56 protein-coding genes (1 of these 56 running past the window's edge) are annotated in these 57,671 nt (G+C 36.4%); 15 read left to right on the top strand and 41 right to left on the bottom strand.

The genetic code is table 11. From position 1 onward, the window contains the following. The 4 genes from esaA to GH715_RS11780 form a co-directional block, all read right to left on the bottom strand. Positions 1 to 835, bottom strand: partial view of a type VII secretion protein EsaA gene (gene esaA / locus GH715_RS11795; protein WP_153835418.1) — the beginning only. The gene continues 2,750 nt to the left of window position 1, outside the view; only the first 835 of its 3,585 coding nucleotides appear in the window; the start codon lies at positions 833 to 835; the stop codon falls past the left edge of the window. 205 nt (positions 836 to 1,040) lie between these two features. Continuing rightward, a complete protein-coding gene (locus GH715_RS11790) occupies positions 1,041 to 1,337 on the bottom strand; it encodes a WXG100 family type VII secretion target (RefSeq protein WP_018932434.1) in 297 nt (98 codons plus the stop codon). A gap of 608 nt (positions 1,338 to 1,945) precedes the next feature. Next, complete coding sequence (locus GH715_RS11785; protein ID WP_153835419.1) at positions 1,946 to 3,217, bottom strand: hypothetical protein; 1,272 nt, start codon at positions 3,215 to 3,217, stop codon at positions 1,946 to 1,948. Positions 3,218 to 3,221: 4 nt separating this feature from the next. Beyond that, entirely contained in the window at positions 3,222 to 3,692 is a 471-nt protein-coding gene (locus GH715_RS11780; RefSeq protein ID WP_228760296.1) for a histidine phosphatase family protein, read from the bottom strand. A 269-nt stretch (positions 3,693 to 3,961) separates the two neighbouring features. On the opposite strand from GH715_RS11780, the gene GH715_RS11775 reads away from it, so the two are divergent. Continuing rightward, positions 3,962 to 5,113, top strand: a complete 1,152-nt coding sequence (locus tag GH715_RS11775) for an AI-2E family transporter (protein ID WP_153835420.1) — start codon at positions 3,962 to 3,964, stop codon at positions 5,111 to 5,113. 48 nt (positions 5,114 to 5,161) lie between these two features. Here GH715_RS11775 and GH715_RS11770 read toward each other — a convergent pair whose 3' ends face one another. From GH715_RS11770 to GH715_RS11755, 4 genes are all read right to left on the bottom strand, one after another. After that, complete coding sequence (locus GH715_RS11770; protein ID WP_153835421.1) at positions 5,162 to 5,719, bottom strand: isochorismatase family protein; 558 nt, start codon at positions 5,717 to 5,719, stop codon at positions 5,162 to 5,164. Positions 5,720 to 5,749: 30 nt separating this feature from the next. Further along, positions 5,750 to 6,346 (bottom strand): AAA family ATPase, encoded by a 597-nt coding sequence (locus GH715_RS11765; RefSeq protein ID WP_153835422.1) that lies wholly within the window; start codon positions 6,344 to 6,346, stop codon positions 5,750 to 5,752. Positions 6,347 to 6,441: 95 nt separating this feature from the next. After that, complete coding sequence (locus GH715_RS11760) at positions 6,442 to 6,621, bottom strand: hypothetical protein (protein WP_153835423.1); 180 nt, start codon at positions 6,619 to 6,621, stop codon at positions 6,442 to 6,444. Positions 6,622 to 6,660: 39 nt separating this feature from the next. Continuing rightward, positions 6,661 to 7,014 carry a hypothetical protein gene (locus GH715_RS11755; protein ID WP_240469384.1) on the bottom strand — a complete coding sequence of 118 codons (354 nt, stop codon included), beginning with the start codon at positions 7,012 to 7,014 and terminating at the stop codon, positions 6,661 to 6,663. Positions 7,015 to 7,161: 147 nt separating this feature from the next. On the opposite strand from GH715_RS11755, the gene GH715_RS11750 reads away from it, so the two are divergent. Further along, positions 7,162 to 7,485: a MazG nucleotide pyrophosphohydrolase domain-containing protein gene (locus GH715_RS11750; protein ID WP_153835425.1), complete on the top strand. Its 324-nt coding sequence runs from the start codon at positions 7,162 to 7,164 to the stop codon at positions 7,483 to 7,485. A 582-nt stretch (positions 7,486 to 8,067) separates the two neighbouring features. On the opposite strand, the gene GH715_RS11745 is transcribed toward GH715_RS11750, so the two are convergent. The 4 genes from GH715_RS11745 to GH715_RS11730 form a co-directional block, all read right to left on the bottom strand. Continuing rightward, complete coding sequence (locus GH715_RS11745; protein WP_228760297.1) at positions 8,068 to 8,229, bottom strand: hypothetical protein; 162 nt, start codon at positions 8,227 to 8,229, stop codon at positions 8,068 to 8,070. Positions 8,230 to 8,249: 20 nt separating this feature from the next. Then, positions 8,250 to 8,414, bottom strand: a complete 165-nt coding sequence (locus GH715_RS11740; RefSeq protein WP_163578622.1) for a DUF4177 domain-containing protein — start codon at positions 8,412 to 8,414, stop codon at positions 8,250 to 8,252. Continuing rightward, entirely contained in the window at positions 8,415 to 9,140 is a 726-nt protein-coding gene (locus GH715_RS11735) for a DUF998 domain-containing protein (RefSeq protein ID WP_153835426.1), read from the bottom strand. 98 nt (positions 9,141 to 9,238) lie between these two features. Beyond that, on the bottom strand, positions 9,239 to 9,673 hold the full coding sequence (locus tag GH715_RS11730; RefSeq protein ID WP_153835427.1) for a hypothetical protein: 435 nt from the start codon (positions 9,671 to 9,673) through the stop codon (positions 9,239 to 9,241). Between the two features lie 149 nt (positions 9,674 to 9,822). On the opposite strand from GH715_RS11730, the gene GH715_RS11725 reads away from it, so the two are divergent. Beyond that, on the top strand, positions 9,823 to 10,221 hold the full coding sequence (locus GH715_RS11725; protein WP_153835428.1) for a hypothetical protein: 399 nt from the start codon (positions 9,823 to 9,825) through the stop codon (positions 10,219 to 10,221). A gap of 130 nt (positions 10,222 to 10,351) precedes the next feature. Here the strand turns inward: GH715_RS11725 and abc-f are convergent, their stop codons facing one another. Next, positions 10,352 to 12,235: a ribosomal protection-like ABC-F family protein gene (abc-f, locus tag GH715_RS11720; protein ID WP_153835429.1), complete on the bottom strand. Its 1,884-nt coding sequence runs from the start codon at positions 12,233 to 12,235 to the stop codon at positions 10,352 to 10,354. 174 nt (positions 12,236 to 12,409) lie between these two features. Next, on the bottom strand, positions 12,410 to 12,538 hold the full coding sequence (locus GH715_RS21880) for an RAxF-45 family protein (RefSeq protein ID WP_272953889.1): 129 nt from the start codon (positions 12,536 to 12,538) through the stop codon (positions 12,410 to 12,412). Positions 12,539 to 12,687: 149 nt separating this feature from the next. Between GH715_RS21880 and GH715_RS11715 the strand changes: the two genes are divergently transcribed. After that, positions 12,688 to 13,011 carry an ATPase gene (locus GH715_RS11715; RefSeq protein ID WP_153835430.1) on the top strand — a complete coding sequence of 108 codons (324 nt, stop codon included), beginning with the start codon at positions 12,688 to 12,690 and terminating at the stop codon, positions 13,009 to 13,011. A 276-nt stretch (positions 13,012 to 13,287) separates the two neighbouring features. On the opposite strand, the gene GH715_RS11710 is transcribed toward GH715_RS11715, so the two are convergent. The 4 genes from GH715_RS11710 to GH715_RS11695 all read right to left on the bottom strand — a co-directional run bounded on the left by GH715_RS11710 (position 13,288) and on the right by GH715_RS11695 (position 19,358). Next, positions 13,288 to 14,004, bottom strand: a complete 717-nt coding sequence (locus tag GH715_RS11710; protein WP_153835431.1) for a nucleotidyltransferase domain-containing protein — start codon at positions 14,002 to 14,004, stop codon at positions 13,288 to 13,290. Between the two features lie 131 nt (positions 14,005 to 14,135). Continuing rightward, entirely contained in the window at positions 14,136 to 15,275 is a 1,140-nt protein-coding gene (locus tag GH715_RS11705; RefSeq protein ID WP_153835432.1) for a mannitol-1-phosphate 5-dehydrogenase, read from the bottom strand. 5 nt (positions 15,276 to 15,280) lie between these two features. Then, positions 15,281 to 17,359, bottom strand: coding sequence for a BglG family transcription antiterminator (locus GH715_RS11700; RefSeq protein ID WP_153835433.1), 2,079 nt, complete (start codon positions 17,357 to 17,359; stop codon positions 15,281 to 15,283). Positions 17,360 to 17,447: 88 nt separating this feature from the next. Then, the gene (locus GH715_RS11695; RefSeq protein WP_153835434.1) at positions 17,448 to 19,358 is read right to left on the bottom strand and encodes a PTS mannitol transporter subunit IICBA; all 1,911 of its coding nucleotides are present in this window, start codon (positions 19,356 to 19,358) and stop codon (positions 17,448 to 17,450) included. Positions 19,359 to 19,688: 330 nt separating this feature from the next. On the opposite strand from GH715_RS11695, the gene GH715_RS11690 reads away from it, so the two are divergent. Further along, positions 19,689 to 20,273, top strand: a complete 585-nt coding sequence (locus GH715_RS11690) for a copper resistance CopC family protein (RefSeq protein ID WP_153835435.1) — start codon at positions 19,689 to 19,691, stop codon at positions 20,271 to 20,273. Beyond that, the gene (locus GH715_RS11685) at positions 20,270 to 21,361 is read left to right on the top strand and encodes a copper resistance D family protein (RefSeq protein ID WP_153835436.1); all 1,092 of its coding nucleotides are present in this window, start codon (positions 20,270 to 20,272) and stop codon (positions 21,359 to 21,361) included. Before GH715_RS11690 ends, GH715_RS11685 begins: the two co-directional genes overlap by 4 nt. An 89-nt stretch (positions 21,362 to 21,450) precedes the next feature. Here the strand turns inward: GH715_RS11685 and GH715_RS11680 are convergent, their stop codons facing one another. From GH715_RS11680 to GH715_RS11670, 3 genes are all read right to left on the bottom strand, one after another. After that, entirely contained in the window at positions 21,451 to 22,383 is a 933-nt protein-coding gene (locus GH715_RS11680; protein ID WP_205601852.1) for a DMT family transporter, read from the bottom strand. A 54-nt stretch (positions 22,384 to 22,437) separates the two neighbouring features. Then, positions 22,438 to 22,872, bottom strand: a complete 435-nt coding sequence (locus tag GH715_RS11675) for a hypothetical protein (protein ID WP_153835437.1) — start codon at positions 22,870 to 22,872, stop codon at positions 22,438 to 22,440. A gap of 145 nt (positions 22,873 to 23,017) precedes the next feature. Beyond that, positions 23,018 to 23,704 (bottom strand): DUF4386 domain-containing protein, encoded by a 687-nt coding sequence (locus tag GH715_RS11670; RefSeq protein ID WP_153835438.1) that lies wholly within the window; start codon positions 23,702 to 23,704, stop codon positions 23,018 to 23,020. 74 nt (positions 23,705 to 23,778) lie between these two features. Here GH715_RS11670 and GH715_RS11665 point away from each other — a divergent pair, with 74 nt between their 5' ends. Next, a complete protein-coding gene (locus GH715_RS11665) occupies positions 23,779 to 24,651 on the top strand; it encodes a helix-turn-helix transcriptional regulator (RefSeq protein WP_153835439.1) in 873 nt (290 codons plus the stop codon). Positions 24,652 to 24,972: 321 nt separating this feature from the next. Beyond that, positions 24,973 to 26,064 carry a hypothetical protein gene (locus GH715_RS11660; RefSeq protein ID WP_153835440.1) on the top strand — a complete coding sequence of 364 codons (1,092 nt, stop codon included), beginning with the start codon at positions 24,973 to 24,975 and terminating at the stop codon, positions 26,062 to 26,064. A 158-nt stretch (positions 26,065 to 26,222) separates the two neighbouring features. Here GH715_RS11660 and GH715_RS11655 read toward each other — a convergent pair whose 3' ends face one another. Next, a complete protein-coding gene (locus tag GH715_RS11655) occupies positions 26,223 to 26,894 on the bottom strand; it encodes a deoxynucleoside kinase (protein ID WP_153835441.1) in 672 nt (223 codons plus the stop codon). A 538-nt stretch (positions 26,895 to 27,432) separates the two neighbouring features. On the opposite strand from GH715_RS11655, the gene GH715_RS11650 reads away from it, so the two are divergent. Continuing rightward, a complete protein-coding gene (locus GH715_RS11650) occupies positions 27,433 to 27,945 on the top strand; it encodes a type 1 glutamine amidotransferase domain-containing protein (RefSeq protein ID WP_153835442.1) in 513 nt (170 codons plus the stop codon). 87 nt (positions 27,946 to 28,032) lie between these two features. Here GH715_RS11650 and GH715_RS11645 read toward each other — a convergent pair whose 3' ends face one another. The 3 genes from GH715_RS11645 to GH715_RS11635 form a co-directional block, all read right to left on the bottom strand. After that, positions 28,033 to 28,512 carry a GNAT family N-acetyltransferase gene (locus tag GH715_RS11645; protein ID WP_153835443.1) on the bottom strand — a complete coding sequence of 160 codons (480 nt, stop codon included), beginning with the start codon at positions 28,510 to 28,512 and terminating at the stop codon, positions 28,033 to 28,035. Positions 28,513 to 28,649: 137 nt separating this feature from the next. After that, positions 28,650 to 30,092, bottom strand: coding sequence for a DEAD/DEAH box helicase (locus GH715_RS11640; RefSeq protein WP_153835444.1), 1,443 nt, complete (start codon positions 30,090 to 30,092; stop codon positions 28,650 to 28,652). Positions 30,093 to 30,263: 171 nt separating this feature from the next. After that, positions 30,264 to 30,464, bottom strand: coding sequence for a cold-shock protein (locus GH715_RS11635; protein ID WP_018932407.1), 201 nt, complete (start codon positions 30,462 to 30,464; stop codon positions 30,264 to 30,266). 299 nt (positions 30,465 to 30,763) lie between these two features. Between GH715_RS11635 and GH715_RS11630 the strand changes: the two genes are divergently transcribed. Genes GH715_RS11630 through GH715_RS21940 form a run of 4 tightly spaced genes read left to right on the top strand, consistent with a single transcriptional unit; the run spans position 30,764 to position 32,691 of the window. Further along, the gene (locus GH715_RS11630; protein ID WP_153835445.1) at positions 30,764 to 30,913 is read left to right on the top strand and encodes a hypothetical protein; all 150 of its coding nucleotides are present in this window, start codon (positions 30,764 to 30,766) and stop codon (positions 30,911 to 30,913) included. 52 nt (positions 30,914 to 30,965) lie between these two features. Further along, the gene (locus GH715_RS11625; RefSeq protein ID WP_153835446.1) at positions 30,966 to 31,754 is read left to right on the top strand and encodes a hypothetical protein; all 789 of its coding nucleotides are present in this window, start codon (positions 30,966 to 30,968) and stop codon (positions 31,752 to 31,754) included. 5 nt (positions 31,755 to 31,759) lie between these two features. After that, complete coding sequence (locus GH715_RS11620; protein ID WP_153835447.1) at positions 31,760 to 32,224, top strand: hypothetical protein; 465 nt, start codon at positions 31,760 to 31,762, stop codon at positions 32,222 to 32,224. After that, positions 32,179 to 32,691: a CBO0543 family protein gene (locus tag GH715_RS21940; protein ID WP_420842028.1), complete on the top strand. Its 513-nt coding sequence runs from the start codon at positions 32,179 to 32,181 to the stop codon at positions 32,689 to 32,691. The genes GH715_RS11620 and GH715_RS21940 overlap by 46 nt, the downstream gene beginning before the upstream one ends. Positions 32,692 to 32,971: 280 nt before the next feature. Here the strand turns inward: GH715_RS21940 and GH715_RS11615 are convergent, their stop codons facing one another. Then, positions 32,972 to 35,701 (bottom strand): P-loop NTPase family protein, encoded by a 2,730-nt coding sequence (locus GH715_RS11615; RefSeq protein ID WP_153835448.1) that lies wholly within the window; start codon positions 35,699 to 35,701, stop codon positions 32,972 to 32,974. A gap of 624 nt (positions 35,702 to 36,325) precedes the next feature. Between GH715_RS11615 and GH715_RS11610 the strand changes: the two genes are divergently transcribed. Further along, the gene (locus GH715_RS11610) at positions 36,326 to 37,237 is read left to right on the top strand and encodes a glycine betaine ABC transporter substrate-binding protein (RefSeq protein WP_153835449.1); all 912 of its coding nucleotides are present in this window, start codon (positions 36,326 to 36,328) and stop codon (positions 37,235 to 37,237) included. A gap of 458 nt (positions 37,238 to 37,695) precedes the next feature. Here the strand turns inward: GH715_RS11610 and betA are convergent, their stop codons facing one another. Both betA and betB read right to left on the bottom strand, forming a co-directional pair. Next, positions 37,696 to 39,381, bottom strand: a complete 1,686-nt coding sequence (betA, locus tag GH715_RS11605; RefSeq protein WP_153835450.1) for a choline dehydrogenase — start codon at positions 39,379 to 39,381, stop codon at positions 37,696 to 37,698. A 61-nt stretch (positions 39,382 to 39,442) separates the two neighbouring features. Next, positions 39,443 to 40,909, bottom strand: coding sequence for a betaine-aldehyde dehydrogenase (gene betB / locus GH715_RS11600; protein WP_153835451.1), 1,467 nt, complete (start codon positions 40,907 to 40,909; stop codon positions 39,443 to 39,445). A gap of 210 nt (positions 40,910 to 41,119) precedes the next feature. Here betB and cudC point away from each other — a divergent pair, with 210 nt between their 5' ends. Further along, the gene (cudC, locus tag GH715_RS11595; RefSeq protein ID WP_153835452.1) at positions 41,120 to 41,695 is read left to right on the top strand and encodes a choline uptake/conversion transcriptional regulator CudC; all 576 of its coding nucleotides are present in this window, start codon (positions 41,120 to 41,122) and stop codon (positions 41,693 to 41,695) included. A gap of 147 nt (positions 41,696 to 41,842) precedes the next feature. Here the strand turns inward: cudC and GH715_RS11590 are convergent, their stop codons facing one another. The 13 genes from GH715_RS11590 to GH715_RS11530 form a co-directional block, all read right to left on the bottom strand. After that, positions 41,843 to 42,301: a ribosomal eL19 family protein gene (locus tag GH715_RS11590; protein ID WP_163578621.1), complete on the bottom strand. Its 459-nt coding sequence runs from the start codon at positions 42,299 to 42,301 to the stop codon at positions 41,843 to 41,845. Between the two features lie 205 nt (positions 42,302 to 42,506). Beyond that, positions 42,507 to 43,487: a tRNA dihydrouridine synthase gene (locus tag GH715_RS11585; protein WP_153835454.1), complete on the bottom strand. Its 981-nt coding sequence runs from the start codon at positions 43,485 to 43,487 to the stop codon at positions 42,507 to 42,509. A 279-nt stretch (positions 43,488 to 43,766) separates the two neighbouring features. Continuing rightward, positions 43,767 to 44,264, bottom strand: a complete 498-nt coding sequence (locus GH715_RS11580; RefSeq protein ID WP_153835455.1) for a YehS family protein — start codon at positions 44,262 to 44,264, stop codon at positions 43,767 to 43,769. Positions 44,265 to 44,336: 72 nt separating this feature from the next. After that, positions 44,337 to 45,716, bottom strand: a complete 1,380-nt coding sequence (rlmD, locus tag GH715_RS11575; RefSeq protein ID WP_153835456.1) for a 23S rRNA (uracil(1939)-C(5))-methyltransferase RlmD — start codon at positions 45,714 to 45,716, stop codon at positions 44,337 to 44,339. Between the two features lie 191 nt (positions 45,717 to 45,907). Next, positions 45,908 to 46,822, bottom strand: a complete 915-nt coding sequence (locus GH715_RS11570; RefSeq protein ID WP_153835457.1) for a diacylglycerol kinase — start codon at positions 46,820 to 46,822, stop codon at positions 45,908 to 45,910. A gap of 246 nt (positions 46,823 to 47,068) precedes the next feature. Continuing rightward, complete coding sequence (gene gatB, locus GH715_RS11565; protein ID WP_153835458.1) at positions 47,069 to 48,502, bottom strand: Asp-tRNA(Asn)/Glu-tRNA(Gln) amidotransferase subunit GatB; 1,434 nt, start codon at positions 48,500 to 48,502, stop codon at positions 47,069 to 47,071. After that, positions 48,502 to 49,971, bottom strand: coding sequence for an Asp-tRNA(Asn)/Glu-tRNA(Gln) amidotransferase subunit GatA (gatA, locus tag GH715_RS11560; RefSeq protein WP_153835459.1), 1,470 nt, complete (start codon positions 49,969 to 49,971; stop codon positions 48,502 to 48,504). The genes gatB and gatA overlap by 1 nt, the downstream gene beginning before the upstream one ends. Before the next feature lie 12 nt (positions 49,972 to 49,983). Beyond that, the gene (gatC, locus tag GH715_RS11555) at positions 49,984 to 50,274 is read right to left on the bottom strand and encodes an Asp-tRNA(Asn)/Glu-tRNA(Gln) amidotransferase subunit GatC (RefSeq protein ID WP_018932386.1); all 291 of its coding nucleotides are present in this window, start codon (positions 50,272 to 50,274) and stop codon (positions 49,984 to 49,986) included. A 250-nt stretch (positions 50,275 to 50,524) separates the two neighbouring features. Next, positions 50,525 to 51,694, bottom strand: a complete 1,170-nt coding sequence (locus GH715_RS11550) for a CamS family sex pheromone protein (protein WP_153835460.1) — start codon at positions 51,692 to 51,694, stop codon at positions 50,525 to 50,527. Beyond that, positions 51,694 to 53,706: an NAD-dependent DNA ligase LigA gene (ligA, locus tag GH715_RS11545; protein ID WP_163578620.1), complete on the bottom strand. Its 2,013-nt coding sequence runs from the start codon at positions 53,704 to 53,706 to the stop codon at positions 51,694 to 51,696. Before ligA ends, GH715_RS11550 begins: the two co-directional genes overlap by 1 nt. A gap of 19 nt (positions 53,707 to 53,725) precedes the next feature. Next, entirely contained in the window at positions 53,726 to 55,969 is a 2,244-nt protein-coding gene (gene pcrA / locus GH715_RS11540) for a DNA helicase PcrA (RefSeq protein WP_153835461.1), read from the bottom strand. Between the two features lie 15 nt (positions 55,970 to 55,984). Then, positions 55,985 to 56,665: a heptaprenylglyceryl phosphate synthase gene (pcrB, locus tag GH715_RS11535; RefSeq protein WP_163578623.1), complete on the bottom strand. Its 681-nt coding sequence runs from the start codon at positions 56,663 to 56,665 to the stop codon at positions 55,985 to 55,987. Between the two features lie 363 nt (positions 56,666 to 57,028). Continuing rightward, positions 57,029 to 57,559: a hypothetical protein gene (locus GH715_RS11530; protein ID WP_153835463.1), complete on the bottom strand. Its 531-nt coding sequence runs from the start codon at positions 57,557 to 57,559 to the stop codon at positions 57,029 to 57,031. Positions 57,560 to 57,671 lie beyond the last annotated feature (112 nt).

The following is a 57,671-nucleotide window of genomic DNA, read 5'->3' as shown; positions in this document are numbered from 1 at the left end:
GGCTGTTGACATCGCCATTATCTAAACCATTCTGAAAGCCATTTAATTGTTCTGCAAAGTCATTGTGTATCGCACTATTGGATTGTTGTGTTTCTTCTACATCTTGAATATTAGATTGATAGTCTTCAAAGCTACCTAATTGTTCCACTAAGTTTTCTTCGTATGAATTCAATGTATTTTCAAAACCACCAAAAGAATCTTTAGAGACTTCTGTATTATCTTTTATCATGGTGAATTGGTTGGTATAACTGGATAATGGATTATGAACTGCATTATTATAGGTATAGGTTAGTTCTTCATATTCTTCTACAAAATTCGCAACATTATCCTGAGCTTCCTGCAGGTTACCAATTACACTTGCAAAATAAACATCTATAATTCGACGGTTAAAATCGTTTAATATGTTACTTGCTGTTTCCTCTGCTTGAGCTCGAACAGCCTCACTGTCTGAAGCATTGATTTTATAATTTAATACCACTTGTTCCGGAGACTCTGAATCAATTGATAATGCTTTTTCGGTAAAATCTTTCGGAATCACAATCATCATGTCATATGTATTTCGTTCTAATCCACTCTCCGCGACACCGCGACTAACAACAAACCATTCGTGGTTATTCTGGTTAATGCTTTGGACAAATGCATCACCAAAACCTAATTCCACTCCATCAAACGTTGCGCCATCATCTTCGTTGACAAGGGCAATCGACATTCTATCTTCTTGTATATCTACATCTTGAGAAGTGGTGTCACGATCTAGTGACACATAAGATAAACCTATTATTAATGTTAGAATCAGCACCAAAAAAATGGACAGCTGTAAGATTTTTTTCTTCATGTTTTGACATCTCCTACCTATTATTTCGATAATAAAGATACTTTACGTAAGCACCATAATATATTTTAAAAAACGTATATATGAAGGAAATAATGACATAAGGGGATATAATTAAAAAGGCAGTATGAGGAGCTACACGCTAGTAATTATCGTGTAGCTCATGACCTAAAATCATAAAACTAATTCCTTCGACAAATACACTTAGTTATCTAAGACCAAAATTTTGAGAAAGTGCTTCGTCTTGTTCCTGAACTGCCTGAGCTGTACTTTTCAATTGAGTTTGAATCTCTAATAAAAGTTGTGAAAAGTTTTCAACCTTTGGAACTAACTCAAGGAATTGTTCGTCAAAGCGTTCAAATGAACGACCTTCCCATTCTCCACGTAGTTGTTCTTGTAAATTTCTCAATTTACTTAATACTTCGTTGATTTGATCTGAACCTTGACCATATACTTCTGCTCGTGATTTTAGTTCCTCAGGCGTCATACGAATTTGTCCTGCCATTTTCTTCATCTCCCTTTTTAAAAAGATAGGTGAAAGCTAAGTACTTTCTGATTATTAGATTAGAAGATTCTAACATTTAAAGTCAACAGATAATCCCATAATATTACAAAAACAGAACAATATACCTAATCCATGATTAAGTCGACAAAACATTGATGTTTTTCACTAAAAAACTAGCCTTTTTGACAAAATACAACATATTTTGATTTTTTTCGTTCCCTTCATTTTTACATTTTAAGGAAACTGTTAAATCGAATGTTTTAGAATACTTTGAATTAAGGATTTTTTAATGGATATATTATCCTATTTATCTTTTAAACTTATCTCTTTTTAAATTTATGAATTGGAAGCAATTTATCTATGAATGGATATAAAGTGTCAGTGATCATTAACGTTAACTTTCCGCACTACCTATATATATTTAGAAATTACTAGAAAGAAATGGGGCTAATAGTTCGAAAAAAAATTTACAGAGATGGTCCATTTGAAATGTAATTTTCATCCGGGGTGAAAATGGAAATAGTGAGTTATCCCTCCCCACGGTTTTATGTATCCAGGCGAGGGAAGCATCATATTCCGAAGAAATATTAAGCTAAGATGGAGCAGTTTTATAACTCGTTTAATGCAACGACTTCACCGTTTATTGCATGAATTCCATAATGACAATCAAACGCCCCACATAAGAGGTATTGATTTTCTTTCCTATCAAATACATAACATGGCTTCAATTGAAATTCCTTTTTTAATTTGTTATATGCATCAACTTTGGTTACCCTTACTTCTCCGAGCTTTTGAAAGGAATCAAACATTTCCTCGATATCCTGTGTGTCCATAAAATGGACGACTTGACTAGTTGTTGTATCGATAACAAGAAGCAACTTCGTTTGAAACACAAGGTTCGTTTGGCTTTCTAATTTCAGTAACGCATGAAGATAGCCATTTTTCCGCGAAAGTGTATGTAATCTCCATTTGCCAGTATCATCTGGGTATACTTTTCGTAAAAAATCAATGACAGCTTGTACAGATTCTTTCTCTTCTTCGGGACTGATTGGAACAGCATCAGGAGACGGCTCTTGTGCAAATGCTTGTTCTGTTGTAATTTCTTGATTCCAATCAATCTCTTTCCTTTCAAAAGCTTCGTCAAGTGGTGTTTGCCAATCCAGTATTTGATTCACATCTACGAAAGCCCCTCTGTCATCCATCCTTTGAAAAGGAATGATTGACCTGTTTTCATTTGTAATATAAGACTCCTCAACCGCATAAACAGGAATTAAACATTCCTTTTCGAAGGAGGGAAAGTATACTAACTGCAACTGTTCTTTTGCGATTTCTTCCATTTTTTGCAGTGAGAGTGTATACTTTTCTTCATTTACTAGTGCTTTTGAAGGGAAATTGCCATGAACAGTAAACGAAGTAAGTTGGCCTTTACTATCCCATTCAACATCTATGAAACCTCCAGGTGAAACAGCAATACCATCGATACATTCTTCAAACAAAAGTCTATTTTCCTCTTCCTTTTTCAATTGAAAATGTTTGCCATATGTTAATCTTGTTTCTTTTTCGATCCAGTTTGTAATGATATTGATGTCCAAATCGTCAAATGTTACACCATTGTCTGCATATGTTTTTCCTCCTACAAAAATGGCACTATTAAATTGTTGAGTATGTATATCCATTTCAATAACAGCTGTGCCTTCTGGATTTAATTCATCATCCTCATCTACAGTCACTTGATCTGGAAACCATTCCATGCTTAAAATATATTTCGTTTCATTAAAAATAGTAAGGTTTCGTTCAATACTATATCGTTTTAAATAATAATTACCTAGTCCAAATTTCGTTTTTGTCAACTCTATTAATTTTTTGATTCTTTCATCCATATGGTTAACCCTCCATTTCACTCCATATTCTCTCTACTTCTGTTAAACTATTATTATCATCAAAAGTTAGTCTATAGATGTCCGGTTTTGAGGTACTTTTCCAAAAATCATATCCATAACGCTTATCAAAATAGTTTATAATAATTGTCATGATGTTTCCATGTGTCCCTATCACTATATTCTTTCCTTTGTTTTCTTTAATCAATTGCAAAATAGTAGGAATTGCACGTCTTTGAGCCTGTAGGATAGATTCTCCACCTTCTAAGCAAAATGCTTTATTGTTAAAAGATTGCTCGATTGCCATTAATAGTTCTTGTTCAGGAAGTCTATATTCTAATCCTTTAATTGGTCTTTCCTTTAATGTTTCGTACTCTTTAATGATTAATGCTTTGTAAGTGGCAAGTCCTTGAACAGTTTGAATTGCCCTTGTATACGGACTTGAAACAATTGCTGCTATATCTATATCCTTTAACAATGCCGTTACTTTCCTAGCAGCTATTTGTCCTTCTCGCGATAAACCGCGGCTCTTCCCCTAATTTGAAAGGAGATGCTGCGTGACGTACCATATATAAGACTGTTGTCAACATGTTTCCTCCTCTCATTTGAAATAATACCATATAATTACTTTTCATTCATTTTAAAATTGTTGGAAGTATACCTCTATGATGATAATATTTGGTATATAATTATTACTATAATGAAATAGATAAAACTATATTACATAAATAAGGGAGATGCAGAATAATGGAGTCATCCGACCGGTTTTTAAAGTTTCTTGGTGGTAAAAATATCTTTTATATTTTAACTTTCTTCATTCTAATTGGGATTACAATTTTCATTTATTCGAAGGTTTCTTTTATCTTTTACCCACTGAAGGTTATTTTTTCTACACTGGCACCACCAGTTATTTTAGCCTTTATTGCCTACTATCTATTGAACCCGATCGTAGATTTGTTAGAGCGGATTCGTATTCCGAGAATTTGGGGCATTATTATTCTGATTCTCGGTATTAGTGGAGCATTAACAGGTATTATTTTATTAACCGCACCTGCTATTGAAGCACAGGTAAAAGGTTTAGTAGAGAACTTTCCAAACTATTTAAGTCAACTTGGAGATAGCATGACGACATGGATTCAAAACTCTTTCTTAGGACCATATTATGATGATGGTTACAACTGGCTGATGGAAAGATTAGGAGAACTTCCAGAAATAATCGGAAATTATTTAACTACTGGGTTTCAAGGGATACAAAATATTGCAAATACCATAACCACTACTGTTGTATCCATTATAACCTTTCCATTCGTATTATTTTTCCTGTTAAAGGATGGGAAGAAGTTCAAACAATTTTGTATAAAACTATTTCCACCGAAGTTTCGTGATGATATGAAGCAAATTTTATCTAATATGGATACCCAAGTAGGTTCCTATATCCAAGGTCAAATCATTGTTGCATCTGTAATTGGTATCTTGCTATTTATTGGATATCTCATCATCGGCCTTGATTACGCATTTACGTTAGCAATTGTTGCAGCTGTTACGAGTGTTGTGCCTTATTTAGGTCCAACCATTGCCATCATTCCAGCCATTATTATTGCGATTGTCGGTTCACCATTTATGTTATTAAAGCTAGCTATTGTATGGATTGCAGTACAATTTCTAGAAGGTAATTTCGTATCACCTAATGTTATGGGAAGAACGATGAAGGTTCATCCATTAACCATTATTCTCGTTCTACTCATTGCCGGAAATTTATTCGGTATCCTCGGAGTGATTCTCGGAATTCCTGGCTATGCGATTGTGAAAGTTATCGTAACCTATCTGTTCCACAAATTCAAAAAACGATATAACAAATATTTTGGAGATGACCGTGGACATTATGAAATCGAAGAATGATCAAAGCATCTGTTTTCTTTGTAATGAAAACAGATGCTTTTCCCATTCTTAACGGTATCTATCATGAATGGGATTAAACAAATCTTCATCACTATTCCTAACGATTGAAAAATTGTCTACATTATAATGACCATGAAGTGTTTCATTATGATGCTGGATGATTTGTTGTGCAGCCAAGTGTTGGGATTCAGATGTAGAGTGTCCATCACCAACTAGTGTTACGTCAAAGCGATTGATTGTTGCCGTTCTAACAGCTGTATCAATGCAATGCTCCGTCTTACACCCCATTAGCACAAGATGTTCTACGTTGGCATGATGTAAATGTTCTTTTAATGGAGTACCATAAAATGAATTAGTAGCTTCTTTGTCAAATATCACTGCCGTGGTTGGCACGTTTATATCTTTGTGTATCTGAAACCCTGGACCTTCACCACTGGCAACATCTAAATCTCTTATAAAAACAATTGGGATTCTCTCATCTAACGCTTTTTGAATAACTGTATTAATATTTGTAATGATTCGTTCTTTATCAAACACACCTTGTTCTTCCGTACTTCCTTCCATTAAGTCTTGCTGAGCATCGATTACCAATAACGTTTGCTTCAATATTTCTCCTCCTTTGATATTACTAGTTAACTAATTGATAAAGCGAATATGCTTTATTTGCGTTTTTATTCTATCTAGCTTTTTTTTGAATTTGTTTCTGTTGTCAGGGAGTAATTCAATGTTTGATTGGGAAGCAATAGTTTCTGCTACACGTTCAATCGACATATAATCAGTGTCTATCCGGTGTTGAAAAATATCATTGGCTAAACCTTTAATACATCTATCTATCTGTTGTTCAGCCCATGAATCTTTTCTTTCACCTCTTTTTCTTAATCTTTTCTTCAACGTTTCTTCTGATGCCCATAATACAAAATCATGTACTGTGACACCATCATTTCTTAGTCTGCCTATGATTTCTTCAAAATACTGCGGATTTACAATAGTCATTGGAGCAATAATCACTCCGTCATACTCACTATCTAAGTATTTTAAAGTAGTATAATTTAGCTCGCGCCAAATACTGTAATCCTGAAAATCCTTTTTGCATATATTCTTAGGTATATTCTTATTTAGAAAAAAACCGACGTTTTCTGGGTCATACACAAAAGAATGAGGAATTCTTCTATGTAATTCATATGATGTTTGCGTTTTTCCTGCCCCGAATGCTCCATTTAGCCAAATAATCAATTAAACCACCTATTTTCCTGTAGAAATAGTGAATATATTAAATTAATGAAGTCGCTAAAAAAGAGGCAATGTTCTATTTATTTCATTATTAATTTTCATCTGCTCTTTTTTTTACCAAAATAATTCCAAACATAATAAACAATCCAGAATACAATTACAGACAATAACGCTAATGGCTTTAATTTTGGAGGTAAATAGATTGCAAGAATAATCGAAGTTATTAAAAACGGTGGCATAAGTATCCAATAACGCTTGTTTTTGAAGTCTTTAAACATAATATTTCCACCTTTAACTCCTAAATAATAAAAACTCTTTTATACAATCAAAAAATAAATAGCTACTGAAATAAGCACTGGTACTAGTGCCCCCTTGACTTTACTTTTCTTCCAGACATCTAACGTACAGGTAACACCACCCACAACCAAGATGACAATTCCCATATATTTGATAAAATGAATCCCAAAAAGATTTCCAACAGACGTGACAAAGTGGCCAATCAAAAGAAAACCTACCGTAAAAATAGATTGAGGAGATGTTAAATCTTGCTTGGCAGAAGCCCTATCCTCTGAATCCATTCTTATATAAGCACTTATAACCATAATAGTCGGTGTTCCCCACATAATAAGGAACGTGATTAATGAATCATAATCTATTTCCAAATCTATCACACCCTGTCAACCTAATCTCTCGAAAAATCATTCTCCAATAATTGTAACTCATCAGAAAAGGTTTTAACACCTAAAATTCCCATAATTTACTACATATACTTTTTTGTTTTAAACTAGAGGAAGCGACGACAAAGGAGGTAATCAAATTTGAATGTTAACGAATTTCAAGATTGGGTAAAGGAACATTATGATCAAAGGGGGTGGACAGATTTAGATATTTTCATACGTATTGGTTTCTTAGCTGAAGAAACAGGAGAAGTCGCTAGAGCTATAAGAGCTTTGGAAATTGGCAGGGATAGACCAGATGAATCGCCAGGAACCATGTCACAGCACAAGCAAGAATTAACAGAAGAACTTGGTGATGTTATTGGTAATATCATCGTGATTGCCAACAAATACGAAATTCCACTCGAAACAATTTTTCAATCTCACCGCGATAAATTAGATAAACGTTTTAATTCAAATAAGTAATGATTCTGGCAAACTATTTATATGGTACAAGGCTTTCTTTTTACTTTGCTAGACAAATATGAGCTGTTGAAGATTTCATCAGCTCATATTAAAGAATGAGATTTTTTAATCTTCACTAAAGCTTGCAAATACACCAATTATCAAACCTAATAACATTATTAGTAGTCCGATTATAGTTAGGTGAAGTGAGAGAAAACCACCAAATATAGTTAGATGAATACCGAATAATTGTGTCTGAACAATAGTCGGTTTTTTGAACTACCCCCACTTAACCTCCTTTCAGGATGTTTGAAGTGGGGGATTCTTGGGAACAGAGCGTACTTATTAGTTTATTTCTTCCCTAACAGTGGTTTCTCTTCTTTACCAAGCTATCCCCGTAGTCCCTACGGTTTTCTATTATACTATATATTGCATGGTGGATACATCATTTTAGGGGAAGAAACTCATACTCTAGCTAGCTTTCAATTATAGTAATGGCACTCGAACAATCGGACAATGGAGATGGCTAAAGCCATCCCCTGTCCGAAGGCGATTCATCTCCCACCTACGCATTTTCATTCCTTGAGGTGGGAGTCTTCTCGCCTATTGCTGATAAAAATCTTTTTTAACTTTTTCTAAATCAAAGGGATTGTCTCTTCCCTCGTAAAACTCAAGAACTGACGGTTTGGAAAGCCATTTTGCTAATTGGTAGCTATCTTCTTTTTCTATTTTCCGAACTTTTAACTTTTTATTTTGAAATAACACTTATACTTCTCCCCCCCGAATCAAGTTACTTCCCTTTTAAAATAAAATACCATTCCATTAACTCCTGACAGTTCCCATCCTTCTCGACCTAGTGCATTTAATTTGTCAGTCATTACTTCACTGAAATTAGTATTAGCCTTCAATTGAATTTGAATGTCTTCAACTCGATATTCGTATTGATTCACTTACCTTCCACTCCTTTCAAAGTTTAAATTCCTCCAAAGAACAACCGCTGTAATTACCATCCAGAAATAGACCGCACCATAAAGTATTCTCTGCAAAAGTCCACCTGGAAGACTGATGAATGGAGGTTGATAAAATAGAAGTATTAGTGAACATGTGGTAACTACGGTACAAATACAAGTAAAAATGGCTAATGAGGGCTTTTCGTTTCGAATTGCAATACTTATTAGTACTAATGCAGGAATTTGAACAATCATACCTGGCATGGAACCAAGCGTATGCCAAAGAAAATTTATATCAGCAGGAATAATGCCGGAAATGTTATAGCTAAGTCCAAAGATTACCAATAATACGGTAGCTATGCTTGTCTTCTTATTATCTGGCCAAAATTGATGTAAAGCTATAGCGCCAACAAATATCACAATGCCTGTAACCGCAAATGTCCAATTCATTAACAAATGGTATGGCGAACAAATTTCATACGGTGCGAGTGGATAGGTATTCGTTCCACATGATGTAACACCTAAATCACTCATCGGTTGGTCGAGAGAATGATATGGTGCAGTAGTTGCTTGAATAACGATATACTCAAATATGAAATACAAACTTAATGATATCCAACTGACAAAACCAATTCTCGCAATGATTGTGCGTTGATTCCGTAATAGCAAAACTATAAGAAACGAGATAACGGTTAGTGCAGCCATCCAAATGTAAGATGTATACATTACATCCCTCCCAATTATATTCTTAAAATCATTTTAGCATATAATTCCAATTCACTCTCATTAAAATAAAAAGATTGCCACGCTCGGCAATCCTTTTATTAATGATACCTAAACCAAACAAACCATCTATCCTCTTTATTTTTCGCTAAAAAAATTTGACCTTCTAAAGCACTGGCACTTAACCCTTCCCATTTAAGAAAGTACAACCTGACTAACCATGATTTATCCGCAACTTCTTGGCTGCAAAAGTTTTTAGCCATCTCATAATATATTCCCTCCTGTTCACGACCAATCGTCTCTAGAAAAGGGAGAGCTGTTCTTAACTCCCATTCAGAGTACATATGCCCATATTCACCTTCAACGTAAGTTTGATCAACAATCTGTTTTAATTTTTTAAGAAGATCATCCTTATCTTTGATCGTTGTTTCCTGTAGATTTTCTAATTTGGGACATGCAACTTCAGATTGAGCATATAATTGGTGTGGTACAAGAATGAAAATCCCCAAAGATATTAGTGCTACTATTTTTTTCATCACTTTCACCTCTATATTAGTTTTCCTACTCACTCATTTGATATTCGAAAAATACATTTAATAAATAGTTAAGAAATTATTTATTTTTTTCTAAGGAATAAGCCTTAGTATAAGTTTTGTAATAAATAAAGATGAAGGAGTAATTATTTATGAAAAAGCAAAATGTTCAAGCATCACTCAATTGGAAACTTATTTTCATTCTTTCTTCGATAGCACTTATTAGACCTTTTTTGAGTATGTCTGGAATATCCGAGGCGATCGGAAAACCGTTCGTAAGTATCACTGCAACGATTCTTATTACTTTGATTTGGATCATCGTAGTTGTTCTACAGAATGAAGCACAGCCTCTACTAACACTAACCTTTGTTGGAATAGGTTACGGTATTCTAGCCATTATAATAAGCGGAATCTTTTCACCAATTTTAACGGGGCAGTTGCAAGGACCATTAGCGAATCCTTTTGCAATTGTTAGTGTGCTGATTACCAATGCAATATGGGGAGCCATTGCAGGCGCTATCGCAACTGCTTTCAGAAAAATAAATAAATAGTTTATATCCTCTGGCTTCCTTGAATCTCACCAATTATCCAAAGGAGGGAGGTGAGTCCTTCCGGGGATAATTAACTCTCTTCCCTGGATATCATCATTTATCCAAGGAATTGAATTTTAATGCTCTTTTTTTAATAACGCTTCTCTAATTGCTCCAAAAGCTTCTCCCATTCATGTTCGAGTTCTTCTTTTTCTTGATGCAATTGTTGCAATTTCTCCAAATCGTCCGTTTCCAGCAGTTTCTTTTCTATCGTTATTATTCTTTCCTCTGTTATTTCTATTTTTTTCTCTAAATTGTTATTTTCCATACGCTGATTAGTTGATGATGAATCTTTCTGTAAGGATGATTTCTTCTTTTTTTCAGTACGTTTCTGGACTTCTTCCCCTCTATATTCAATCATTTTCTGCTTTGCCCAATTATAATCTCCTTCAAAGTAGTAGAGAGTCTGGGCTTCAATCCAATATATTTTTGTAAATAGCTTATTAAGGAAATAACGATCATGGGAAACAGCTAAAATAGTACCTTGAAAACCTTCCAGCGCTTCTTCCAACACTTCTCTCGAGTCAATATCTAAATGATTCGTTGGTTCATCGAGAATAAGCAGATTAATATCTTGATACATCATCTGTGCTAACCTTAAACGCATTCTTTCTCCTCCGCTAAGCTGAGCAACTTTTTTAAATACATCATATCCATAAAACATAAACCTTGCTAAAATCTGTCTAGCTTCTCCTTCAGCCACTTTTACCACATCCCTAAATGTCTCGATAACTGTTTCGTCTTGTACATCAAAAAATATATTCTGAGAAAGGTAACCAATTTTGACATTGCTGCCAACCCTCACTTCTCCTTGGTCAGGCTCCAATTGTTGCAAGATTAATTTAATCAATGTTGTTTTGCCTGTTCCATTTTCCCCGATAACGGCAACTCGTTGCTGATAGGATATGTGCATATTAAGATCATGGAATAACAGCTTTTCATCGAAGGCTATTGAAACTTCTTTAAGAAGTAACACATCATTGCCGCTTCGATCTGCTCCATCCATTTGAAGGCTCATTTTTTTACGGTTTACTATTGGTCGTCGTAATTTTTCCATTCTTTCTAATGCTCTCTCCATATTTCTAGCTCTTCTATGAAGATCCGCATTTGGTGGATTGGCTCTATTTGCCCAATCTCTTAATCGTTTGATCGCTTCCTTCATTTTTTTTATTTTCTTCTGTTGCTCCTCATAGGCATGAAATTCTCGTAATAGTTTTGCCTCTTTTTCCTTAACAAAGCCTGAGAAATTAGTATGATAGGCATTTACTTCTCCATCTTCTAAGTCAATGATCTTGTTAACAACCTCATCAAGGAAATACCTATCGTGTGAAATGATAAGGACTGTTCCACTATATTCCTGAAGAAAATTACCAAGCCACTCAACTGCCATTAAATCCAAATGATTCGTTGGCTCATCCAAGAGTAACAAGTCTGGTTGTTGGAGTAACATGTAACCTAATCCGACTTTTGTTTTTTCTCCTCCACTTAGTTTGGAAAAAGGCTGGTCTAGTAATAAGGGAATGTTTAACCCTCGTACAATCCCCTCAATTCGGGACTCTATTTCATAACCACCGTGAAGGCTGAACTGATCTTGTAATTGGCCGTATTCAGTGATCAGTTTATCTAGCTTATCCGGGTGTGTTTCCTTGCTCATCTCCACCTCTAATTTTTCCATTTTTTCCTCTGTTTGTAGTAAAGAGGAAAAGGCATATCTTAGTACATCTTTTACTGTTGTTGCCTCATGATACTGAGGTATCTGTTCAAGATAACCGATCTTTGTTCCCTTTTGCCAATGGATTTGCCCTGCATCAGGTGTCTCAATACCTGCCAGTAAACGTATTAACGTTGTTTTCCCGCCACCATTTCGGCCAACTAAGCCAACACGTCCATTTTCTTTTATTTCAAATGATAAATCTTCAAAAATAGAATTCCCGCCGTACATTTTCGCTATTTTATTAACACTGCATACAATCATTTTCTAATATCCTCCTAAAAAAATATAAAAAAACGCCATGAGAAGACATTTCTTCCCATGGCGTTTTATAGACCTTCCGAAAATTCCGTTCTATAGCCATAAAAAAAGAAGAGCATGAAAAAGCTCTCCTTACAATACATCCATATATATGGGGTAAGAGATGTTTTCACTGTTTTAGCTTGCTATTGAATTGTTAAAAAAGGGCATACGTATCCCATTAACAAATTCAATCGCAAATTTTGCACGGTTAAAATAAAGAAATTCAGTCCAATAACCGTACACTAAAACAGCTTGATTCAACATCTTACCACCACCTCCGTTCATTATAGTTAGTTTAATTTTATTATTTAAAGGAATAATTTTCAAGGGATATTTTTACTTGTTCTAAAATGTTAGAATGAAAAACAGGATTTAGAAACCTAGATAACTATTTTCAAGGAAGGACTGAGTTCTTGGATTTAGCTAATATTAATTTTTTAATCATTATTCCAGTGATAGCTGTTTTAATCGTTACACTTATTTTTTCACTTATATATAAAGACAAGGAAAAACAGGATAAAGGCTTTACATTCTCTTATTTTAAGCTTAGTTACAGAAGAAAGATGATTCGTACTTTAACAAGCTCTCCGATAATAATTATTGCCATTATCACCATCTATTATTTCTCGGACTGGAGCATACCTGTTTTTATCACCTTCGTAATATTTGCTTTGCTCGTGTTTGGTGTACAATTGGGATATAACTATATAATGTGGAAAAAGAAAGAACAGAAATGATAAGTAAACACTTTATATGTCGCACGAATGTCCACTCTATTATAGAAAATCATACTAAAAATTCAATACTTTTTGATAGTAGAAAAGCAGAAAGAACATTCACTTCCTTTATGGTTAATCATGCCAAGTTCATGCGAATTATAAGTTGTCTATTGTTATTAAGAAATAGCATTCTAATGCGATGTTCATGTTATACAGGAGTTACTATCAAATTTCTGACTTGTTCATTAATAATTTAGAAACAAAATACTTCTCAAATGCCGTATTATTACGAAGCTATTTTCCTAAAGAAAAACCATCAAATAAACGGCCACCATGTGGACTTAAAACTTCATCAACTAGCATGATTATTTTGTCTATGTGATTAATTTTATAAAAAGTATCAAACGCATCTACAAATCTTTCAGCAAACTCTTCATCATAATTTTTCAATGAACGTATGACCCATTTAGAATCACCGATCCACTTATTATTGGTCCTAAGCACAAATTCGCTTACTTGTTCAGCAAGTTTATTCACTATAAATAGAGATTCTGCTCGATCAAGAGATCCAATTAAATCGTCTAGGGCATCGGTTATAAAGTATCTTTTCGTATTTATAGTTTCTTCTGACCATTTTTTTGGACCTTTATCTAGTAATTCCTTAGCTTCATTCTTAATGGCTGCTATTATTCCTTTATCTATAATAACTTCCCCTTCCACTACCATTCTTGGTAATGCTGGTCTTGCACTTTCACAGTCACTTACAAAAAAATCTTTATAGGAAGTTAGGTTATGGACAAAAATTTCGATATTCCAACCCAAATCAATGATAGACTCCCTATAAGCTGATTGAATATTTCGATCAAATATGACAATATCTAAATCAGATGTTTTAGTTGCTTCTCCTCGAATCACACTTCCTGCTAAAAGTGCGCCCTGACAATTTCTAAAACGATTTTGTATGAACTTACCTGCCGCTTCTCTTGGTGATAACCTGTTATATCCTTCCATGTCCATCACCCCTTTTCGAGACTTCAATTCAAGTTTACATTCAGAATATACTAATTCAACGTAAATGCGCAACGCCTTGTATAAAAAAAGTCCAGCTACTTTTTGTACGTAACTGAACCATTTTTCATTATTTATTTCAACAAATCATATTGTTTCACAACTTCTTGCGTAATTTCACTATCTTCTGCAAGATTACTCACTTCCTGCAACACTTTGGCAATTCCGCTTTCTTCGATCATCGCTTGAAGTTTTACTGCTTCTTCATCCTCTTGATGGTCAAATAATAGCGCAGCAGCAATGGCTTTTGCTAAGTTTGTAAACGGCAAGCCTGCTTTGTGTGCTTCTGTTGCAGGACGAACCAAACGATCTTCTGGTCCAAGTTTTCGGATTGGAGCACGGCCTACTCTTGTTACACCATCATTTAAATATCGATTTTTGAATCTCTCGACAATTTTGCGAATATAGTTAAAGTGCTCTTCTCCGTCTAAACCATATTGCTTCACTAAGTAATCACCAGTCTCTTTTAACGTTGCTTCCACTTGTTTCTCGATTGCTTCATCTGCTAAGGTTTTATCAATCGTTGACTTGCCATTTAAGTAGCCAAGGTAGGCAATGACTGCATGTCCTGTATTAACCGTAAATAGCTTTCGCTCAATAAAAGGAGCAAGCTCATCAACAATCGTCATTCCTTCAACAGCTGGTATATCCTCTGTCGTTTCTACAACCCACTCATAATAAGGTTCTACTAATACATCAAGTGATTCATTATCTTCTTGGATTGGTACAATACGGTCAACAGCAGAATTAAAGAACTGCACTCGTCCTGCTAATCTTTCTTTTGTATCTTCATCAAGATTGTCTAAAATGTGTTGCTTCAAAATATCTGTTGCACCGATCTGATTTTCACAAGCAATTACATATAGCTTTTCTTCTGTTTGGTACACTCGTTCAGAGATACCACGTGCAATTAACGGTGCAATTCTTGGCAAAATGTTAGGACCGATAGCAGTGGTCAAATAGGTTGCGTTTGTAATTGCTTCGATCACTTCATTTTCCTGGGTCATATTATTGAGGCCAGATACATGGTTAATCGTAGTTGTTTCTTGTTTATCTGTTGCTAACTGTACTTGATAGCTCTTTTGTTCATTTAATTGATTGATGATTTTATCGGCAATATCAACAAAAGTTACATGATATCCTGACTCAGAAAATAATGCTCCGATAAAACCTCTACCGATGTTTCCTGCACCAAAATGAACTGCTTGTTTCATGACGATCATTCCTTTATCCATTTATTTTGAAGGTAATCTGAAAATAACTCCTCTAGCTTACCTTTAATCATTGCTTCACTTGATGACGAAAAAATCATCAATGCTGCATCATTCTCAATCAGACTAGTACTGATGAGACTTAATATTTCTTGTTCTTTTAAACTTAGATTTTCGGGAGATAGCATTAATAGTACATTTTTTAACTGTACTTCCTTGCCATCCATACCTTTAATTACACAAGGATGTTCTAAATGACAAACTTGAAAAATAAGCTGTTGAACACTGTTATCACGGCAGTGAAACAATCCCATATTCGTACCTGGAATTCCTAGACCGCCCACTTTCTCCCTTTCCTGTAGCTTCTCAAAAACTTTAGTAGCATCTGTAATTAATCCTTCTTGTTCTAATTCTGCTGTCATCTCTTTTAACACTTGCTGATAATCGGTGTTAACCTTCCAATATATGCGTAAATTATTCAAGATGGATTCGATACTGGTTTGAACATCTTTCATCTCCTGTAAAACATCTTGCAAGCTTGATGGTGCTTGTAAGTTCACTTTACCTTTGTCCTTCACATACTCATTCTTACTGGTTAATTGTTGAATATTATTCTGCAGGAAGCTGCGAATCATTTCGATGTCTTCATCACTTAATAACGGTGATACTAAGATATAGTGAACATCATCAAACGGAAGCCTGACAGTGGAAATAACAAGATCAAACTTATCTAAATTTGACATCTCCATTTCTTTCATGGATTTGATCTCAACAGAATTAATTTCCGTAAATTCTTTTTGAATCCGACTTGCTAGCATCTTGGAGGTACCTATTCCGGTTGGACAAACAATAACAGCATGTATCGCTGTCTTCTCTTCATTCATTAATAATGCCGAGCCAAAATGCAGAACGATAAAAGCAATTTCATCGTCTGGGAAGCTGATGTCAGGAAATTCTTTCTCCAAACTATTCCGAACAGCCATAAATAACACGGGATATTTCTTATTTATTTGTTCTGTTAATGGATTAAACAATCCCATCTGATGCTTTAGCCGAAAGATTGAAGGTTCCATATGGGCTAGCAAGCCCTGAAATAATGAAAAATCTCGAGATAAATCAACATGCAATTGGCTGGAAACATCTTGAATAATATTCTTGATAATCTGCCCGAGCATAATACTGTCATAATCTACCGTCTCAGAATCTTGCAATTTGGACCCTTTTAAAATAACCGCTAAATAATGAACATCTTTTTTGGTTAATGGGATCGATAATTCGGATTTTAAATCGTCGCATAACTGACTAATTAGCTCAAATGCTCTTGTCGATTCTTCATCATCTAGTTTTGTTGCTTCCTCCAGCACAAAATCATGCTCTACCCGTTGCAACGTTATTGCTATGTGAACGATAAGCCCTAAGTAATCATTATCTGCTAATCTTGTTTGCCCTCTGTCAAACAAATGATGTACCATCTCATCAATTACGACAAGATAATCCGGAGAAAAGTAACTGAGTACAGAATCTTCTAATTGATTATTCCTTTGCAATAGATACAAACTTGCTAATAGCTCTTCATGGAAATGAAACAAAAAATAAGTTGCTAATGCTTGGCGCATATTCGCTTCACTACCAGCTATACTGACACCGACACCTCTTTTTCGTGTCAATTCGATCGAAAAATTCGCTAACCAATCTGTCAAATCATCCAAATAAGAAGCAAGCGTTGTAACACTTACTCCTAGCTGTTTTGCCAGGACCTGCGCCTTAAAAAACGATCCTTCATGTAATAATGTAATGAGTAGTTGCAGCTTTTTTTCTTCAGGTGTTTCATCTGTTGGATGTACATGGTACAACTGCTGCATTAGCTTAAAAATATTCTCATTTTTTCCATCAATCATCAGACCATCATTGGTTGTACGCTTCAATTGTAATTCAAAGGACTTCAAAATGTTTTCAACAGCCTTCAAATCACGCTGTACGGTTCTAACACTTACATGAAGATAGCTTGCAAGTGAATGTGGTGTGTGCTTACCAGACGTCTTCATTACTAAATCAATGATTGATTTTTCTCTTGACGTTATAAACATGCTACCCACTCGTTTCTTTTTTTAAATTCTCAGGTAATATAACAGAATAGAAAGACAGTAACATACCATCTTTCTACTCTTTTATGGATCATTTACTATTGATAATGCCTAACAATTCTTTCGTTGTTTGCGCTTGTACCATCTGTTCAATATTTTCTTCATCTGAACAAACCACAGCGATACCAGAAAGAATATCTAAGTGCGTACCATCTTTTCCTGCGATACCAAAGATTAGTTTCGCTTCTTGACCATCAAAGTCAACACCATTCGGTACTTGAAGAACAGTAAACCCTGAACGTAATACCGCTTTTTTCGCTTCTTCTGTACCATGTGGAATTGCGACATTATTTCCCATGTAAGTTGAAGTCACATTTTCACGATCGATCATCGCATCCACATAACTTTCTTCTACATAACCGTTTTTAACTAACACTTCACCTGCGAAACGAATAGCCTCTTCCTTCGTAGCAAATTCCTGATTAAGGAAGATATTCTCTTCACGCAACAAGTCGTCATCATCGTGAGCGTGATCTGCAGCCGTTACTTCCGCCTCTGTTTCTTCAACCATTTCAGCTTGTTCTTCAGAGACACCATTTTGCAGACTGTCAATTAACTTGTCATATTCCGGACTTGATAAGAAGTTATCAACTGAAATGTGATAAGCATTAGGTAATTTATCTTTCGCACGTGGAGTTAATTCTTCTTGTGTAATAACTATCTGTGCATCATTTGGTAAATTACTAATTGCTGTATTGGTGACAGAAACGTCTAAATCTGCAGCTTTCACTTTTTTACGTAATAAGGAAGCTCCCATTGCACTTGAACCCATTCCGGCATCACAAGCAAAAACGATTTTGTTTACACTTTCCGGAAGCGTTCCTGGATTAGATTGCAGTGCTCCAGCAACAGAACTTTTCTTTCCTTTCATTTCTTGCATTTTTTGTGTAGCTTCTTCAATATCTTCGTCTTCTTGTTTACTTGATTTTAACACAAATCCAGAAATAACGAACGAAACAATAGTAGCTACGATTACAGCAGCAAAGTTGGCGAAATAAACACTTCCTTTACCAGGTGTAACGGCAGCAATCGCAAATATACTACCTGGTGATGCAGGAGCTGATAAACCTCCACCTAATAGTACTAAGGTGAAAATCCCACTCATACCACCTAGAATAACAGCAATTAACAGCAGCGGGCGCATTAATACATATGGGAAGTAGATTTCATGAATACCCCCGAAGAAATGAATGATTCCTGCTCCCGGAGCTGATTGTTTTGCAGTACCTTTTCCAAACAGCATAAATGCTAATAAAACTCCAAGACCTGGTCCAGGGTTTGCTTCTAATAAGAAAAGAATAGATTCACCTGTACTTCTAGCCTGTTCCAGTCCAATTGGAGAAAGAATCCCATGATTGATTGCATTATTTAAGAATAAAATTTTGGCAGGTTCGATAAAAATACTTGTTAATGGTAATAATCCTGCACTAATTAACCAATCCACACCTGCAACTAGTAGTTGAGTAAATCCATTTACAGCTGGGCCAATACCCAAGAATGAAAGAATCGCAAGTAGTCCACCAAGAATCCCAGCTGAAAAATTGTTCACCAACATTTCAAAACCAGATCTAATTTTTCCTTCTATTGCTTGATCAAACTTTTTAATTACGTAACCACCAAGCGGCCCCATAATCATGGCACCTAAGAACATCGGTGTATCTGGTGCACCTACAATAACCCCCATTGTAGCGATCGCACCTACGACACCGCCACGCTGGTCATGAATCAATTTACCACCTGTGTAACCGATTAACAATGGTAGCAAGTAAAACACCATTGGATCAACTAATTTTGCAAGGTTTTCATTCGGAAGAAAACCATCTGCAATAAATAACGCAGTAATAAGTCCCCATGCAATAAATGCACCAATGTTTGGCAGTACCATCGAACTAAGGAAGTTACCAAACTGCTGGACTTTTACCTTTATGTTTGACTGAGCCATTATATTTCTCCCTTTCCATGTAGTTTTTTATATCCCTCAAATAAATCATATGACACAGTTATCCTACCTTCAAGATACTTGAAAACTAACTTTGTCGCACGGCTGATGACAAACCTATTTTTTCTTGACAGAATACGCTTTATACACCAATTGTATATTATTCCTTAGTGTGATTGATTCTCTTATTTGACCGAGGTTGTTTTGAACTCATCAGCTGCATCCCTTCATATTTTCATCATGGATTTGTCGAAAATTATCCATAGTAAAAAGGGGGGTGATCTGTTATAAAAGAGATATATTATTGTTAGATAACTGAAAGGAAGATGAAAAATGTTTAAACGAAGCTTTTTCTTTATTATTGTATTACTGACTGTTCTCCCAACTATTGTTGGTGCACATACCCACTTAGAGACCTCTGATCCAGAAGAAAATTCGGTCTTGAATGAAGATACAGGAACCATTACGTTAAAGTTTGAATCGACAGTCCAAGAACTAAATGAAATCACCTTAACACATGAAAATGGAGAAGAATTACAACTAGAGGAAGTTACCCATGAACCAGCAGACACATTCGTTGTCACGCTTCCAGATTCATTGAAAGATGGAAATTACTCGTTGTTTTACAGTATTGTTGGTGAAGACGGACATGTGATGGAACAAGAGTTAGCTTATCAATTTGAAAGTGTAGAGGAAGAGAAAACGGAAGAAGCCATTGATGATCAAGAAATATCAGAAGAGGCTACTGAAGAAACTATAGAAGAAGAATTAATTGAAACAGACCCAGCGAAGGAAAATGAAGCTAACGACGCTACTGATCAGGAGAATGAAAATAACACACTGATAGTTGTATTCGCAATTGCCCTTGTCATTGTTGCTATTCTCGCCATCCTCCTGCTTAGGAAGAAGAAAAAATGATTGTATCGATAAGTAATGGCTTGCTATACATTTGTTTCGCCATTCTTATGGGAGTATGTTTGCTTGGGGTTATTCCTAAGGATAAGAAAACATCTGTCGACATACCAAAGAAAACAATGGCTATAGCCATTATCCTTATCCCTTTACTTTCATTTATTTCATTGTTCGATCTTGCCTTTTCACTGAACCATTACAGAGAAGAGCCTATTATCGCAAGTATAGGTTATGTGATCACCAATATCGCTCTAGGACAAGCTTGGCTAGCATTAAGTGTGTTAGCTCTTCTATTTATCATTTTATTATTTGTGTTACGTCACAATAATACAATAATAATTTTGTATACGATTGGGCTGTTCTTAACGTTCGGAATGTTATTAACACAGGCTATCGTTGGGCATTCAGCCAGTATGGGAAGCTATCCTGGAGCGACAGCACATTTGTTTCATTATACGGCTGTTACTGCTTGGATTGGCGTATTATTTATCACCAGTTGGTTCTCAAAGAATAATGACAATTGGCAGAAGTTTATTAGTTGGTTTACCCCATTTGCCATTGGCTGTGTAACTATTTTAGCTTTATCTGGAATGTTTATGAACTATTTTCTAAACGAAAATTTCGTTAATTCATGGACATTGCCATATGGCCAAGCATTATTATGGAAGGTTTTATTGTTTATTCCGATTCTCTTTTTCGCCTTTATCAATAGCGTGCTTATTCGAAAAAGAGTAAAGCAGGATGCACAATATTCTCCTATAAATTGGTGGCGGGCAGAAAGCCTCATTATCTTAATTGTTATTGCGGTAACGGCAATTATGACTGAGCAAGAACCACCACACAACATAGAACAGACACTGCAAGCAGGAGAATCGTCCATTTTATTTCAGACATTCGCTTCTGTTCCCGCCACTACAGATATAATCTTAGAGTTAAACGGTCAAAGTATATTATTCTTACTAATAGGTCTTTTGTTTTTAGGCTGTATACTCTACACTTTCGTCCAAAAAACTTCTCCTTATATAGCTCTAGTTATGGCCGGACTTGGTGCCACAAGTCTGTACTTTGGATTAATGAATGCTGTGGCGATCTAAAAGACTAAAAAAATCACTCAGGTATATCTTGAGTGATTTTTTTATGAATGGGACACAACTTCTTTGATAGGAATTGTTATATTTTGTCATCACGTTTGTACTTTCAACCCTCTTAAATTCTTTTTATATGTAACAATAAACACTCCGGTAATAACGAGTAACATACCAAAAAGTTGTTCCCATTTTACACTTTCTCCATACAAGACAACAGCAATCCAACCAGCATTAATTGGAACAAGATTCATGTAAATACTCGCTTTACTCGCACCAATCTGGTGAATCCCCATATTCCAAAGAAGAAAGCCAATGACAGTTGCAAAAACGACCATGTAGATCATCTCCAGCCATGATTGACCAGACATAGCTAATACTGCTTTCCATTCTCCGTCGAAAAATGAGCCTATCGCAAGAAAGATCGAACCAATTAAAGTAGTAATAGTTGTTGTAAATAATGGAGAAACCCCTTGCCCTTGCATCACAATTTTTCCTATTAACCCGTGGATAACCCAACTAGCTAAAGCCGCCATAAACAATAAATCTCCCTTGTTAAAGGAGAGGGAAAGTAAAGTTTGAAAGGACCCTTGCATAATGACAAGAACTACACCTGTTAACGATAGAAATAAGCCAACTCCTAAACGTTTGTTCCATATTTCACTCAAAAAGAAAATCGCCCCTAATGTAATGAAAACAGGAGAAGTTGCCATAATTAAAGAGCCATTAACCGCATTGGTATATTTTAAAGCAATAAAGAAGAAAGCATTATAGCTGAATATTCCCGTAATTGCCATCAAAAAAAGACCGAACCATCGTCTTCTTAATACTTTCCAATTCCATTCACCACGTAGTAAAACAATAATCAATAATAACAGTCCAGCGGAACCAAATCGTAATGTTGCTGCTATTAGTGGTGAAATTTCCGTAATAACGTGTTGAGCTGTTCCAAAAGCTCCACCCCAAAAGAGTGGAACCAAAAATAATAGAAAATAAATTTTTTTGCTCTTTTCTTCAGATTGAATACTCACTTTTCTTACTTCCTTCCTAGCTAACTGCTTGGTATCTGTATACCTGTTTATCTACTAATTACCTGAAATAGATCCAAAATGAGTTTCCTCACCATTATTAAAAAGTTTAATAGTCTCATAATTTTTATCTACCTTTATCTCATAAAACAACTCATTGCTGAATGCTTCATCTGAATAGTTCGACGTTTGATCACTTTCATATGATAAACTTATTGTTTCACGATCTGCTTTGACATTAAAATTAGTAAAGTGAACAGCCTTTTCACCTTGTTTTACATTCGAACCGTTGAGATATACAAAGATAGAGCTATTTTGGTTATCAAAGTAGAGGTGAACACCATTTTGTTCGTTAACGTCATGAAAAAACGATTGGATATCCTTGCTAAGACTACCGTCACTCTTTTCAGTGAGCGACAAAGATAAGTCCGAATTACATCCAACTAGAAGAACAATCCCCAAAAGAATAACAAACAAAAACCTTCTGAACATAACTCCCTCGTTCCCTTTCCATTTAAATGGAAACCATTCTCTTTATTGAAGCATCACCAAAAATAGCATACCACTCCATATACGATTTGGCATGCTATTTGATTAGTTATTTAGTTTTCAGCTTTTCTTCAGCAAAATTGAACCATTAATTCTCTTTTAATTTTTCAAGCATCTGCCTATTAAATCCTTTCGCAATCAGCCAGACTGCCAAGCTTATTTCATAAACACCTACTGGTAAGGCGATCAAAGCTTTTGCTGTTGACCATTGCTCCACCACTCCGAACATTTCCAGCATCCCAGCAATAAATACTGAAATAGCGGTGATCATGCCAAATCCTGCTAATGGTCGAGGTATAAGTCTCGTTCTGAATAATATATAACTATACATGAACGTGTTGATCCCTAACATTAAGTTAGGTCCTAAAATAAATATCCACTGGTGAACAGCTTGCAACATATAACCAGTATCATCATTGATTAGTTGACCTGCATCATGATAAATACTCAATTGTAAAAGAGCTAAAATACTTACCGTACCTATAGCAACAAAGACGGTTTCCATAAAACGAAAACTAAATTGAGCTAAAGCAATATGTTCGTTCCAGTGACGCAGATACGGATAGAATAATACAGCGGTCCCTATCATGGATACAATCAAAGCTATTTCATTTAGTACACCCATTAATATTTGTAACTCTAGCCCATTGCCCACAGCCATATACCATTGTTCTGATAAAACTGGATCATAAAGAATAACAGCTATAATTGAGGTAACCGCAGCTGTAATATATAAAATACCTAAAATCATTCCATTCATTCTGTCTTTTGTCATACTATTTTCCTCCTTAAAATAATTCACCTATGATATAATAATTACACAATCATTTAAGATTAGAGGCGTTAATTATGGACCATTATGAAGTCATCGAGCGTGCTTTAAAATACATTGAAGACAATATCGAAGAACCATTATCCGTGGAGTCTGTAGCTGATTCTTTCAACATGTCCAAATACTATTTTCATAGACTTTTTTCTGCGATGATGGGTTATTCATTAAATCATTACATCTTAACCAGAAGACTGAATGCTTCCCTAAAATTAATGCAAAACGATGATTTATCACTCACAGATATTGCCTATCAACTTAACTTCGGAACGCAAGCATCTTTTACCCGTGCCTTTAAACGCCAATATGGTATAGCACCAAGTTCTCAAAGAGGAAAAGGGCACAACAGCCTACCTCAAGTACCTATCCCTCCAGTTGTAAGTAGACCAATTAAAAACATCAATGGTGATATCGTCACCGATTTTACCCTTACAGAATTTCCAACCATTGAGTTGAATGGAATTGCTTTTGAAGTGGATCTAGCAACAGAAGATTATAGATCAAAAATTCGCTCTCATTCCAAATTGCTGTTAAACAATATTGACGAAGCAATTCAAGGATCATGTTATGTCATCTATTCAGATTGTCAGCCTAATTCCACTCGTTTCAAGGTTCTCTTTGGGATTTCACAGGATATAAAAATAGATCACCCACACTTTTTCACCGTGAATGTACCGCAGCTTTTTTGTGCTAAGTTCAAATATTCTGGTGACCTAATTGATATCAGCGAGGTTTTAAAAACGGATTACGCAAGGTTTTTAAAAATCTCCAAACAAGAAACAGGAGATTCTCATATCGAACTTGTGCAAGTTTTTGAAGACATTCACCAACTGGACTCCACTTATCATATCTATACTCCGATCAAAAAGTTACAAATGGATACTGATATTTAATATGATTGAAGTAATTCATCCTCCTTTCCTTTTAAATCACTTTGTATACTTATAAAATAATGGAAAAGTTTTCGTTATACTTTCCATTTCTTGCTGTAACGATATCAAGGTTAACAGGCTGCCATAATATAATGTTGTAGTTGGCTTAAATGTGTTATGCGAAGTTTTGTATTTTTTTGGAAGGTAGAAACTGTTTACTTCCTATAATTCCCTTTCCATTACAAATATAATATTTGGAAAAAAATGAAACTTTTATACTATATAGCATAATGGAAAGTTATGGTATTCTTATTCAGGTATAGAATGGAAAGGGGAAAAAGAATGAAACTAGGTAATATTTTTACGGGACTATCTATTATTTTGCTTTTTGGAATAGTTGGATGCGGTAGTGATGACGCTTCAGGATCAAAAGGAGGATCAGGTGAATTTAAAGAGATAGCTTCCCTTGATGTAGAAGGTCATCTTGCACCACATAATTTTTTCATAAGCGATGATGGTGAAATTTTAAATTATGGGGAACAGGATGAAAGTCTTAGCGAACCAGATCGGATGAAGGTATGGGTTGATGGAGAGACTGAAGAACTTGATATGGAAACCTTTGATCACTTTTCATATTTACATCCTGAAGGTAACATTTATTCAACTATAAATGACCCGAATAATGAAACAACTCCATACACTCTTGTGAAATATGATCCGCGAACAGGGGAATCTGAAGAGTTTTTAAAAACGGTTGAAGCTGAAGACTTCTTTCACGTAGGGCCAGGGTATGTAAGTGAAAAAGAAGGATTAATTCCAGTGAGAAGTGATGGATATGATGAATTGAATTTTTATCTATGGGATTATCAAAACGATGAAATAGAAATGTATGAGTTGACGGAAGAATTATATGACCTATTTGGTGAAATAGAACGAACTCATGAACCAAAACTAGCTTTATCACGTGATGCAAAATCATTGTATATCAGTTACACGGAAGGAATTTCACACTATAATACGGAAACAGGTGAATTAAATGAAGTGTCCATTGGTGAGGAGATGGATGCTAATTCAGTCAAAGTAACCTTAGATAATCAATATGCTGTCACACGAAAATATACGGGAAGTGAAGATATAATAGGCCTCGCTAACTTTTATATTACAGACAGAGACAGTTTTGAGCAAAAAGAAATTGGTGAAGGTACAGAAGTCTTTCCAATTGCTGACGGTAAAATAGTAATGCAAAAAGAAAATGAACTGACAGTTTATGATATAGAATCTGAGGAAACATCTCCATTTTATACGATTGAACTTGGAGAAGAAGAAGATCTTAAAAAAGTGGTAGTAAGTTGTGATGGAAACACTATCGCCTATGGCTATGAAAAAGAGGAAGAAGAGGAAGATAAGACGACGATCAAGATAATACGTCGTTAAATGATTAGTCTTCCTTTACCTCTGCAAGAACTTAGACAGACCAAGACCGTTCATGTTTGAGCATCTACGGTCTTTTAATGTCCTAAGACTAAGGTGCAGTAGGACTACTACACCCTCACTTACACAGTTGATAATACGCAAAATTTTGTACTCTCTTTCTATACGTTTAGTACATCTAATTCTTTTTTTATTTGAGTGATGACATATTCACGATCAGATGGATTGTTCTCAAAATCTAATTGATCCACATTAATTTTCAAAACAGGCGATGCGTCATATGCTTCAAAATATTCTCTGTATTCTTTATTCAACCTCTCCCAATATGCATCTTCTGTATCAACTTCATAACTTCTGCCACGTTTATTAATACGACGAATCGCTTCATCTGTTGATATTTCAAGATATATCATTAATGCAGGTGGCTCACAGTGCTCTATCATATTTTTGAATAAATCTAAATAAATGTTAAATTCCTCTTCAGACATTTCACCATTATCTTTTAGCATTTTGGCAAAAATAACATCTCCATAAATAGAGCGATCCAACACTGCCTTGTTCAATTTACTAGCATTTTTTATATGTTTGAACCGTTCATTCAAGAAGAATACTTGTAAAGGAAAGCTGTACCGTTCACGGTCATAATAAAATCTATCTAAAATTGGATTATTCACAACGGGTTCTTCAAATGGTGTATACCCTAACTCGTTTACAACTATATCCATTAAAGTTGTCTTCCCTACACCTACTACACCATCTATCGTAATCATTTTCCATCCATCTCCTTCTGTCCTTTTTAACCTTTTTAAACAATCTTGATAAAAGCTTTTCATTCTATTTAGCCCCTTTAAAAAAATCTAGAACCCGTATCCCTCGAAGCTATGTAAATAATAAAGTGAAACTTTCCCCCACTTAGCAGTTAAAGCTTGAAGTGGCGGTCATACAGACATTAGCACCGTGATAAATAATAGCATATGAAAACATAATCAAAAACGAGATTTTATTGGTTCTTATATACATGCTTTTAGTCTAAGTATTGAAAAGCAACTTGTATATTATAACACAGACTGTACATGTGAAATAACGTTTTTCAGGAAGAAAATATATTAACTTGTATTAAAGTTGAAACACCCTCGAGAAGCGCTCTCAAAGCTCAAAACAAAAACGAATGAAGCAGTAAAAATGGCTATGAGATAAATTCTTATAGACATACAAGCGAGAAAATACGAAAAAGTGTCTATAAGATAGATTTTTGAGTCTAACGGAGGATTTACTCTATTTTCCACAGATTCTTTAAGCAGTCTACTTTACTTATTAAAACTTATTTCTTATGATTGTATTTGAAATTAGAAATGGAAAGGATGAGTTAACATGGGTAAGAAAATTGCTGCTCTTGTAACAGATATGGTAGAAGAAATCGAATTAACTGATCCTGCAAAAGCATATGAAGATGCAGGTCATACAATAGAAATTATTAGTGAAGAAGCGAACAAAGAAATAACTGGTAAAAATGGTGACAAAATCAAAGCTGATAAAGGTATTGATGAGGTAAATCCTAGTGATTATGACGCTCTATTAATCCCTGGAGGATTTTCACCAGATTTATTACGTATTAACCCGAAAAATGGCGCATTTGCAAAGGCGTTTTTACAAGATGACAAGCCAGTATTCACCATTTGCCACGGACCACAATTCCTTGTAGAAACAGACCTATTAAAAGATAGAGAAATGACAAGCTTCGTGTCTGTACGCAAAGATTTAGAAAATGCTGGCGCAATAGTAAAAGATGAAGAAGTAGTTGTAGACAACAACCTGGTAACTAGTAGAACTCCTGATGACCTTCCTGCATTCAATAGAGAGTCACTTAAATTATTGGAAAGCTAGTAGAAAAACAAAAAGGAAAGTGCATAGGATGACTTTGCGCTTTCCTTTTCTTAATGTTATATAACTCTCAAGCTCTTGATAGCTTGTTTATGATAACTCCTTTATATACCAAGTGTCACAAGCATTGTGTTCTGATGCTTCCATCGGTTTATCAAGCTGCTTAAAACCAAACCTACTATAGAGTTGGTTGGCGATTTGAAGTTTGTCCATTGTTTCTAAATAACAATACGTATAGTGCTTTTTGGCGAAGTTTAATGCTACTGTAATCAATTTTTTGGATAAACCTCTACCTTGTACTTCAGGGATAATGTACAATTTTTGCAACTCGCATATATTTTTTTCCTGGTCGAAAGGTGCAATACCTACCCCACCCATTACTTCCTCATGTTCATTTACAACAACCCAATATTTTGCGCTTGGTTGTTGCTGATAAAATTGTGCTAATCTTCCTAGTTGTGGATCAAAATAAGCTGTACCTGAAATATTTAAGGAAAAAGACTCCAGAGATTGCTTAATAATTCTCTCCATTGCCTGATTATCTTTTTCTACCATTTCTCGAATTTCCATAATCGTTTCCCCCCTTATCTCTCTACCGCTTAATCGATACTATTCTACTACAAATTGATCGAAATATTAACGAAATTGTATTTTGGTCCTTCCAATAATAGAGATTAAGTGGGGAGTGTGTACGTATTTGAATATTTCTATTTCCTTGCTTTGCTTACTTTTAATTTCTTTCCTTTAACTTTTGTATGTTCCATCGCTTCCAAAACTAGAGATCCTTTGCCATTCAATATATCAACATAAGACCAATTATCTTTAATGGTAATAATCCCAATATCGTCTGCTGTTACATTTGGGATATTTGAAATAGTACCAACAAGATCCACAGCACGAATTTTCTTCTTTTTGCCACCATTAAAATGCAATTTCATAATATCTTGATTGATTCTAGCTGTTTTATTATTTTTAACAATCCGTCGTTCGGTCATTTTTTTATCAAAGGCTTCTTTTGCTTTCTTTACTTCTTCTTTCGAAGGTATCTCCCGTATACGAAGCTCAAAACCGATATACTTCTCAATTGGTCGCAAATATTTGTTTTCATAATCAGCTACAAAGGTAATCGCCTTCCCTTTATTACCTGCACGACCTGTTCTTCCTGTTCGGTGTACATAGCTTTCTTTTTCCATTGGGACATCAAAGTTAATCACGAGAGACACATTATCTACATCTATGCCTCTAGCTGCTACATCTGTTGCTACAAGATAACGAAATTCACCCAATTTAAAGCCTTTCATTACAGAAAATCGTTTTTCTTGTTCTAAACCACCATGAATTTGTTCACAAGTGTAATGAGACTGTTCCAACTCACTCCATACTTCGTTTACTTGTTCTTGGGTATTACAGAAAATGATACAGCTATCTGGATTTTCAACAATGGTTACATCTTTAAGTAAAGCTATTTTCGCGTCTTTTTTCACTTCAAATAAACTGTGCTCTATTCGAGCATTTGTGACTTCTGTTGTAATTTCAACATTTACAGGGTCTTTCATATATTGATGGCAAAGCTTTTCAATTTCTTTTGGTAAGGTTGCCGAGTACAACATCGTTACTCTGTTCGATGGTACTTGTTTAATGATAGCTTCTACCTCATCTATAAAGCCCATTCTAAGCATTTCATCTGCTTCATCAATGACAAGATATTTTATTTGCTCTAAATCTAATGTCCCTTTTTCGATATGATCCATTACTCGACCAGGAGTACCTACAACTACGTGTGTTTTTTGGTTCAGTTCATCCTTTTGAATAGCAAAGGATTCTTTGCCATATAAAGCTAATGCTTTAATTCGTTTAAATCTGCCAATATTGGTTATATCTTCACGAACTTGAGCAGCTAATTCTCTTGTCGGGGCTAGCACTAATGCTTGTGGCTTATTTTCTTCCCAGACCATTTTTTCACAAATAGGAATAGCAAAAGCAGCAGTCTTTCCACTTCCGGTTTGAGACTTTACTATAAGATCTTGGTTATCCAATACTCGTGGAATGACTTCACTTTGTACCTCTGTAGGCCTATTGTATTTCAATACATCTAGTGCCTTCTTTAATTCAGTACTTAATAGATAGCTTTCAAAATCTCTTTCATTCATTTGTTACCCTCATTTTTATTAGATTTATTTATACTATTTGCGCAGACTGTTCATCATATTCAAATTAAGAAAAGCGAATACATTTTTCACTGCTGCTGTAATGTAGACTGATCAATAAGTTTTCTCTCTGCAAAAAAAGAAAAAGGACTCTATGGAAGAGCCCTTTAATCATTATGCTTTATTAACGTTAGTAGCTTGAAGTCCGCGTTGGCCTTCTTCTGTATCAAACGTAACTGTTTGACCTTCTTCTAAAGTTTTAAAACCTTCACCTTGAATGGCTGAGAAATGAACGAATAAATCTTCGCCACCTTCTACTTCGATAAAACCGAAACCTTTATCTGCATTAAACCATTTAACTGTACCTTGTTGCATATTTGTTTCCTCCTATGTGGATATCCCCACCATTTATTACTATCAATGTTCAATTTAGATAAAAGGCGAAAAGTGCAAAATTTACTCTTTTCTCTCAGACCGATACCGAACAAAAATAAGTCTTATTAATAATAGCAGATAATGTCTGGAATAGCAACTAATATTTGGATAGACCCATTCCTATCGTTACTATATTGATTGATTTCTAATTATTTTTTCTTAAGTATAAACATTTACGACACTTCATTTACATAATTTTGAAAACTAGAGAGACATTAATCATTAAGAAGTATTTCAACATGGATAAGGTTGTAATAGTAGCATTTATATTAACCATTCTATCCACATCTATTGTATTGGCAAATAAAGAAGCGAATAACGTAATCTCTCCACTACAAGAAGATCTTTGTAAGAGATTGTTATTCAGAGGTCCAGAATGGTTGAAATAGAGTATATATCATGTAAATCATTGTAAAGATAACTTTTTTAGGTGGATTAAATATGCAAAACTACAATAATGACAATACAGCAAGGCGTTACAAGGCACATGTCAGTATGTTGGGAACAACACAAGTTCATCTAAGAAATCCATATATTATTGCTTGGTGGAGTGCAGCATGTCCAGGATTCGGACATTTATTACTTTCCAAATATATACGTGGCTATTTATTGTTTATCTGGGAAGTTATAATCAATGTCCAAACGAGTCTTAATCTTGCAATGATTTATTCGTTTCAAGGGAAAATCGACATGGCTAAAGAGGTTTTGGATACACGATGGCTGCTTATTTATATTCCTGTTTACCTTTTCGCCATTTGGGATAGCTATCGAACAACCATCGACTTAAATAAAGTTTACCTATTGGCTGAAAGAGAAAATCACCGTTTTAACTCTTTTGTCTTATCACCAATAGAAATAAATTACCTTGATAAGAGAAATCCTATACTAGCTTTTATCTGGTCATTATTCATGCCTGGTCTAGGGCAACTTTATATTCATCGAATTTTAACAGCTGCTTTTGTTGTGATCTGGGCTGTTATCTTCTATTATCAATCTCATGCTCTTGAAGCAGTGACACTTTTGTTTCTGGGAGAAATCCAAAATGCAACAACAGTGTTACATCCAGAATGGTTATTATATTTTCCGTCTCTGTATGGCTTTGCTGTATATGACTCCTATTCAGCAACAGTTGAAAACAACAAACTCTACGACAAAGAACAAAGAACATATTTAAAAACTCAATATCAAGACCCTGAATTCAAGATTTTAAAAGGACAAAAAGTGAAGTGATTAAAATGCAACTTTTTTCAACATTTGAAAATAATTCTTACTTGGAAATAGCTATTTCCACACTAGAAAAAAAAGGAATTATGAAAAAAAACATATATGCTATCCCTCTTGATAATCGTGAAGAAGAACGAAAATTATTTGATACACTACATCGTTCAGACGGTACAAGCATGATTGATATTGGTTTAGCACTTGCGACCGCCTTCTCTGTTATTGGAGCAAGTATAGGCTTTGAGTTAGCATTAGGCCCAATATATTGGGGGTTAATCGGTGCATTCATAGGCTTCCTAATCGGGCTTATTATTCGTCTTTTTACTGAACGGGTTATTAAAAGAAAGAAACGATTATTAAAAGGAAAACATTCAGAAGTTATTTTAATCATTGAGTGTGAGGAAACACAAGCAGAATTAGTAGAAAATATACTGTGGAATCACTTTGCGATTGGAGTCGCAAAAGTAACCTCCAAATAGAAAGGAATATAGATGTGTGGATATTCATTTTTGTCATTTTTGTATTCTTCAACTTAATTGCATTTTTTTCTCCTAAAAAGCTAAATAAGATTGAAATTTATGCTACCTCCATTTTTGCTTTTGTATATGGACTTTTAACTGATATCATACTTAACCTACATTATCATTTGTATGGTTATTTTCAAGAAGGATTTGACTGGCTTGCCCTGCTAGGAATATTATTATACTTTCCTTCCATTAGTTTTTTATTTCTAAACTTTTATCCTTCCACTAAGAAGTTAGGAACTAAAGTTCTCTATATCTTACTTTGGACTGCATTTTCCGTTTTTTTTGAATGGGTTTCTTTGCAGACAGCGTTTTTTTACTACGTTAGCTGGAAACTTTGGTATTCCGCGTTATTATACCCTTTCATCTTTCTTACCCTTATTATCCATTGGAAGTTTATTCAAAGAATAAGCCATAAATAAAATTGCTTATATTGTTGGCTTTTAAGGAGCAAAAGGAACAAAGTACCTAAACATAAAAGAAATGAAAGCAAAAAGTGAAACTGTACAAATGCAAACAGTCAGACATGGGAAGGGTACATATCAAAAAACCCCGAATTCGCAAAAGTCTTTTTACGAAAACAGGGTTGAACTAAGCATTTTCTTTATTTTTGTTCGGTTCATAACAATCCCTTATAATATACTCTATCTCATAATGAAAGGCGTTAAATGTCCTCTAATAATTGCTATGAAAGAACTTCCTTTATATAGATGGACTATTTTCATAGATTCGTTCTCTTGTAGCAAACATCCATTCATATTGACGTAGCCTTAATTCAAACAAGGTAATCGGGTTGCGGTATACCTCTGGTTTTTGTTGCATTTCGCTTAGGATATCTTTATTTTTTTCAATCTCATCATATGTTTCTGCTAAGACTGCATCTAATTCATCATACGGATCTGTAAAGAATATCTTAATGTCCCGTTCTAAAGATTTCCCAAATATTTCGAATTGCTGCATAAACTCATCAATAAGTACTTCGCTTGTTTTGCTGTAGTCTTTCCCTTCCATATATTGTTTATATTTCTCATGGAGAGTTTCTTTATTTTTTGATAATGCACCAACAAGCTTTCCTGCACTTTTCCATAAAAATTGTGAAATGGTAGCATTGTTCAGAAAATTCGCCTTTGTCAACTGTATATTTCCTCTTGTCATTCGGTTTATATCCCGATGCCAGTCATCTAGTACCCTTCTGTCACACTCGAAATATATCTTGTCTTCACCATATAGATGATTAAAACTCTCGCTCATTTCACCTAAGTACTCCTGACTGTCATTCAGCTCCCTTTCACTATTCTCCATCCATTCTTGCAGTTCTATATATAAATCTGGTAAAACTGTTTCTTCAATATAATGATTAATTCGCTTATTTATTTCATCGTTAAGTACAATATGAATTTTTGCAAAATCACTATCTTCCTTAATTACTTCAGAACTTTGTTGAACCAATTCTGGAATCTTTATCGTCAAATCTTGTTTCCATTCTTCTATAATTTTGCTGTATGACTTTTTAATAACTTGAACCGTATTCTCTTCTAAATCACTTAACTGATGTTGAGCACCCTTCAGTTTAGTGACTATCTCTTCATTCCATTTAATGTTATCGATTAATGAATTTTCTACTTCTTCACGTTTTAAAAGCAAATACTTAATCGATTTCCGAATATAATACAAAATCTTTGACGCACGCTCTTGTTCTAAGCTATGTCCACCCATTATAGACCTAGTAAAAGCAGAAAACTCGTTTATCTGATTATTTCCTTCTCCATATGTGGAATAAGTGAATGCTTTCGCCTTTGGGAAATAAGCATCGATTCTAGATATTATTTTCTCCGTCCGTTCCATCACTTCCTGACTGTCCGTATTTCGGTCCGTATTGCATAATAGAAAGTGAATTGGGAGTTCTGGTGCCTGTTCCTTGATTTGAACAGCCATATCCAATTCATTACCTGTCAAATTGGAGTCCGCATTTAAAACAAACAATAAGCTGTCTGCTACATACAGATAATGATTACCATCAGTCTGCGGAGTATCAATTAAGGTAAGTTTATTTTCATTTAAAAACGGTACCGGCATCTTACAAGAAATAAATGTCTGCTCATCTTTTGTTGCTTCTTTAAACTCGTTATGTTCAGCTATGGTTCTTTCTTCTTCATTCGTAATGGCATGAATTTTCGCATTATCTGCATCTTTATAAAGGATGGTAGCATTAGCAGGCTCTTCTGAAACCTCCTCATCAAGCAACATATTCACAAATGACGCCTTTCCGCTCGTCTCTGTTCCTGTAATCATGAGATGATATTGATTTAAATTCTGCAGTTCGTGAACGATCCATTCGAAACGTTTATCCAATAACAAGCCTTCACTCCCTGCCCATTTCATGATCGACTTGAAAAGTTTGAATCCATCTTCTATACCTTTCTGATCATAAGCAGACCGGCTTAATAGAGTTTCCGCCTTATTAATAATAGAAGCTTCCATATCGGATGAATACATTTCGCTCCACGCTAGTACAGCTGATGATGCTATCGCAGCATCTGAAGCCGTAGATACTTTCATCCAATTGGTTAAATGACTTGGTATTAAATAAGAAAATTCTCTAATCAAAAATGTACCATTTATTAATTCAAAGTATGTTCCCCTAAACTGATTAGAAAGCTTACTCCAAACACAGGAAGGCCCCGACTCTATGTTTAACATTAGATCATTTATTTCTTCCAGCCAAGGAAAATATAAATCTGTTTGTTTATAACTATTCCATAGTGCTGTTGCTAAACTTTCAAAGCGATTCAGATCAATGTTAGATAAAGTCATTAATACTTCGCGGAAATAGTTTGGCTTTATTTTTACAGTATGCCCATTTTCTACATACTCTTCTAAGGTCATAAACCATGATAATGATTCTGTTCGTATTGCTTCATTAACTGCAAGCTCAACAGCATTGTCCCAATCCTGTTGGTCTTCAAAGAAAACTCGTGCTACATCAGTGACATCAGGATAGTCTGGATTTATATCCACCGCATGCTTAATCGATTCAACTGCCTTTGCATGCTTACCAAGTTGTATGTATAGTGAAAATAGTTGTAGAAGGACTTCTGTTTTTAAAACCTCAGAATCTGTTTCAACTGCATTATAGTAGTCCTCGGCAATGGCAAGTAAATTCATTTTTGCATGAGCATCTGCTATATTTTTCTGCGCCCAAGGTTTCAATTCATTAGCAACGTTTTCCCATTTAAAAATGGCCGCCTCATAATCTTTATACAGAAAATAAACCTCTCCCTGAGCAAAACGAATATACGATAAATCAGGCATTTCATTTTGCTGCTCTTCTATATATAATTCACCCAATACCTTGATTGGCTCCACATTATGAATACCTTCTATAAATGTATGATAATAGGATTTACTAATTAGTTGTTTCTCCATTGTCATCCTGTTCCCCCATATTGCTTTATTTAAAACGTGCTATATATACTTCTATCAGTGGAGGTTTTTGCTCTCCACCGGTGATTAGTGAAACTTATCAGGGTGTTAGCGTCCGTTATCTCCTACCTTAGCTTTTTTGTTTTACTCAAACCTTGGATTTTGGCGAACGATTAGCACGCTGATAAAACTTCATCCTATATTCTAACAAACATAACCCAACACAATATTTCAATTCTTTATCATTTAGAATACAATTTTGTATCTCTCCTCAGCTGAATATAATGAATGAATTAAAAAGAGTTACTAGAATTGTTAAATGACTTCACTTTTAGTATGAATTAACTGAAATCACTTTTTACCACTTGAACATTTAGCTTAAACACGTTAGTATAAAATATGTAAAGAACGTTTTAAAAAAATTTAACAAATTTATCAAGGAGGGATATGATTCATTTGCTTTAGTATCGAAAAAGCCTGTATTCTTATATATAGTTTAAGAATACCATTACATGACTTCTATGCTTCTAAATAGGAGATAAGTTGATGTTTTGCTTTTATATTAAAATATTTCTGAACTAATTTTATGTTTGGAATATTTTAAATAAATAGATAATAAGGGAGTTTTCAACAATGAACAAATGGAAGAAAGAGTTAAGTATTATTTTTGCACTATTAGTGGTTGCTGTATTGACAGCATGCGGGGACACAAGTGATCCATCAAACAGTGACCAAACAGAGGAAGACCAGGAGTCACATACAGAAGTAAATAATGAAGAAATAACAATTGGTCAAATTAATTGGGCCGAAAACATCGCTGTAACGAATATGTGGAAAGCGATATTAGAAGATAAAGGTTATAACGTCCAGTTAAATGTATTAGACATGGGTGTGATGATGCAAGCATTAGAAAGTGGCGATCTGGACGCTCATTTAGAAATTTGGTTACCGGTTCAAGATGCTAATTACCTTGAAGAGTATCAGGAAACAGTTAATTTCTCAGAAGCTACTTGGTTTGATAATGCTAAAGTAGGGCTTGTAGTTCCAGAATATGTAGAAGAAGTAAATAGTATAGAAGATTTAAATGAACACAAAGATTTGTTTGAAGGAGAAATTGTTGGTTTTGACGCTGGTGCAGGTACAATGGATGTGACGAAAGAATTAATTGATGATTATAATCTTGAATTTGAACTATTAGCAAGCTCTGAAGCTACCATGTTAGTTGAGATTAGAGAATCAATAAAAAATGAAGAACCAATCGTTGCGCCACTATGGACGCCACACTGGGCTTTCTCTAAATATGACTTAAAATTCCTAGAAGACCCACAAAACACATACGGTGGAGTAGAAAAAATTCACCATGCTACAAGAGAAGGATTTAGCGAAGATTTTCCAAACGTTAGCGAATGGTTTAATAACTGGAAAATGAATGACGAGCAAATTGGTGAATTAATTGATTATGTGGAAAATGCTGAAGAACCGCTCGATGGAGCTAAGGAATGGATCGATGAAAATCAAGAATTGGTTGATGAATGGGTAGAATAAGGAAAAAGATAAAAGAAGTTAGTCTCTCTTACTGGTGAGACTAGCTTCTTTTTTGTAGTTAAATGAGCAGACCTTACTATAGACAACTGGATAAATAGAGCAATAACCGCTCCTCCTGGGATACCTTGTTCGGATATAAGTCTTTATCCAAGGAATATCGATACTTGTTAAGAAAAGCGCAGAGCACCCGTTTAGAAACGTAGCGACTGGAGCGGATCAACTGAGATAAAGGAATCACGGTGAGTTTACGAACCGATGATGACTTATCGTAGGGCGATTCGTGAAGTCGCCTAGTTTCTGGGCGCTTGCGTAGACAGGCACCAATTTTTATACTTTCTTTCCTTACAAGTAAAAAGAGCATTAAATTGCTTTGTTTTGCAATTTAATGCTCTACATCTATTTCAAAAAAGGGGGAAATATATTAAATATAAGTGCTTCTTATAGAAACATTATTTGTCTTAGCGATTAACTGTTCCTGCATCTGCTGGATCAATGCCATGACGATAATAATCAGCATGAATCGGCTCTAGTGGTTTACGTCCAAGGATTAAGTCAGCTGCTTTTTCCGCCAACATCAATACAGGAGCATGAATATTACCATTAGTAACGTAAGGCATTGCAGATGCATCAGCAACTCTTACATTGTCAAGTCCATGGACTTTCATTGTATTCGGATCTACGACTGCCATCGGGTCTGAAGCTGGCCCCATTTTTGTCGTGCAGGATGGGTGCAGTGCAGTCTCCGCATCTTTCGCCACCCAATCTAAAATCTCTTCATCTGTTTGAACAGAAGAACCAGGGGAGATTTCTCCAGAATTATATGGTGCCATCGCTGGCTGAGATAAAATATTCCGAGAAACTCGAATTGCTTCAACCCATTCACGTCGATCCTGTTCGGTTGAAAGGTAGTTATAAACCATACTTGGATGGTCTTTAGGATCATTTGAACGAATCTTTAATGACCCTCGAGCATCAGAATACATAGGTCCAACATGTACTTGGAATCCATGATCTGTTTCTGCTTTTTGTCCATCATATCTTACTGCTACCGGAAGGAAATGAAACATCAAATTTGGATAGTCGACATCTTCATTCGAACGGACAAACCCTCCACCTTCAAAATGGTTCGTTGCTGCTGGACCTTTGCGACCGAATATCCACTGCAAACCAACCCAAGGCATCCGCCATAACTTCAAGTTAGGCTGTTCAGATACTGGTTGCGGACAAGCATGTTGGATATAAACTTCAAGATGGTCCTGAAGGTTTTCACCAACACCAGGAAGGTTCACTTTCGGTTTGACACCGACTGAACGTAAATGCTCTGCATCACCCACACCTGATAATTGTAATAGTTGTGGCGTATTAATCGCACCACCAGCAAGGATCACCTCACCTGCTTTCACTTGATGCATTTTCCCGTTGCGTCGATATGTCACACCCTCTGCTCGTTCACCATTTATGTCAATATTGGTAACGAAAGCACGTGTTCTTATCGTAAGATTGTTACGGTGCTTGTATGGGTGTAAATATGCACGTGAAGCAGACATCCTTCTACCTTTATACACATGCTTATCAAATGGTCCGAATCCTTCTTGACGATAACCATTTACATCAGGTGTTCGATTGTACCCTGCTTGGACAGCTGCATCAAAAAAGGCTTGGAACAATGGATTTTTAGCTGGACCGCGTTCCAATTTAATCGGACCATCATGACCACGAAGGTCATCATCTGGATCTGCTGCTAATGCATTTTCCAAACGTTTAAAATATGGAAGACAGTGCGCAAAATCCCATGTTTCCATACCGGGATCGGCTCCCCATCGTTCATAGTCCTTGGGATTACCTCGCTGATAAATCATACCATTAATTGAACTTGAACCTCCAAGCACCTTACCACGAGCATGCTTAATTCGTCGACCACCCATATAAGGTTCAGGGTCAGATTCATATTTCCAGTCGTACAAGCTTTTCCCTGATGGGAATGGCAATGCTGCTGGCATTTGAATCAATAAATCCCATGGATAGTCACTACGTCCTGCCTCTAATATAAGAACACTCTTTGTTCCGTCTTCACTTAGGCGGTTACCGAGTACAGAACCTGCACTTCCACCGCCAATGATTACATAGTCAAATCTTTCACTCATTCTAAGAACCTCCTTATTTAAATATAAAATGAGCATATTCAAACGAAATTCAGTTATATCATTATTTAAACCAATCAAGTGGCTCTGGATTGAGATTACGGTAAATATGTTTCGTTTCTGTGTACTCTTCCAATCCCATTTTGCCTAACTCACGTCCAATTCCTGATTGTTTATATCCACCCCATGGAGCCTGTGCGAAATATGGATGGAAATCGTTAATCCAGACTGTACCCATTCGTAATGTAGACGCAACACGTTCTGCTTTATCAACATCAGTCGTCCATACTGCACCGGCAAGGCCATAGATCGTGTCATTAGCCAGACGTACTGCTTCTTCTTCATCTTTAAAACGTTCGACCGTTAGGACAGGGCCAAATACTTCCTCCTGTACAATGCGCATATCGGAATGACAATCGATTAAAATAGTAGGCAAGTAAAAGAAGCCGTTTTGCAGTTCGGGATCATCTGGACGAGAACCACCAACCAAGACTTTGGCTCCTTCTTGTTTTCCAATTTCTACGTATTTTTCAACTTTTGCTCGATGTTCTTCTGAAATTAATGGACCAGACTGCGTTTCGTCATTAAATCCGTTACCTAATTTAATCCGTTTAGCTCTTTCAGCAAGTGCTTCGACAAAGCGATCATGAATCGAATCTTCTACGAGCAATCTAGCTCCTGCAGAACAAACCTGGCCAGCATGGAAGAAAACAGCATTTAAGGCTTGATCAAGTGCCGTATCGAATTCAGCGTCGGCAAATACAATGTTCGGATTTTTGCCTCCAAGTTCGAGTGCAATCTTCTTCACATTGCCACTTGCCGTCTGCATAATCTTCTTACCTGTATCAATCCCACCTGTAAAAGATATGAGGTCAACGTCATGACTTTCTGCTAGCTCGTTACCTACTGTCGCACCTTTACCGAGCACAAGGTTAACTACACCATCTGGAAAACCGACTTCTTCCATTAATTCTGTCACTTTAATGGTTGTTAACGGCGTGATCTCACTTGGTTTCACTACAATCGTATTTCCTGCAGCAAGCGCAGGGGCAATTTTCCAAGCTGCTTGTAATAGTGGGTAATTCCATGGCGTGATTTGACCGCAAACTCCGACCGGTTCACGAACCACTTTACTTTGACTATTCGGAATCGGTGAATCAATAATTTCTCCACCGTCTTTATCAGCTAACCCAGCAAAATAACGAAAAACCTCAGCGATATCAGCCATATCTGCACGGCTTTCTTCAATCGTTTTGCCAGTATCAAGAGATTCAAGCTCTGCTAGTTCTTCACTATCTCTTTCTATTAATTCAGCGATTTGGAGTACTTTTTTACCTCGTTCATTAGCAGGGGTATGCCTCCAATCACCATGATCAAAGGCTTCACGCGCTGCAGAGATTGCTAGTTTTGCATCTTCAGCGTTCCCTTCAGCGACTGTTGCAATAATTTCCTGATTGAACGGGTTGATGATGCTCCTACTTTCACCGGTGCGAGCCTCATTCCATTCCCCGTTGATGAACATTTTTTTCATAAATTCTCCCCCTCACATTAATTTTGTTAAATTATTTTTTAACGTTTTTAACATTTTAAATATACCATAGTGTTTTTTCTTTGTAAACCAGTGACTATATTCGATTAGATAACTTTTGACATTCACACAAGATAAGTTATAGTTGAAATTAAAGAAGTTAAATTCATATTTAACCATTTAAATTTTACTAATAGGAAATGAGGGATATCATTGGAAGATGAAAAACATCAAAAAGCAGAAGAATTGCTTGAAGATGCTGAGCGCTTAGTCATTGACTCGATTGCCGAAACAATGGATCTATACGGCGTCACACCATCCATTGGAAGATTATACGCAACTATGTATTTCAAGCATGATCCTTTGACTCTTGATGATATGAAAAACGACCTTGGAATGAGTAAACCGAGCATGAGTACAGCAGTGCGTAAGTTACAAGATATCAACATTGTAAAAAAAGTTTGGAGAAGAGGTTCTCGTAAAGATTTATTTATGGCCGAGAAAAATTTCTTCCAATACTTTTCCCATTTCTTTGGGGATAAATGGGAAAGAGAAGCAAAATTAAATCTTTCGTCCATCAATGATGCAATAGAAAAACTGCAGGAAGTCCTTAATATGGAGGAAATCGATGTAGAAATGAAACGTCGAGCTGAACAAGATATGCAGCAACTCAAGGAATATAGGAACTATTGTCACTGGTTGGAGAGACTCGTCGAATCCGTTGAATCTGGTGAGATTTTTGAGTTCTTACCGATTGAGGATACGGATAGTAATCGTGATGAGTCATAAAAATGAAAAACGATGCTAGGACATAACGAATACATTCCAGGCTAAAGATGAACGTTGACAAGAGATCTAATTTTTTTCAATGTAGCTTATTTGTTCGAAGTAACATAATATCCTTAAACATATTTTCGAAATATATAGTGACGATAACTACCACTCCCTTCCGGGAATATAGGCGATTATCCCCGGAAGAGGGGACTTTTTCCTCGGAACAGGGATGGCGCTTCCGGGGATATCTCCTTCCCTTCCCGGGATATTGGCGATTATCCCCGGAAGAGAAGACTTTTTCCCCGGAACAGGGGGGGCGCTTCCGGGGATATCTCCTTCCCTTCCCGGGATATTGGCGATTATCCCCGGAAGAGAAGACTTTTTCCCCGGAACAGGGGGGGCGCTTCCGGGGATATCTCCTTCCCTTCCCGGGATATTGGCGATTATCCCCGGAAGAGAGGACTTTTTCCTCGGAACAGGGATGGCGCTTCCGGGGATATCTTCTTCCGTTGGTTTGAACGATAACATAGAAAACAATACGAATGTAATTTTTGTTCGAATAGATGTTGTACTTGTTCCCAACGAAGTATTCTGCTGGATCGTTTCGTCAACTTTCTCCAATGAAGAATATGGACAGTAAACCCAATCACGTTACTGCGCACTTTATGTTTTAGCCGTTATGAAAATCTTAAGTTCGCATAAAAAAGACCCGAACTATTCCATCTGTTAAGGAATTCAAGTTCGGGTCTTTATTTTTGATTTAGATACTTGTGTCTAGCATCGTGCTAACATCATCTTTGTTGTAACCTTGAATAAAGAAACTCTACTAATTCTCCACCCCTTCAAGATTCTGTAACTCAAATTTATCGAGCAATTCACGCACTTCATCTGTAGACTCTGTGTCCATTAACTGGTTTCTTAATTCACTTGCCCCTCGAAATCCACGGACATATATCTTAAAAAAGCGGCGAAGTGGTTTGAACAGACGTGATTCTATTTTCGAATATTTATCAAAAAGATCCAGATGCAATCTCAAAAGATCGAGCAATTCTTTACTACTCGGATCTCTTGGCTCCTTTTCAAAGGCAAATGGATTATGAAAAATACCACGTCCAATCATCACTCCATCAACACCATATTGCTCGACAAGTTTCAATCCGGTTTGACGATCCGGGATATCACCATTGATCGTCAAAAGTGTATTTGGTGCTACTTGATTACGAAGTTTTTTGATTTCCGGAATTAATTCCCAATGAGCATCTACTTTACTCATTTCCTTTTTAGTACGGAGATGAATGGAAAGGTTAACGATGTCTTGTTTCAAGATATGTGTGAGCCAATCGCGCCATTCTTCCACGTACGTATAACCAAGCCTTGTCTTCACACTTACAGGCAATCCCCCTGCTTTCGCTGCTTGTATAATATCTGCTGCAACTTCTGGACGACGGATCAAGCCACATCCTTTGCCACTCTTTGTGACATTAGGTGCTGGACACCCCATATTGATATCGACACCCTTAAATCCTTCTTTTGCCATACCAATGCTCATTTCCCGAAAGTATTCAGGCTTGTCTCCCCAAATATGAGCGACCATTGGCTGTTCATCCTCTGTAAATGTCAAACGCCCACGCACACTTTGTTTTCCGTCTGGATGACAATAACTTTCCGTATTGGCAAATTCGGTAAAAAACACATCCGGTCTAGCTGCTTCACTCACTACATGACGAAAAACAACATCTGTCACATCTTCCATTGGTGCTAATATAAAAAACGGTCGTGGTAATTCACGCCAAAAATTTTCTGTCATAATTAAAATCCTTTCGTTATCGGAGATAAGATTATCCTTATCCCAAAATTAAAAAAGCAAAATTTCTTTTGCTTCTTTTATACTTATACCATGTTTAAGTATCTTTAATCAAACTGATCGCAATAGTTTATTTTTAACCTCCTATTTTCAACTTTTTTCGAAAGTTAAAATATATATTGGTAAAAATATAGAATGAAAGAACCCTGAATCCGCAAAAAAATGTTTACGAAATCAGGGTCGGACTAGTAAATAGAGTATTTTTTAGTTAGACACCTTCCCTCATCCTCTATATCTAACAGCCAATCCCTTCAAAAAATTACGTGCATATTTATCTCCACATTCTTTGAAATGCTTATGTCCCTGTTTTCTTAATAAGGCCCCTAATTCACTTTTGGAAATAATCACGCCTACCCCTTTTAATATTTCAATAATATCCTCACTTGTTAATGTTAGTGCTATTTTTAACTTCTTTAAAACGATGTTATTAACGGGTTCATTAGACAGTGGCGGTCTTTCGGGTTGCCCTGGTTTTGGCTCTTGTTTCCCTCTTTTAAAAATGATTAAGCCGTTTAAAAATAATTCCAAATTCTTATTATTTACATTTATACTCTCATCATCTTCAACATCATAATCGTAACCATCTTTAGGTTTTGTGAGCATTTTTTGCACTTCTTCTAATGTTACTTCCATACCACCAAGTTTAAAAATCTCTACCATATCTTTATCTTTAATATCTAATGCATATCTTAGTCTAATTAATATATCATTATTAGTCATCTATAAACCTCCTACATTTGAAAAGAACGAGCATCACCTCTTGCAGTGTACTTGTATCCTGTTAAAAATTTTTTACATTTTCCGCTCCAACCAGCAAACATTCTCAATATGAGTCGTTTGAGGAAACATATCAACTGGCTGCACTTCTTTTGTCTCATATCCACCATCTTCTAAAATCCGCAAATCTCTTGCTAACGTAGATGGATTACATGAAACATAAACTATTCGTTCTGGCTTCATCTCAAGCATTGCTTCTAGTAATGCTTCATCACAGCCTTTTCTTGGTGGGTCCACCACAACAACATCAGGCTGAAGCCCTTGTGCTCGCCACCATGGCATTACTTTTTCTGCTTGTCCTACAAAAAATTCTGCATTGTCAATATGATTTAGCTTTGCATTTTCTTTGGCATCACTTACTGCTTCTGGTACGATTTCGACACCATATACTTTTTTCGCCTTCTTTGCTAAAAATAACGAGATTGTTCCAATACCACAATAGGCATCAATCACGGTTTCATTTCCTGATAGGTTTGCATATTCTAAAGCTTGGTCATATAATTTTTTCGTTTGTGGCGGATTTACTTGATAGAATGATTTAGCAGAGATGGCAAACTTAATATCTCCAATCTGGTCATAAATATATTCTTCTCCCCATAATACTTTCGTTTTCTTACCAAGAATCACGTTGGTACGATCAGGATTAATATTTTGGACGATCGATTTAACATGAGGATTTGTTTCCGTTATTTCCTTGATTAATGTGTCTAACCCATTTACTTTTTCTTTATTTGTTACTAATACGACCATTGTCTGCTTTGTTTCTTGGCCAGATCTCACCATAATATGTCGCAAAATACCGCGATTATTTTTCTCATCATAAGCTGGAATCCCTAATCGATTAGCAATTTCACGAACCGCCTCTACCATGCGGTCATTTACTTCATCCGTGATGATACAGCGAGCCATATCATCAATGATTTCATGACTTCTTTTTCGATAAAATCCTGTAATTAATTCACCATTTTTCGATCCTACTGGTATTTGAACTTTGTTACGGTATCGCCAAGGGTCCTCCATACCAATCGTTGGATGAACCGGGATATCTTCAATATGTCCGATCTTTTTCAAAGCACTTTGTACTTGATTTCGTTTCATGTCGAGTTGCATCTCATAACTCATATGCTGCAACTGACAACCACCACATTGATAATACACATTACACGGTGGTTTGACACGATCTTCACTTTCCTCAGTCACTTCGATTAATCGACCAAATCCGAAATTCTTTTTGACCTTAATTACTTTCACTTCAGCTTTTTCACCAGGTAATCCATAAGGTACAAAAAGTGGGTAGCCGTCTATCTTACCGACTCCAGCGCCTTCGTGAGTTATATCTTCAAAGGTTAATTCGATTGTTTGATTTTTTGTTACAGGTGGGGTTGTTTTTGTCATAATATCAACGTCCTTTTTCTCAGGTAAAATGTCTTCATCGTCAGTCGACATTCTCTCTTATCATATGTTGTCCAAATTTTATCATAGCTAATGACAAATAGAAAATTTCCGTGTCTAATTTAATCATTTCCTGGGAAATATTTTATCGAAAAATAAAAGGTACACTCTCCGACAGAATGCACCATTTTTAATTATTCAATTTTTGCTTGTTTTTCGATAAATCCCTCGGAAACAAAGAATTCGATATGCTGATACAGGTTTTCAAATTCACCAGGTAACAGACCGCCGTACTCTCCATCTAAATTTAGCTGCATTTTTTCCTCAGTATGGACTTTAATCCGGTTCGCTCTCGTGTAAAAGATATTTTTGTCGTCTAGGTGGGCCCCTTTAGTAGCCAGGCTCGCAATGCGAACAAATTCGGCTAGATTCGTCTTGCGAAGTATGACTAAATCAAAATAACCGTCATCCATTTTAGCTTCTGGAGCAATTTTCTCAAACCCGCCTACCGAGTTGGTATTCGAGACAAGAAAAAGCATGATCTCATCGTCAAACCATTTTCCATCATACTCAATTTGTACTTTTGTTGGTTTTAAAGATGGAAGCATCTCAATCCCTTTCAAATAATAAGCGAGCTGGCCGAGCATCGTTTTTAATTTACTTGGGACTTCATAGGTTAATTCTGTTAACTTGCCGCCGCCTGCAATATTCATGAAGTAATGATCATTTACTTTACCGATATCAAGCTTGCGAATATGGTGCTCGAGGATCACACTAACAGCTTTCTGGATCTCACGAGGAATCCCCAGTGCTCTGGCGAAATCATTGGTTGTCCCAACTGGAATAATCGCTAGCTGTGGCCGATATTCCTGCTCTGCCATACCATGAATGACTTCATTAATGGTACCATCCCCACCTGCAGCAATTATCAAATCAAATTTACGATCTACTGCAATTTTCGCAGCGTTTGTCGCATCACCTTCACATTTAGTCGCGTGGGCTGATGTTTCATATCCAGCTTCTTCAAAGCGCCTCAATACCTCTGGCAGCTCCTTTTTAAAAGCCTCACGACCAGACGTTGGATTATAGATAATGCGTGCACGTTTCATACTCATTCTCCTCTAAGTGTTACATCCTACCTTAATCATAATGATTTTGGATAAAAATGCAAATCTTTACTCAAAATGATAACATGAATTTTTTATGGCCACTTTTAACCATTTTATGGTCACTTTTCGTACTTTTATGGCCACTTTTTCGCATTTTATGGTCACTTTCGACGATTATATGGTCACTTATAAATATATCAATTAAATAGAAGGCTGTGCGATGGAACACAGCCTTCCTCATTCATATTATCTTTTTTCGATTTCTTCTTTGATGATCTTGTTAACCATCGGTGGGTTGGCTTGTCCTTTTGTTGCTTTCATGGTTTGACCAACAAGGAAACCAAGGGCTTTGTCTTTACCATTTTTGAAATCGATGATCGATTGTTCATTTTCGTCAAGGATTCCTGTGATGATCTCACGAAGTTGACCTTCATCAGAGATTTGTACAAGGCCTTTATCTTTGACGATTTTTTCTGGGTCTCCACCATTTTCTACAAGCTCTGCGAAGACTTTTTTCGCCATTTTAGAGGAAATCGTACCATCCTCAATAAGCTGAATCATTTTCGCAAGGGCTGCTGGTGTCATCTTTAAGTCTTGGATTTCGACTTGTTGTTTGTTCATATAGGCGGAAACTTCACCCATGAGCCAGTTAGATGCTTGTTTTACATCTGCACCTGCTTCAATCGCTTCTTCAAAGAAGTCAGACATTTCTTTTGTGCTTGTTAAAACACCTGCGTCATAAGCGGGCAGGTCTAACTCTTTCACATAACGCTCACGGCGAGCATCTGGTAATTCTGGGATTTCAGCACGGATGCGTTCTTTCCACTCATCATCAATATATAGTGGAACAAGATCTGGTTCTGGGAAATAACGATAGTCATCAGAACCTTCTTTGACACGCATTAATATAGTTTCCTTCTTTTGCTCATCGTAACGACGAGTTTCCTGAAGGATTTCGCCTCCGTTTAGTAATACTTCACGTTGACGCTTTTCTTCAAATTCCAACCCTTTTTGTACAAAAGAGAAAGAGTTTAAGTTTTTCAATTCTGTCTTTGTACCGAATTCTTCTTGCCCTACTGGACGGATCGAGATGTTGGCGTCACAACGTAGAGAACCTTCTTCCATTTTACAGTCTGATACACCTGTATATTGAATAATGTTTTTTAGTTTTTCCAAGTAAGCATATGCTTCTTCTGGAGTACGGATATCTGGTTCGGATACAATCTCTACTAGCGGTGTACCTTGACGGTTATAATCCACTAACGAATAACCGTCATCACCATGCGTTAGCTTTCCTGCATCTTCTTCTAAGTGAAGACGAGTGATGCCGATTTTTTTCTTTTCTCCGTTAACTTCAATTTCAATCCAACCATTTTCCCCGATCGGTTGATCAAATTGGGAAATTTGGTAAGCTTTCGGGTTGTCTGGATAGAAGTAGTTTTTTCGGTCGAACTTTGTATTTGTTGCGATGTCACAATTGATTGCCATCGCTGCTTTCATCGCGTAGTTTACAGCTTCTTCATTTAAAACTGGTAATACACCTGGGTATCCTAAGTCAATTGGGTTTACATTCGCATTCGGCTCTGAACCAAAGGCATTCGGACTTGGACTAAAGATTTTGGACGCCGTTTTTAGCTCGACGTGTACCTCTAAACCAATAACTGTTTCAAAATTTGTCATTACCTGTCACCTCCTAAATCAGGACGTTTCTTGTGATGATCTGTTGCCTGCTCATATGCATAAGCCGTGCGATAGATCGTTGACTCATCAAAGTGTCTACCAATAATTTGTAATCCGATTGGTAAGCCTTCACTTGAGAATCCACAAGGAATCGACATTCCTGGTAGTCCAGCAAGATTTACAGGTGTTGTTAAAACATCATCTGTATACATCGTTAATGGATCATCGATTTTTTCTCCGATTTTATATGCTGGTGTTGGAGTTGTAGGTCCAATTACCACATCATACTCGTCAAAGATTTTTTCGAAGTCATTTTTAATCAATGTACGTACCTTTTGTGCTTTTTTGTAGTAAGCATCGTAATAACCGGAGCTTAACGCAAAAGTACCAAGCATAATACGACGTTTCACTTCGTCACCAAAGCCTTCTGCACGAGATTCTTTGAACATATCAATCATGTCAACATTTTTCTCTGTACGTTTACCGTAGCGAACCCCATCGAAACGTGCTAGGTTGGCACTTGCTTCTGATGCAGCTAGTAAGTAATAGGCAGCAACCGCATATTTAGAGTGTGGTAACGATACTTCTTCCCATGATGCACCTAATTCTTCATATTGCTTTAATGCCGTAAGGACCGCTTCTTTTACTTCTGGGTCTACCCCTTCTTGTAAGTACTCCTTCGGTACCGCAATACGTAAGCCTTTCACATCTTCTTTAAATGCATCACTATAGTTTGGAACATCTACATTAGCAGAAGTGGAATCCATGTTGTCATGACCAACAATTGCTTGTAATAAGTGAGCATTGTCTTCTACCGTTCTGGTAATTGGTCCAATTTGATCAAGTGATGATGCGAACGCTACAAGACCAAAACGGGAGACGAGACCATATGTAGGTTTCATACCAACCACACCACAGAATGCTGCTGGTTGACGAATGGAACCACCTGTATCAGACCCTAGTGAGAAAAATACTTCTCCTGCTGCTACAGCTGCCGCAGAACCACCACTAGAACCACCAGGAACATAATCTGTATTCCAAGGGTTACGAGTATTTTCATAGCTGGAGTTCTCTGTTGAAGAACCCATCGCAAACTCGTCCATGTTTAATTTCCCGATGTTAACTGTATTTTCTCTATTTAATTTCTGGATAACCGTTGCATCATACAATGGGTCATTCAAGTTATCGAGGATTTGACTCGCACAAGTGGTTCGTAATCCTTTTGTTACGATATTATCTTTGATTCCGATTGGCATCCCGTATAGAATCGATGCATCGGAGCCTAATTTTTCATCTAACTCTTTTGCTTGTTTCTTTGCTTCTTCTTCATTCAATGTCAAAAATGCTTTGACTTGATCATCTACTTCATTAATTCGATTATATGAAGCTTCGACAAGATCACTAACAGTAATTTCTTTGTTATGTAGCTTTTCTTGTAATTCTTTTAACGTGTAATCAAAAAGTGACAAAAGAAACCCTCCTTATTCAAGAATTGATGGCACACGGAATTGACCATCTTTTTGATCTGGTGCATTCTTTAATGCATCTTCTTTCTTAATCCATTCTTTCGGTTCATCTTTACGCATTACATTTTTTAAATCTAAAACGTGAGTAGTTGGCTCGACGTTATCGGTATCTAACTCATTTAATAGCTCTGCATAGTTGATGATATCTCCTAGTTGTTGGGTAAATGTTTCTACTTCTTCCTCTGTTAATGCTAGACGTGCTAAATTGGCAACGTGTTTTACTTGTTCTTTTGAGATTTCTGTCATATTGCTTCACCTCCATATATAGTTAAAAGTCATTCATTTATTAGTAAGATCCATAACGTTTACCACAGTGCTAAACGTCTGTAAGCCCCCACTTTATGCTTCCCGTAACACATGGAAGCTAAGTGGGGGTTATCGGACGCTAACACCCTGATAAGTTTCGCTAATAATCACTGGGAGAAATTCCCCACTGATCATATTCTCACTTTATTCTACCATTAATCCTATCTTTGCAAAACTTTTTTGAATAGAATTAACGGTAGATATGGACAAATCCTTCCTCTTCTCCTGCCTTTCTTACAATTAAGGCTTCTTGCTTCTCGCCTGATGTGATATTTATCTCTAATTGATAGTCGTTAGGAAAGCCTGACAAAATAAGTCCATATACGTATTGGGTAAAACCAATTAATTCGGCCTTTCCATAAAATTGTACGGGAATTTCTACTGTTAATTTCCGTAACTCACCATTTTGGAAAAAGCCTTTTCCAATTACACTCACATAATTCGGAAAATAAGAAGCGATATCTGATTCAAAGTCCACTAAAGTGGCCCTTACTTCTGGGTAAGTACTTCTTCCGTAATCAGATGGAAACAAAACATTCTCTTCATTTAATTCTTGCCAGCCATCAATAGATGAACTGTCACCAGCAACATTTGTTTTAGCTACAAAGTTACCAGGGACAAGAGAATTTTGCGACTCTTCACGAAAGATCGTTAACATGATCGGAACATTTCCTAACCCTTCCATCTGACGAATTCGTTGTACTACTTCATCCGCTATTTCTTCTGCTTCTTTCATCATATCAGCTTCTGAAATTTCTTCTTCATAATAGGGAGAGTATGTACCGTCATCAAATTGTGTTCGAAAACGATAAACAGATTTCATCGCAATTCCGATCGAAATTCCTGCTAACTCAACAGAATCATCTTCTGTCTTTCTTAAATAGTTTTGTTCTAAAATATGTGACAGGTATTTAGGATTGTCTTTTTCTTCTTCTATTAACTCCTCATCGTCTTTAGATTCGTCTGCTTCTGGGTTCAATCCCTGTGGGTTATCCTCTTCATCATAGCGATCTAACCACTGATATAATATGTCATCAGTCAAATATTGACCTTCTTGAAAGTAATAAGTATCCGGATCATATACTTCCATAGAGTGACGACGTAATCCTTCTTCGAGTTCATCGATATCAAGTCGATTTGCCACTTGATTCGTAATCACACCTCTTGCCTGACTTAAATTAGAGTCAATCAATACCCGATAATTATCTTCCAAATTATATTTTGGAACAATCGCTGTCTCTTCTAACGATTCATCGTCGATACTTTCATCAATTACGGTTTCTTCCTGTTCTCCAAAATCAGGGGCGCAACCGGCTAAAACTAATACAACGATGAAGAGGCTAGCTAGTATTTGCTTCATTATGCTTCCTCCTCTAACACTTCTTGGAGCTTTGCCTCATCCCAAACTTCAACCTCTAATTTTTTCGCTTTATCCAATTTAGATCCAGCATCTTCTCCAGCAATCAGCAGATCTGTCTTTTTACTTACGCTGCCTGTAACATTACCGCCAAGTGCTTCAATTTGCTGCTTCGCTTCCTGTCTAGTATAGATTGCTAATTTACCTGTTAAGACAACAGTCTTACCTGAAAAAGGACTGTCCGCTGCCGCTTCACTTACTTTTGGTCCTTGGTAGGTGAGGTTTAAGCCTAAATCTTTCAACTCGGAAATAAGCTGTTTTACTTGATCATCTTCAAAATAATGAACAATCGAATCCGCCATTTTATCTCCGATTTCATCAATCGCAATTAAATCTTCAAAGCTTGCTTGCTGGAGACGGTCCATTGTTTCAAAATGTTCTGCTAATGTTTTGGCTGCTTTGGAACCGACAAAGCGTATACCTAGACCAAAGAGCAACCGTTCCAATGAGTTTTGCTTCGAATTTTCGATCGCAGTTAACAAGTTCTCTACAGATTTTTCACCCATACGCTCTAGCTTCAGTAATTCCTCACGCTCTAACCGGTAAAGATCAGCAATGGTGTGAATATATTCAGCGTGGAAAAGTTGCTCTATAACTTTTTCTCCAAGTCCGTCGATATTCATCGCAAGCCTTGAAACAAAGTGAATCAAACCTTCTTTTAGTTGCGCGGGACAATTTGGATTAATGCACCTTAGTGCGACTTCTTCCTCTAAACGAACGAGTTCATCCCCACATGATGGGCATGCTTCCGGCATCGCAAAAGGCTCCTGATCCTCTGTTCGCATATCCTCGACTACTCGGACAACTTCAGGAATAATGTCGCCAGCTTTTTTAATGACGACTGTATCCCCGATACGGATATCTTTCTCCTTGATTAAATCTTCATTATGCAATGATGCTCGTTGAACGGTAGTACCTGCCACTTTAACCGGCTCTAATATAGCTGTAGGTGTAACTACGCCAGTTCTGCCAACACTTAGTTCGATATCGGTAAGCTTTGTCACCGCTTCTTCTGCTGGGAATTTATAAGCAATTGCCCAACGCGGACTTTTCGCTGTAAAGCCAAGCTGTTCTTGTGCTTCGAGATTATCTACCTTTATCACGATACCATCGATATCATAGGAAAGGGCCGCTCTTTTTTCTATCCATTCTTCGACATATTGAATTACTTCTTCAATACCATGACATTTTCGCCATTCTGGATTTGTTTTAAAACCTAATTCTTGAAGATAAGTGAGACGTTCACTATGTGTTTCTAAAGAACCGGATTCCCATTCACCAACTGCATATAAGAAAATATCCAAATGACGTTTGGCCGCAATTTTCGGATCTAACTGACGTAATGAACCTGCCGCGGCATTTCGTGGATTGGCAAAAGGCTCTTCTCCATTTTTTTCACGTGCTTCATTTAAAGAGACAAATGCTTTCTGTGGCATATACGCTTCCCCACGCACTTCAATCGGGGAATGATCCTTAATGCTAAGCGGAATACTTCTGATTGTTTTTAAGTTACTGGTAATATCCTCACCAGTTGTCCCATCGCCACGGGTCGCCCCTTGGACGAAAAGGCCATCCTGATAACGTAGGGAAATCGCTAGTCCATCTATTTTCAATTCACAAACATATGTCACATCGTCAGTCGCTAATCCTTCACGAACACGTCGGTCAAAATCTTTTAGTTCTTCTTCATTAAAAGCATTACCTAAACTTAACATCGGAACACGATGAGTTACTTTTTCGAATTGTTCTAAAGGTTCTCCTCCAACACGTTGGGAAGGTGAGTCGGGTGTAATCAAATCAGGGAATTCTGCTTCTATTGCTTTCAATTCCTTCATTTTCGCATCATATTCCGCATCTGAAACACTCGGATTATCTAACACATGGTATTGGTAGTTATATTCGGTTAATTCTTCTCTTAACGCTTCTAATTTCTGGCGTGCTTCTTGTTCTGTCACTGGACAAACACCTCCTTTTTTACACTTTCGTAATCGGGGCAAATTTGGCGAGTAGCCGTTTAATACCAGTTGGTGCTGGGAAAGCAATGTCTAATTCCATCGCATCACCAGAACCTTCCACTTTGACAACTGTTCCTTGTCCCCATTTTTTATGGTTCGCTTTGTCACCAACATTCCAAGCCTCTTTCTCCCCACCTGTTGTTTGGTTGACATTACGTATGGGTTGACGTTTCGGTTTTTCTGGCTCTTTTTCAAAAGGTAGATCTTGATCTTGAATCGCTATTTTATCCAAGGAGCCAAACCTCGATTGCTGCATTTCTTCTTTACCTTCTAATAAATCAGCCGGAATTTCATCAATAAAACGGCTTATTGGGTTCATATTCGTTCGACCAAATAATGTCCGCATCTTCGCATGGGATACGTGAAGGAGCTCTTCAGCTCTAGTAATTCCTACATAAGCGAGGCGACGCTCCTCCTGCATCTGCTCTTCGTCCATCATTGACCGACTGTGTGGAAAAACACTCTCTTCCATACCAATCAGGAAGACAACAGGAAATTCTAACCCCTTCGCTGCATGTAAGGTCATCATCGTGACACTGTCATCTGCTGTCGGATCATCATCCATCCGGTCAATATCTGAGATCAATGCTAAGTCTGTCAGGAAATTGACTAATGTTTTGTCCTCATTGGTTTCCTCAAAATGTTTCGTAACGGTTTTGAATTCTTCAATGTTTTCTAAACGTGTCTGTGCTTCAATACTGCGTTCATTATGGAGCATTTCTTCGTAGCCTGTTTTTTCAATGACTTGTTCAACCATATCAGTTGCGGATAGAAATTCCTGCTGTTGTTCCCAGTTTTTGATCATTTGGCCAAACTCCATTAACGATTTTGCAGCTTTAGCACTGACACCGACAAAGTCTACTTCCTGCACGGCTGTGTATAAGGAAATGTCATTTGCCGTAGCATAAGCTTGGAGCTTGTCCATACTTGTTTTTCCTACACCTCGTTTTGGCACATTAACAACACGGACAAAGCTGATGTCATCATCTGGGTTGACGATCAAACGTAAGTAGGCGAGCAAATCTTTAATCTCCTTACGATCATAGAACTTCGTGCCTCCGACCATTTGATAGGGGATATTGGCTTTCATAAAGGTTTCCTCTATCGCACGGGATTGGGCATTCGTACGGTATAGAATCGCAATATCTTTATGCTTATATTTGTTATCCTTGATTAATTCTTCAATCCGCTCGGCAACAAATAATCCTTCTTCTCGTTCTGTTGATGCTTGAAAATAACGAATTTTGTTTCCGTCTTGATTCTCTGTCCAGAGATTTTTCGGTTTTCTGCCCATATTATTTTCAATAACTTGGTTGGCAGCCTGAAGAATCGATTTTGTTGAACGATAATTTTGTTCGAGCATGACAACACGGGCGGTTGGATAATCCTTTTCAAAGGAAAGAATATTAGAAATATCAGCACCACGCCATGCATAGATTGATTGATCGGAATCCCCAACTACACAGAGATTTTGAAAACGAGCTGCCAGCTGTTTGACTAGTGAATATTGAGCATGGTTAGTATCTTGGTACTCATCAACATGAATATATTGAAAACGACGCTGATAGTACTCCAATACTTCCGGCACCCGTTTAAAAAGGTGAATCGTCTGCATAATTAAATCATCGAAATCTAGTGCTTGATTTTTCCGTAATCGCCGCTGATATTCGGTAAAAACTTCGGAAACTTGGCGATCAAAAAAGTTGTTTACTGATTCCGCAAATTTTTCAGGTGTTATTAATTCGTTCTTCGCACTGCTGATCATACCTAGTATTGCTCTTGGTTCGAATTTTTTCGCATCAATATTTTTATCCTTTACGATATTTTTGATTACCGTTAGCTGATCACTGCTATCGAGTATCGAAAAATTACGACTATATCCAATTCTATCAATATCTCTTCTCAGGATACGTACACACATCGAGTGGAAGGTTGATACCCACATATCCGCTCCATATGGTCCAACAAGTCCTGAAATCCTGTCTTTCATTTCACGTGCAGCTTTATTGGTAAACGTAATCGCTAAGATGTTTCTTGGTGAGACTTCCTTTTCATCTAATAAATAAGCAATACGGTGGGTTAGTACACGTGTTTTCCCACTTCCGGCACCAGCCATGATCAACAAAGGGCCTTCTGTATGCTGTACAGCCTCACGCTGTTCTTTATTTAATCCTTTTAACAAGTCGTGCATCATCCGACTCATTGTAACACCGTCCTTTTACTTTGTTACTTTAACCGTTTTTAATGCTTCTTTCGGATTATCATATAGTGCATTACCGACCACAATGATATCCGCATATTCGCTCATTACAGCAGCTTGTTCTTTTGTTTCAATCCCACCGCCATATATTAATTTCGTGTGCCCGAGTTCTTGACTGATCGATTGAACTAATGACGGATCACCATATGTACCACTATACTCTAAATAGAAAAAAGGCAAGCGGAATAAGTGTTCTGCCATTCTTGCATAGGCTATTGCTTCATCTTGTGTAGGCAGTTTACAGCCTGCATGCTGAAACACTTTGGATTCTTCATTCATAATACAGTAGCCTTCAGCGAACATCTCGTCCCAATTAATGATATCGCCATATTCTACTACTGCTTGATGTTGGACATCCATCATCCATTTTTTATCTTGACTGTTTAACACCAGTGGTACGAAGTAATAATCATAACCTGGTGTTACCGATTCAATATTCGATATTTCTAAGATAACAGGCACTGTATGACGGCGAATTCTGCTTAATAATTGTAAGACGCCATCCAAGGTTACATCGTCTGTACCTCCGACCATGATCGCATCTGTTCCTGATTCACATATTTTATCTATCATTTCTTCAGAGATCTCTTTAGCTGGATCTAGCTTGAAGATATGTTTCCATTCGTCGATATTATACACCTTATAATCCTCCATTAATGACGATTCTATATCCATTATTTCATTATAGCAAAAATATACACCTTTTTAGAATGATATCATAATGAAATATTTATTTTGTGTTTTATATTTTTTACACAGATAGTTTGTAGACTATTATTTGATTATCTATATTTCGCATCTTCTATTTATCCTACAAATGCGAGGTTCATTGCAGCCCCTTTTCGTCGATATATGGATTTATCTTACAAACAGGCAGGGTATCTCTTCCTATTTTCGTCGATATATAAGTTTATCTTACAAATGAGTGGGGTAGTTCTGCCTTTTATCGTCGATTTATGATTATGATTTATCCTATAAACGAGCGGGCTATCACTGCTTCTTTTATTTTCGGACGTAATAGGCACCTTTGTTATATCCTTTTTGTTCAAAATACTTATTCAAGATATAACGAATTTGTCGTTCAGTTATTGGTATATTACACCAGTCGCCTATTTTGGCTGTCGTAATTCTTTCTTCTGGAAAAAGCAGCATAAATTCTTTGATATTACGTAAAACAGCAGCTTGTAATGATTCTTGCTCACCGCAATTGTCACAGATCAAGCTTTGGCCTTCTCTAGTTTTTAGATTTTTTTTACATAAGCTACAAGGAATTCCTTTTGTTAATTCATTATAATGATATTCGGGAAGTTGTTCATAAGGTGATTTTTCAAGCCTGATCGCCTCTAGTTTTTCTGCTAGTTGATGGCAGAAGGGACTTAAAGTGGAAGGTTGATGAAATTGGCGGAAATATCGCTTTAACTGGGTCGGCAATAGGATCTTTGAAGTTCGTGGGGCTTGATAAATGGTACATTCTGGGTTGATAAAAACTACTGCTGCCTGAATCGGCGTTTGATAACCTAATTCATTTAACAACTGCCGTAGTATTGACTCACTTCGTTTTAATTGTGTTAATGGATCATCAATTTCTATATTTGGCTCTAAAAATAAGGTTCTTTGTCAAATGTGGTGGTGTAGTTTTATCTAC

It is taken from the genome of Gracilibacillus thailandensis (assembly GCF_010994055.1).
Classification (GTDB): domain Bacteria; phylum Bacillota; class Bacilli; order Bacillales; family Amphibacillaceae; genus Gracilibacillus; species Gracilibacillus lacisalsi.
Note: the sequence above shows the minus strand (reverse complement) of the source record. Positions and strands in the feature narration are given on the sequence as shown.

Excerpts from the sequence above, each read along its gene's own strand:
- GH715_RS11790 (WP_018932434.1), bottom strand. The coding sequence starts at position 1,337 with ATGGCAGGACAAATTCGTATGACGCCTGAGGAACTAAAATCACGAGCA.
- GH715_RS11785 (WP_153835419.1), bottom strand. The coding sequence starts at position 3,217 with ATGGATGAAAGAATCAAAAAATTAATAGAGTTGACAAAAACGAAATTT.
- GH715_RS11775 (WP_153835420.1), top strand. The coding sequence starts at position 3,962 with ATGGAGTCATCCGACCGGTTTTTAAAGTTTCTTGGTGGTAAAAATATC.
- GH715_RS11760 (WP_153835423.1), bottom strand. The coding sequence starts at position 6,621 with ATGTTTAAAGACTTCAAAAACAAGCGTTATTGGATACTTATGCCACCG.
- GH715_RS11735 (WP_153835426.1), bottom strand. The coding sequence starts at position 9,140 with ATGTATACATCTTACATTTGGATGGCTGCACTAACCGTTATCTCGTTT.
- GH715_RS11730 (WP_153835427.1), bottom strand. The coding sequence starts at position 9,673 with ATGAAAAAAATAGTAGCACTAATATCTTTGGGGATTTTCATTCTTGTA.
- GH715_RS11725 (WP_153835428.1), top strand. The coding sequence starts at position 9,823 with ATGAAAAAGCAAAATGTTCAAGCATCACTCAATTGGAAACTTATTTTC.
- abc-f (WP_153835429.1), bottom strand. The coding sequence starts at position 12,235 with ATGATTGTATGCAGTGTTAATAAAATAGCGAAAATGTACGGCGGGAAT.
- GH715_RS21880 (WP_272953889.1), bottom strand. The coding sequence starts at position 12,538 with ATGTTGAATCAAGCTGTTTTAGTGTACGGTTATTGGACTGAATTTCTT.
- GH715_RS11710 (WP_153835431.1), bottom strand. The coding sequence starts at position 14,004 with ATGGAAGGATATAACAGGTTATCACCAAGAGAAGCGGCAGGTAAGTTC.
- GH715_RS11705 (WP_153835432.1), bottom strand. The coding sequence starts at position 15,275 with ATGAAACAAGCAGTTCATTTTGGTGCAGGAAACATCGGTAGAGGTTTT.
- GH715_RS11700 (WP_153835433.1), bottom strand. The coding sequence starts at position 17,359 with ATGTTTATAACGTCAAGAGAAAAATCAATCATTGATTTAGTAATGAAG.
- GH715_RS11695 (WP_153835434.1), bottom strand. The coding sequence starts at position 19,358 with ATGGCTCAGTCAAACATAAAGGTAAAAGTCCAGCAGTTTGGTAACTTC.
- GH715_RS11690 (WP_153835435.1), top strand. The coding sequence starts at position 19,689 with ATGTTTAAACGAAGCTTTTTCTTTATTATTGTATTACTGACTGTTCTC.
- GH715_RS11685 (WP_153835436.1), top strand. The coding sequence starts at position 20,270 with ATGATTGTATCGATAAGTAATGGCTTGCTATACATTTGTTTCGCCATT.
- GH715_RS11675 (WP_153835437.1), bottom strand. The coding sequence starts at position 22,872 with ATGTTCAGAAGGTTTTTGTTTGTTATTCTTTTGGGGATTGTTCTTCTA.
- GH715_RS11670 (WP_153835438.1), bottom strand. The coding sequence starts at position 23,704 with ATGACAAAAGACAGAATGAATGGAATGATTTTAGGTATTTTATATATT.
- GH715_RS11665 (WP_153835439.1), top strand. The coding sequence starts at position 23,779 with ATGGACCATTATGAAGTCATCGAGCGTGCTTTAAAATACATTGAAGAC.
- GH715_RS11660 (WP_153835440.1), top strand. The coding sequence starts at position 24,973 with ATGAAACTAGGTAATATTTTTACGGGACTATCTATTATTTTGCTTTTT.
- GH715_RS11655 (WP_153835441.1), bottom strand. The coding sequence starts at position 26,894 with ATGAAAAGCTTTTATCAAGATTGTTTAAAAAGGTTAAAAAGGACAGAA.
- GH715_RS11650 (WP_153835442.1), top strand. The coding sequence starts at position 27,433 with ATGGGTAAGAAAATTGCTGCTCTTGTAACAGATATGGTAGAAGAAATC.
- GH715_RS11645 (WP_153835443.1), bottom strand. The coding sequence starts at position 28,512 with ATGGAAATTCGAGAAATGGTAGAAAAAGATAATCAGGCAATGGAGAGA.
- GH715_RS11640 (WP_153835444.1), bottom strand. The coding sequence starts at position 30,092 with ATGAATGAAAGAGATTTTGAAAGCTATCTATTAAGTACTGAATTAAAG.
- GH715_RS11635 (WP_018932407.1), bottom strand. The coding sequence starts at position 30,464 with ATGCAACAAGGTACAGTTAAATGGTTTAATGCAGATAAAGGTTTCGGT.
- GH715_RS11630 (WP_153835445.1), top strand. The coding sequence starts at position 30,764 with ATGGATAAGGTTGTAATAGTAGCATTTATATTAACCATTCTATCCACA.
- GH715_RS11625 (WP_153835446.1), top strand. The coding sequence starts at position 30,966 with ATGCAAAACTACAATAATGACAATACAGCAAGGCGTTACAAGGCACAT.
- GH715_RS11620 (WP_153835447.1), top strand. The coding sequence starts at position 31,760 with ATGCAACTTTTTTCAACATTTGAAAATAATTCTTACTTGGAAATAGCT.
- GH715_RS11615 (WP_153835448.1), bottom strand. The coding sequence starts at position 35,701 with ATGACAATGGAGAAACAACTAATTAGTAAATCCTATTATCATACATTT.
- GH715_RS11610 (WP_153835449.1), top strand. The coding sequence starts at position 36,326 with ATGAACAAATGGAAGAAAGAGTTAAGTATTATTTTTGCACTATTAGTG.
- betA (WP_153835450.1), bottom strand. The coding sequence starts at position 39,381 with ATGAGTGAAAGATTTGACTATGTAATCATTGGCGGTGGAAGTGCAGGT.
- betB (WP_153835451.1), bottom strand. The coding sequence starts at position 40,909 with ATGAAAAAAATGTTCATCAACGGGGAATGGAATGAGGCTCGCACCGGT.
- GH715_RS11585 (WP_153835454.1), bottom strand. The coding sequence starts at position 43,487 with ATGACAGAAAATTTTTGGCGTGAATTACCACGACCGTTTTTTATATTA.
- GH715_RS11580 (WP_153835455.1), bottom strand. The coding sequence starts at position 44,264 with ATGACTAATAATGATATATTAATTAGACTAAGATATGCATTAGATATT.
- rlmD (WP_153835456.1), bottom strand. The coding sequence starts at position 45,716 with ATGACAAAAACAACCCCACCTGTAACAAAAAATCAAACAATCGAATTA.
- GH715_RS11570 (WP_153835457.1), bottom strand. The coding sequence starts at position 46,822 with ATGAAACGTGCACGCATTATCTATAATCCAACGTCTGGTCGTGAGGCT.
- gatB (WP_153835458.1), bottom strand. The coding sequence starts at position 48,502 with ATGACAAATTTTGAAACAGTTATTGGTTTAGAGGTACACGTCGAGCTA.
- gatC (WP_018932386.1), bottom strand. The coding sequence starts at position 50,274 with ATGACAGAAATCTCAAAAGAACAAGTAAAACACGTTGCCAATTTAGCA.
- GH715_RS11550 (WP_153835460.1), bottom strand. The coding sequence starts at position 51,694 with ATGAAGCAAATACTAGCTAGCCTCTTCATCGTTGTATTAGTTTTAGCC.
- pcrA (WP_153835461.1), bottom strand. The coding sequence starts at position 55,969 with ATGAGTCGGATGATGCACGACTTGTTAAAAGGATTAAATAAAGAACAG.